At 68.2% G+C, this 56,908-nt stretch carries 48 protein-coding genes and 10 pseudogenes; 35 read left to right on the top strand and 23 right to left on the bottom strand.

The genetic code is table 11. The annotated features are described in order from the left end of the window. Positions 1–72: 72 nt before the first annotated feature. Positions 73–1,971 (top strand): ABC transporter ATP-binding protein, encoded by a 1,899-nt coding sequence (locus tag ACH4UM_RS37615; protein ID WP_398189825.1) that lies wholly within the window; start codon positions 73–75, stop codon positions 1,969–1,971. A 264-nt stretch (positions 1,972–2,235) separates the two neighbouring features. Here ACH4UM_RS37615 and ACH4UM_RS37610 read toward each other — a convergent pair whose 3' ends face one another. Together ACH4UM_RS37610 and ACH4UM_RS37605 are read right to left on the bottom strand one after the other, a co-directional pair. Next, positions 2,236–2,613 (bottom strand): helix-turn-helix transcriptional regulator, encoded by a 378-nt coding sequence (locus tag ACH4UM_RS37610; RefSeq protein ID WP_398189822.1) that lies wholly within the window; start codon positions 2,611–2,613, stop codon positions 2,236–2,238. Between the two features lie 792 nt (positions 2,614–3,405). Further along, the gene (locus tag ACH4UM_RS37605; RefSeq protein WP_398189819.1) at positions 3,406–4,128 is read right to left on the bottom strand and encodes a TetR/AcrR family transcriptional regulator C-terminal domain-containing protein; all 723 of its coding nucleotides are present in this window, start codon (positions 4,126–4,128) and stop codon (positions 3,406–3,408) included. 890 nt (positions 4,129–5,018) lie between these two features. Between ACH4UM_RS37605 and ACH4UM_RS37600 the strand changes: the two genes are divergently transcribed. Continuing rightward, positions 5,019–5,714, top strand: coding sequence for an ester cyclase (locus ACH4UM_RS37600; RefSeq protein ID WP_398189816.1), 696 nt, complete (start codon positions 5,019–5,021; stop codon positions 5,712–5,714). 26 nt (positions 5,715–5,740) lie between these two features. Then, complete coding sequence (locus tag ACH4UM_RS37595; protein ID WP_398189813.1) at positions 5,741–6,487, top strand: MBL fold metallo-hydrolase; 747 nt, start codon at positions 5,741–5,743, stop codon at positions 6,485–6,487. A gap of 429 nt (positions 6,488–6,916) precedes the next feature. Here ACH4UM_RS37595 and ACH4UM_RS37590 read toward each other — a convergent pair whose 3' ends face one another. Beyond that, positions 6,917–7,066 carry a hypothetical protein gene (locus ACH4UM_RS37590; RefSeq protein ID WP_398189810.1) on the bottom strand — a complete coding sequence of 50 codons (150 nt, stop codon included), beginning with the start codon at positions 7,064–7,066 and terminating at the stop codon, positions 6,917–6,919. 1,098 nt (positions 7,067–8,164) lie between these two features. Between ACH4UM_RS37590 and ACH4UM_RS37585 the strand changes: the two genes are divergently transcribed. From ACH4UM_RS37585 to ACH4UM_RS37570, 4 genes are all read left to right on the top strand, one after another. Then, complete coding sequence (locus tag ACH4UM_RS37585; protein ID WP_398189807.1) at positions 8,165–9,646, top strand: APC family permease; 1,482 nt, start codon at positions 8,165–8,167, stop codon at positions 9,644–9,646. 12 nt (positions 9,647–9,658) lie between these two features. Next, positions 9,659–10,639: a hypothetical protein gene (locus ACH4UM_RS37580; RefSeq protein WP_398189804.1), complete on the top strand. Its 981-nt coding sequence runs from the start codon at positions 9,659–9,661 to the stop codon at positions 10,637–10,639. 232 nt (positions 10,640–10,871) lie between these two features. Then, complete coding sequence (locus ACH4UM_RS37575) at positions 10,872–11,030, top strand: hypothetical protein (RefSeq protein ID WP_398189801.1); 159 nt, start codon at positions 10,872–10,874, stop codon at positions 11,028–11,030. Next, entirely contained in the window at positions 11,027–12,574 is a 1,548-nt protein-coding gene (locus ACH4UM_RS37570) for a phage/plasmid primase, P4 family (protein ID WP_398189798.1), read from the top strand. Before ACH4UM_RS37575 ends, ACH4UM_RS37570 begins: the two co-directional genes overlap by 4 nt. Positions 12,575–12,849: 275 nt before the next feature. Here ACH4UM_RS37570 and ACH4UM_RS37565 read toward each other — a convergent pair whose 3' ends face one another. From ACH4UM_RS37565 to ACH4UM_RS37545, 5 genes and pseudogenes are all read right to left on the bottom strand, one after another. After that, positions 12,850–13,224 carry a PIN domain-containing protein gene (locus tag ACH4UM_RS37565; protein ID WP_398189795.1) on the bottom strand — a complete coding sequence of 125 codons (375 nt, stop codon included), beginning with the start codon at positions 13,222–13,224 and terminating at the stop codon, positions 12,850–12,852. Next, positions 13,221–13,475 carry a hypothetical protein gene (locus tag ACH4UM_RS37560; RefSeq protein ID WP_398189793.1) on the bottom strand — a complete coding sequence of 85 codons (255 nt, stop codon included), beginning with the start codon at positions 13,473–13,475 and terminating at the stop codon, positions 13,221–13,223. The genes ACH4UM_RS37565 and ACH4UM_RS37560 overlap by 4 nt, the downstream gene beginning before the upstream one ends. Before the next feature lie 210 nt (positions 13,476–13,685). Continuing rightward, positions 13,686–14,474 (bottom strand): annotated as a pseudogene (locus ACH4UM_RS37555) (SpoIIE family protein phosphatase); the annotation flags it as partial. A 121-nt stretch (positions 14,475–14,595) separates the two neighbouring features. After that, the gene (locus ACH4UM_RS37550) at positions 14,596–15,333 is read right to left on the bottom strand and encodes a response regulator (protein ID WP_398189790.1); all 738 of its coding nucleotides are present in this window, start codon (positions 15,331–15,333) and stop codon (positions 14,596–14,598) included. Positions 15,334–15,346: 13 nt separating this feature from the next. Next, positions 15,347–16,573 (bottom strand): sensor histidine kinase, encoded by a 1,227-nt coding sequence (locus ACH4UM_RS37545; RefSeq protein WP_398189786.1) that lies wholly within the window; start codon positions 16,571–16,573, stop codon positions 15,347–15,349. Positions 16,574–16,824: 251 nt separating this feature from the next. Here ACH4UM_RS37545 and ACH4UM_RS37540 point away from each other — a divergent pair, with 251 nt between their 5' ends. From ACH4UM_RS37540 to ACH4UM_RS37515, 6 genes and pseudogenes are all read left to right on the top strand, one after another. Continuing rightward, the gene (locus ACH4UM_RS37540) at positions 16,825–19,062 is read left to right on the top strand and encodes an MMPL family transporter (protein WP_398189783.1); all 2,238 of its coding nucleotides are present in this window, start codon (positions 16,825–16,827) and stop codon (positions 19,060–19,062) included. 360 nt (positions 19,063–19,422) lie between these two features. Beyond that, a complete protein-coding gene (locus ACH4UM_RS37535) occupies positions 19,423–20,775 on the top strand; it encodes an erythromycin esterase family protein (RefSeq protein ID WP_398189780.1) in 1,353 nt (450 codons plus the stop codon). Positions 20,776–20,841: 66 nt separating this feature from the next. Continuing rightward, positions 20,842–21,201, top strand: a complete 360-nt coding sequence (locus tag ACH4UM_RS37530) for a VOC family protein (RefSeq protein WP_398189777.1) — start codon at positions 20,842–20,844, stop codon at positions 21,199–21,201. Between the two features lie 15 nt (positions 21,202–21,216). Next, a pseudogene (locus ACH4UM_RS37525) lies at positions 21,217–21,759 on the top strand (helix-turn-helix transcriptional regulator). Further along, positions 21,759–22,424: a glyoxalase gene (locus tag ACH4UM_RS37520; RefSeq protein ID WP_398189775.1), complete on the top strand. Its 666-nt coding sequence runs from the start codon at positions 21,759–21,761 to the stop codon at positions 22,422–22,424. Before ACH4UM_RS37525 ends, ACH4UM_RS37520 begins: the two are co-directional and overlap by 1 nt. A gap of 53 nt (positions 22,425–22,477) precedes the next feature. After that, positions 22,478–22,958: pseudogene (locus tag ACH4UM_RS37515) on the top strand (iron chaperone). Between the two features lie 161 nt (positions 22,959–23,119). Here the strand turns inward: ACH4UM_RS37515 and ACH4UM_RS37510 are convergent. Then, complete coding sequence (locus ACH4UM_RS37510; RefSeq protein WP_398189773.1) at positions 23,120–23,857, bottom strand: DUF6420 family protein; 738 nt, start codon at positions 23,855–23,857, stop codon at positions 23,120–23,122. Positions 23,858–24,203: 346 nt separating this feature from the next. Between ACH4UM_RS37510 and ACH4UM_RS37505 the strand changes: the two are divergent. The 6 genes and pseudogenes from ACH4UM_RS37505 to ACH4UM_RS37480 all read left to right on the top strand — a co-directional run. Continuing rightward, positions 24,204–24,821 (top strand): annotated as a pseudogene (locus ACH4UM_RS37505) (integrase); the annotation flags it as partial. Between the two features lie 157 nt (positions 24,822–24,978). Beyond that, positions 24,979–25,632 carry a response regulator transcription factor gene (locus tag ACH4UM_RS37500; RefSeq protein WP_398189771.1) on the top strand — a complete coding sequence of 218 codons (654 nt, stop codon included), beginning with the start codon at positions 24,979–24,981 and terminating at the stop codon, positions 25,630–25,632. Further along, a complete protein-coding gene (locus tag ACH4UM_RS37495) occupies positions 25,623–26,891 on the top strand; it encodes a sensor histidine kinase (protein WP_398189768.1) in 1,269 nt (422 codons plus the stop codon). The genes ACH4UM_RS37500 and ACH4UM_RS37495 overlap by 10 nt, the downstream gene beginning before the upstream one ends. 38 nt (positions 26,892–26,929) lie before the next feature. Beyond that, a complete protein-coding gene (locus ACH4UM_RS37490) occupies positions 26,930–28,204 on the top strand; it encodes a hypothetical protein (protein WP_398189765.1) in 1,275 nt (424 codons plus the stop codon). Between the two features lie 74 nt (positions 28,205–28,278). Continuing rightward, positions 28,279–28,920 (top strand): carbonic anhydrase, encoded by a 642-nt coding sequence (locus ACH4UM_RS37485; protein ID WP_398189762.1) that lies wholly within the window; start codon positions 28,279–28,281, stop codon positions 28,918–28,920. A 297-nt stretch (positions 28,921–29,217) separates the two neighbouring features. After that, positions 29,218–29,610 carry a hypothetical protein gene (locus ACH4UM_RS37480; protein WP_398189760.1) on the top strand — a complete coding sequence of 131 codons (393 nt, stop codon included), beginning with the start codon at positions 29,218–29,220 and terminating at the stop codon, positions 29,608–29,610. Between the two features lie 100 nt (positions 29,611–29,710). Here the strand turns inward: ACH4UM_RS37480 and ACH4UM_RS37475 are convergent. Continuing rightward, a pseudogene (locus tag ACH4UM_RS37475) lies at positions 29,711–29,956 on the bottom strand (Sua5 family C-terminal domain-containing protein); the annotation flags it as partial. Here ACH4UM_RS37475 and ACH4UM_RS37470 point away from each other — a divergent pair. The 7 genes and pseudogenes from ACH4UM_RS37470 to ACH4UM_RS37440 all read left to right on the top strand — a co-directional run bounded on the left by ACH4UM_RS37470 (position 29,919) and on the right by ACH4UM_RS37440 (position 33,148). Further along, positions 29,919–30,399, top strand: a pseudogene (locus tag ACH4UM_RS37470) (hypothetical protein). The pseudogenes ACH4UM_RS37475 and ACH4UM_RS37470 overlap by 38 nt on opposite strands. A gap of 129 nt (positions 30,400–30,528) precedes the next feature. After that, the gene (locus ACH4UM_RS37465; RefSeq protein ID WP_398189757.1) at positions 30,529–30,732 is read left to right on the top strand and encodes a hypothetical protein; all 204 of its coding nucleotides are present in this window, start codon (positions 30,529–30,531) and stop codon (positions 30,730–30,732) included. Continuing rightward, positions 30,732–31,214, top strand: a complete 483-nt coding sequence (locus tag ACH4UM_RS37460; RefSeq protein WP_398189755.1) for a hypothetical protein — start codon at positions 30,732–30,734, stop codon at positions 31,212–31,214. Before ACH4UM_RS37465 ends, ACH4UM_RS37460 begins: the two co-directional genes overlap by 1 nt. Then, complete coding sequence (locus ACH4UM_RS37455; protein ID WP_398189752.1) at positions 31,214–31,396, top strand: hypothetical protein; 183 nt, start codon at positions 31,214–31,216, stop codon at positions 31,394–31,396. Before ACH4UM_RS37460 ends, ACH4UM_RS37455 begins: the two co-directional genes overlap by 1 nt. 90 nt (positions 31,397–31,486) lie before the next feature. Beyond that, positions 31,487–31,924, top strand: coding sequence for a hypothetical protein (locus ACH4UM_RS37450; RefSeq protein ID WP_398189749.1), 438 nt, complete (start codon positions 31,487–31,489; stop codon positions 31,922–31,924). Continuing rightward, positions 31,921–32,268 carry a hypothetical protein gene (locus ACH4UM_RS37445; RefSeq protein ID WP_398189746.1) on the top strand — a complete coding sequence of 116 codons (348 nt, stop codon included), beginning with the start codon at positions 31,921–31,923 and terminating at the stop codon, positions 32,266–32,268. Before ACH4UM_RS37450 ends, ACH4UM_RS37445 begins: the two co-directional genes overlap by 4 nt. A 679-nt stretch (positions 32,269–32,947) precedes the next feature. Further along, positions 32,948–33,148, top strand: a complete 201-nt coding sequence (locus ACH4UM_RS37440) for a hypothetical protein (RefSeq protein ID WP_398189743.1) — start codon at positions 32,948–32,950, stop codon at positions 33,146–33,148. A 545-nt stretch (positions 33,149–33,693) separates the two neighbouring features. On the opposite strand, the gene ACH4UM_RS37435 is transcribed toward ACH4UM_RS37440, so the two are convergent. Then, positions 33,694–36,465: a glycoside hydrolase family 9 protein gene (locus ACH4UM_RS37435; protein ID WP_398189740.1), complete on the bottom strand. Its 2,772-nt coding sequence runs from the start codon at positions 36,463–36,465 to the stop codon at positions 33,694–33,696. An 89-nt stretch (positions 36,466–36,554) separates the two neighbouring features. Continuing rightward, a complete protein-coding gene (locus tag ACH4UM_RS37430; protein WP_398189738.1) occupies positions 36,555–38,057 on the bottom strand; it encodes a glycosyl hydrolase family 18 protein in 1,503 nt (500 codons plus the stop codon). Between the two features lie 151 nt (positions 38,058–38,208). On the opposite strand from ACH4UM_RS37430, the pseudogene ACH4UM_RS37425 reads away from it, so the two are divergent. Continuing rightward, positions 38,209–38,815: pseudogene (locus tag ACH4UM_RS37425) on the top strand (IS5 family transposase); the annotation flags it as partial. A 17-nt stretch (positions 38,816–38,832) separates the two neighbouring features. Here the strand turns inward: ACH4UM_RS37425 and ACH4UM_RS37420 are convergent. From ACH4UM_RS37420 to ACH4UM_RS37405, 4 genes are all read right to left on the bottom strand, one after another. Next, positions 38,833–39,816 (bottom strand): BtrH N-terminal domain-containing protein, encoded by a 984-nt coding sequence (locus ACH4UM_RS37420; RefSeq protein WP_398189735.1) that lies wholly within the window; start codon positions 39,814–39,816, stop codon positions 38,833–38,835. Positions 39,817–39,915: 99 nt separating this feature from the next. Next, complete coding sequence (locus ACH4UM_RS37415; RefSeq protein ID WP_398189732.1) at positions 39,916–40,491, bottom strand: transcriptional regulator; 576 nt, start codon at positions 40,489–40,491, stop codon at positions 39,916–39,918. A 126-nt stretch (positions 40,492–40,617) separates the two neighbouring features. Next, positions 40,618–41,541 carry a hypothetical protein gene (locus tag ACH4UM_RS37410; protein ID WP_398189729.1) on the bottom strand — a complete coding sequence of 308 codons (924 nt, stop codon included), beginning with the start codon at positions 41,539–41,541 and terminating at the stop codon, positions 40,618–40,620. 79 nt (positions 41,542–41,620) lie between these two features. Beyond that, complete coding sequence (locus tag ACH4UM_RS37405; protein WP_398189726.1) at positions 41,621–41,890, bottom strand: hypothetical protein; 270 nt, start codon at positions 41,888–41,890, stop codon at positions 41,621–41,623. A gap of 567 nt (positions 41,891–42,457) precedes the next feature. Here ACH4UM_RS37405 and ACH4UM_RS37400 point away from each other — a divergent pair. Beyond that, a complete protein-coding gene (locus ACH4UM_RS37400) occupies positions 42,458–43,063 on the top strand; it encodes an RNA polymerase sigma factor (protein ID WP_398189724.1) in 606 nt (201 codons plus the stop codon). Further along, complete coding sequence (locus ACH4UM_RS37395) at positions 43,060–43,353, top strand: hypothetical protein (RefSeq protein ID WP_398189722.1); 294 nt, start codon at positions 43,060–43,062, stop codon at positions 43,351–43,353. Before ACH4UM_RS37400 ends, ACH4UM_RS37395 begins: the two co-directional genes overlap by 4 nt. Before the next feature lie 31 nt (positions 43,354–43,384). On the opposite strand, the pseudogene ACH4UM_RS37390 reads toward ACH4UM_RS37395, so the two are convergent. From ACH4UM_RS37390 to ACH4UM_RS37380, 3 genes and pseudogenes are all read right to left on the bottom strand, one after another. Then, positions 43,385–43,647 (bottom strand): annotated as a pseudogene (locus tag ACH4UM_RS37390) (integrase core domain-containing protein); the annotation flags it as partial. Positions 43,648–43,994: 347 nt separating this feature from the next. Continuing rightward, a complete protein-coding gene (locus ACH4UM_RS37385) occupies positions 43,995–44,306 on the bottom strand; it encodes a replication initiation protein, RepL2 (RefSeq protein WP_189710963.1) in 312 nt (103 codons plus the stop codon). After that, on the bottom strand, positions 44,303–44,755 hold the full coding sequence (locus ACH4UM_RS37380) for a MarR family transcriptional regulator (RefSeq protein ID WP_398189719.1): 453 nt from the start codon (positions 44,753–44,755) through the stop codon (positions 44,303–44,305). The genes ACH4UM_RS37385 and ACH4UM_RS37380 overlap by 4 nt, the downstream gene beginning before the upstream one ends. Before the next feature lie 1,748 nt (positions 44,756–46,503). Here ACH4UM_RS37380 and ACH4UM_RS37375 point away from each other — a divergent pair. From ACH4UM_RS37375 to ACH4UM_RS37365, 3 genes and pseudogenes are all read left to right on the top strand, one after another. Further along, positions 46,504–47,496 carry a DUF6192 family protein gene (locus ACH4UM_RS37375; protein ID WP_398189716.1) on the top strand — a complete coding sequence of 331 codons (993 nt, stop codon included), beginning with the start codon at positions 46,504–46,506 and terminating at the stop codon, positions 47,494–47,496. 86 nt (positions 47,497–47,582) lie between these two features. After that, positions 47,583–47,939, top strand: coding sequence for a RacP protein (locus ACH4UM_RS37370; RefSeq protein ID WP_398189714.1), 357 nt, complete (start codon positions 47,583–47,585; stop codon positions 47,937–47,939). A 100-nt stretch (positions 47,940–48,039) separates the two neighbouring features. Further along, positions 48,040–48,840: pseudogene (locus ACH4UM_RS37365) on the top strand (IS5 family transposase); the annotation flags it as partial. Between the two features lie 167 nt (positions 48,841–49,007). Here the strand turns inward: ACH4UM_RS37365 and ACH4UM_RS37360 are convergent. The 3 genes and pseudogenes from ACH4UM_RS37360 to ACH4UM_RS37350 form a co-directional block, all read right to left on the bottom strand. Beyond that, the gene (locus ACH4UM_RS37360) at positions 49,008–49,445 is read right to left on the bottom strand and encodes a hypothetical protein (RefSeq protein ID WP_398189711.1); all 438 of its coding nucleotides are present in this window, start codon (positions 49,443–49,445) and stop codon (positions 49,008–49,010) included. Next, a complete protein-coding gene (locus ACH4UM_RS37355) occupies positions 49,435–49,992 on the bottom strand; it encodes a hypothetical protein (protein WP_398189709.1) in 558 nt (185 codons plus the stop codon). The genes ACH4UM_RS37360 and ACH4UM_RS37355 overlap by 11 nt, the downstream gene beginning before the upstream one ends. A 954-nt stretch (positions 49,993–50,946) precedes the next feature. Continuing rightward, positions 50,947–51,126 (bottom strand): annotated as a pseudogene (locus ACH4UM_RS37350) (transposase); the annotation flags it as partial. 296 nt (positions 51,127–51,422) lie between these two features. On the opposite strand from ACH4UM_RS37350, the gene ACH4UM_RS37345 reads away from it, so the two are divergent. Next, the gene (locus ACH4UM_RS37345; protein ID WP_398189706.1) at positions 51,423–52,226 is read left to right on the top strand and encodes a hypothetical protein; all 804 of its coding nucleotides are present in this window, start codon (positions 51,423–51,425) and stop codon (positions 52,224–52,226) included. A 202-nt stretch (positions 52,227–52,428) separates the two neighbouring features. Here ACH4UM_RS37345 and ACH4UM_RS37340 read toward each other — a convergent pair whose 3' ends face one another. Then, entirely contained in the window at positions 52,429–53,199 is a 771-nt protein-coding gene (locus ACH4UM_RS37340) for a hypothetical protein (RefSeq protein WP_398189704.1), read from the bottom strand. 886 nt (positions 53,200–54,085) lie between these two features. On the opposite strand from ACH4UM_RS37340, the gene ACH4UM_RS37335 reads away from it, so the two are divergent. Both ACH4UM_RS37335 and ACH4UM_RS37330 read left to right on the top strand, forming a co-directional pair. After that, positions 54,086–55,351, top strand: a complete 1,266-nt coding sequence (locus ACH4UM_RS37335) for a ParA family protein (RefSeq protein WP_398189701.1) — start codon at positions 54,086–54,088, stop codon at positions 55,349–55,351. Further along, positions 55,348–56,448, top strand: a complete 1,101-nt coding sequence (locus ACH4UM_RS37330) for a ParB/RepB/Spo0J family partition protein (protein ID WP_398189698.1) — start codon at positions 55,348–55,350, stop codon at positions 56,446–56,448. The genes ACH4UM_RS37335 and ACH4UM_RS37330 overlap by 4 nt, the downstream gene beginning before the upstream one ends. The last annotated feature ends 460 nt before the right edge of the window (positions 56,449–56,908 follow it).

Genomic DNA, 56,908 nt, shown 5'->3' with positions numbered 1-56,908 from the left:
TCGCCAGGCCGAACTCCGGCCGGACGGCGGCCCATCACCGCTCCGCCTCTCCGAACACCTCGAGAGTGCAGCATGAGCGAGTGGACAGCCGGACGGGGGAGGCACCACCGCCCGCAGAAGCCGGTCAGCCTGGCGGACGAACAGGGGCAGGGCCACGGACCGGCACAGGGGCGAGCCGTACACCGGGCGGTTCCCCAGCTTCACCTGCACCTGCTGACGGGCAAGGGCGCGCGGCCATGGCGAGCCCTGGGCAGACACCGTCGGCTGATCACGCTCGGCACACTGATCGGGCTGATGAGCGCCGCGACGTCCCTGGCCCAGCCCGCGATCATCGGTGAGCTGGTCACCGCCGTTCAGGAGCACCGCCCGATAACAGGGCCGATCCTGTTGGGCGCGGCGCTGTTCCTCGCCGACGCCGTCCTCAACGCGCTCCATTCGTACACGATCGGGCTGGCGGGGGAGAACATCGTCTTCGACATCCGGATCACCCTGGTGTCCCGGCTGCTGCGCTCCCGTTTCCGGGCCTACAGCGATTGGCAGCAGGGCGACGTGTTCGCCCGGATGGTCAGTGACACCGTCGTCGCCCGCTCCGCGATGACGCGTGCGATCGACGAGGTGATCAACAGCGGCTTTCTCGTCCTCGGCGGGATCGCTCTGATGGCATGGGTCGATCCGGTGCTGCTCGCCGCCACACTCGTCTGCCTCGGCGTCACCAGCGTCATCTCCCTTCTGCTGGCGCGCGGGGTGCGGCGGGTGTCAGTACTCAACCAGACGGACACCGGCAATTTCGGCTCCGCCTTGCTGCGGGTGCTGAGCGCGCTGCCGACCGTCAAGGCGTCCCGCGCCGAGGCCCGCGAGGCGGAGGGCATCGCAGCCATCGCCAAGGAAGCCCGTAAGTCCGGGATCCGGGTGACGTTCCTGTCGTCGCTGCTGGACCCGACGATGAGCATCGGCACCCAGCTCGCCCTGAGCGTGGTCATCGGCCTGGGCGCGGCCCGCACCGCCACCGGGGCCATGAACACGGCCGACCTGACGGCGTTCATCCTGTACCTCTTCTACCTGGTGGCGCCGCTGCTGACGTTGTTCATGGCGATCGCCCAGTTCCAGATCGGCAGAGCATCGATCGATCGCCTGGCCGAACTCGGCACGATAGAAGTCGAATCGGACCAGCAGGCCGACCGGACAGCAGGGCAGACGAGGATCGCCCCACCCTTCACGGACGGGCACGAATCAGGCCTCGTCTTCGACCAGGTCCGCTTCTGCTATCCCAGCAGTGAAAGAGTCGTCCTCGACCAGGTCTGCTTCACCGTTCCCGCCGATGGGCTCACCGCCATTGTGGGTCCGTCCGGCGGAGGCAAGAGCACCGTCTTTCAGCTCATCGAGCGTCTCTACGACCCTGTGTCCGGGGCGATCCGGATCGACGGCACTGACATCGCCGACATGCCGCTCAACCAGCTGAGATCCGTCGTAGGCTACGTCGATCAGGACCACACCCTGCTGCGCGGCACCATCCGGGACAACCTCACCTATTCGGCACCGCACGCCGCGGACAAGGACATCGCAGAGGCACTGCGGATGGCAAACCTCTCCGAGGTGATCGCGGCCCTGCCGAACGGACTGGAAACCGAGCTCGGCGATCGCGGCGCCGGCCTGTCCGGCGGTCAGCGGCAGCGCCTGGCCATCGCCCGCACCCTGTTGCAGACCCCGAGATTCCTGCTCCTGGACGAGGCCACCGCGAATCTCGACAGCGAATCGGAAAGGGCATTGCGAGACAGCATCGCCACAATCTCCGACTTCTGTGCGGTCATCGCCATCGCGCACCGCCTGTCCACCATAACCCAGGCCCAGCAGATCATTGTCATGGAAGAGGGCAAGGTCCAGGCTGTCGGCACCCATGCCGACCTGAACGCGAGTAGCGATCTCTACCGCAGGTTGGCCAAGCTGCAGGAACTCAGCGACATCGCATCCTGAGTTCGGCCTGATGTCGTTGACGACCATGCGCTCCCGACAACTCCGTTCCAGCAATGGATGGTTGGCACTACGCGCCGGTGACACCGCCCATCCCACCCGACGAAGAACCAGGACGTGAACGCGGCGACTGCTCCCGGCCCGTGAAACCGGACGCCGCCCGCGCCGTCGAGACCGACTACGTGCACGACGATTACGCGGCCGCGCTGGACGAGCAGTCGAGCACCCCCACGAGAGTCTCTCGACGGACTTCTGAGACGGCCAGGTTCAACCTTCCAGTTGCTCGGCCGCCGCGCCGGCAGCGCGCGTGGCGTCGGCCAGATCCGAACTCCATGAGCCCACGACGCCCGTTCTACCCGTCAGATCGAACGTCTTTTCGGTGTCGTCGCCCTGCGCCGGAGAGGCTTGCTCGGTGCGGATCGCGAGAAGTCTGGCTCGCAGGGCACGTGCTACGAGGTGTGTGCGATTTTTCGCGCACAGCTTTTCTCTGATCTTGGACAAGTGTGCCCCCACGGTACGTGGAGATATTGACAATGCGACGGAAATTTCAGAATCCGACATTCCGTGCGCCACCAGGAGGAGTATTTCGAGTTCTCGTGGACTGAGCCGGGCGGTGCGGTCCCGCCCCTCGCCGACTGGAGTCACCGGCTTCTCCGCACGCACTTCATGCCTCGATGCGGTGCGAGCAACTGGTAATCCCGTACCGTCCTGCCGGCCGCAGCCGTCCTGCCCACGCACCTGTGATCAAAATCGAGAGTGGGTCTCGTGGCCGGTAGTTGCCGGGATGCACACGGTGGGCGGCCCACCGTGATGGGCATGAATAAGGCCATCTGCATGTGGCTCAATTCCTGTCTATGGAGCCGTGTCTGGGAGCTTCGCGTTCACGACGGTGAGACCGGCGAGCTGCATCCACCGAAGCGGTGGGCTGGCGACGGGGCATGGGACACGCTGCCGCAGCGCCCGCCCGGGGCCCGATCTTCTCTGGCAAGTCCGCGGTGGAACCCGCCTTCACCTGCCGCGATGCCATGTCGGCAAGCCGATGCGCGATAGACCTGCGCCACCTCCGTCCCATTCATGAGACTCCCTCAGACTATGTACGTTATGATCACGCTCCCTCACTCAATGAGCACGAAAAGCGGGTTGGCCGGCTGCCCCAATGGCCCGGTGGCTGCGGCTTGACCTCGCCCGGGCAGGCATGGACGCCGCCGCGCTGGAGATCGCCGCCACCGGGCTGGTCACCCCGCGGACGTCAGACCACTATGACCGCGTCCCCGCGCAACATGGTCTCCCACCATCCGGTTCAGGAGAGTTGAGGCAGTCGATCCACGGGTGACATCTTCGTCGTCACCGATGCCGCCCACAACTGCCTGTCCATCCGCATCTGGCTGGAGAACCAGTCCGTCAGAGGGTGCTTGACGCGGCGGGAGTGGGTTCTGCTCAGGTTCCGCTGGAGCCGTGGTGCGCGTCGTCCGGCGACGGGCCACCGTCGTAGGGCACTCCGAGTCGCGCCGCCAGCCCGGCGATCAGCATTTCGAGGCCGTAGCTGAACTCGGCGTCGTGGTCGCTGACGGCCAGGTACGGGGCGACGGCACTCACAAGGGGGTCGCCGCCGGAGGCGATCTCCGCGGTCCGCTCCCGGCACCTGGCAGGATCCAACGTGCTTGCGCTCAGGGAGAGGGCGAAGCCGAGTTCCCGCATGATCGTACCGATCAGGTAGGCGTTGTAGCTGCGCAGGACGTGGGCCCGTTCCTTGGGAGAGAGGTCGAGTTCGGCGAAGCTGCTCAGGGCGGAGCGGATGGCTTCCAAGGCGGCCGGTGACTTTGTGGGCCTGGTCAGCATGAGGGGGAACGCTTTTCGGTGCCGCTGGGCGGCGGCGCGGAAGATGATGCAGTGCGCCCGGACGCGCTCCTGCCAGGTGCCGGTGTCCGTGCCGGAGAAGTCGACCTCTGACAGCAGCGCCTCGGCGACGCCGTCGAGCAGGGCGTCCTTGTTCGGGACGTGGTTGTAGAGCGACATGTTCTCGATGTCGAGTTCGGCGGCCAGTTTCCGCAGGGAGAAGGCGTCGGGGCCGTCGCGGTCGATCATCGTCACGGCTTTGGCGATCACCTTGTCCCGGGTCAGACCGAGCCGCCTGCCGCGGCCGGTTCCTCGCGCCGTCACCCCCACCTCCTTGGCCCTTGACCTGCCGATGCGACGGGCAGGTTCCCTCTTGACGCCACTTGCTCCCCAAGTTTAACGTGCCGACGCAAAGACTTGCACTGCAAGTGTCAGGGATCCGACCGGGCGGCGGAGCGCCATCGACCGACCCCGACGGCGCATGCCGCCCAGGCGCCGCAGTACCCGACGTACGGAGATTCACCGATGGTCAGCACTACGCGCTTACTGCTCGCAGGCGCCGGGCCCGAGTGGGAGCCCCACGAAGCCGAGGCGCCGGCACGGGGAGGACAGACCCGCGTCTCCGGTGCCCTCGACCCCGCAGACCCGTCCATACGGCCGGGCACCTGCAACCCCTCCTCGGCGACCAGCCATATCTGCACCGTCGGTTCGAATCCGCCGACGAGGACAACGCTGTCGACGACGTGAAGGACACATCCCCCGGCGACCGTCAGACCGTCGTGACGCCCGGTGCGTTCGCCCTCCGCGTCCCGGGACGCGGCCCAGCCGCTCGGGTGGGTGACCGAGTACGACGGCCCCACTTCCAAGGATTCTGAAGCCGTTACCGCAGCCTCCGACCGGCGCGGCGCCGACTTCGCTCTCGAGCACATCGGCGACCGGCTCTCCGCCGACACCAACCCTGCCACACCTCGGCGGCGACATCGTTGGCGTCGGACGCCTCGTGGGCCACGACCTCACCATCATCTCGACCAGATGCCGTTCCGCCGGACCAGCGTCGGCGGGGCAGATCCAGCGCGCGCGTCACCGACCGACTCTCCGATCCGCCGTGCCCCCACACCCCCGGGTATTGCCCGCAGTTACGAGCGGCGGGCTCCGTACCCGTCGGTCTTCGCCTCCATGACGCCAGACCGCAGCCGATCACGGAAGTCTCCTCGATGGAGTACCCCGACCCGGCACTCGCATCGGCCGACCTGCGCACGTGCGACAGCGGGCGCCTTCCTGCTGTTCCTCCCCTGCAGCGCACTGAGCCCATCCTTGAACAACCTCGGCGGCAAACCGAGCATCACCCACGAGGAGCTGGTCTGACTACCACCGACGACATCCGTGCGACCCGCCAGAAGTTGGTCCTCGACCACTTCCGCGACGAGGTCCGCCAGAACTGGGACGACGTCCTGGCCACCTTCCCGCACCCCCATTACGAGCTCATCCCCACCATGACGGTCCACGACGGCGACCGCGCTGTGCGCAGCTACTACCACGACAGCCGCGTCGCATTCCCCGATCAGGACCACGAGATCATTGACCTGCGCCACAGCGACGACGCCGCCATCGTCGAGTTCTGGCTGCTCGGCACCCACCTGGGCGCCCTCGGCGCGATCCCGGCCACAGGCAGCCGCTTCCGGGTGCGCATGACCGCGTACTTCATCTTCGACGAAGACGAGAATCTCGTCTGCGAGCGCGTCTACTTCGACAGCCTTACGTTGCTGAAACAGCTGATCGGCGGTTTGAACATGAGGAACCCGCAGAACTGGCTACTGGCCGCCCGCTGCGTAAGAGGGGCCCTCAAATGGGCGGCCGGAGCGACACCCCATCCGACACTTGTCAACTCCCCCAGGGCGGAAATGCCGTGAGGGTCCACCACCTCAACTGTGGCAGCATGCAACCGCCGGGCCTCCGTCTGGTCTGTCACGTCCTCCTCGTTGAGACCGCGAACGGCCTGGTCCTGGTGGACTCCGGCTACGGCCTGGACGACGTCGCGGACCCCCGGCGCCTGGGACCGGTCCGGTTTCTCACGCGGCCGAACCTCGACGCCGAGGAGACCGCCGCCCGGCAGGTCGAACAGCTCGGCTTCCGCCGAGAGGACGTCCGGCACATCGTCCTCACTCACTTCGACCCGGACCACATTGGTGGCCTGTCCGACTTCTCGCATGCCACCGTCCACGCCACCGCCGCCGAGGTGCACGGCTCGGTGATCTCCCCATCCCGGCAAGAGAGGCTGCGATACCGCTCGGCCCAGTGGGCGCACGGCCCGAAGATTGTCGAGCACCAGCCGGATGGTGAGAAGTGGCGTGGGTTTGCCAAGGCCAAGGAACTCGACTTCATCGCCCCCGGTATTGTCATGGTCTCGCTACCAGGCCACACCCGCGGCCATGCAGGTATCGCGGTGGACAACGGCGATCGGTGGATCCTGCATGCAGGCGACTCCTTCTACCACCACGGCACCCTCGACGGCCGCACCCCGGTGCCCGCCGCACTCACGGAGGCCGTCGTTGCCCACGACGCGGAAAAGGTCCGCGACAACCACGCCCGCCTCGCCGAGCTGCACCGGCGGGCGGAGCCCGACCTGGTGATCATCAACGCCCATGACCCCACTCTGTTCGAGAGGATGCTCTCCGGTGCATAGCAGCGGCCGCCCCAGACGAAACCACTCCGGCACCTTGAGCCGCGGGCATGAGGAGCGCGGCCAAGAACCGTTGCCGTCACATGAGCTGACCCACGTTTCGAAGCGGCCGACGCTTCGTCCGCCTGTCTGACCAACCACTCAGCGTGCAGGTCAGGTTGGAAGGCTCATCCCTTCGCGGGGCCGCGTTGTGTCGAGCTGGGTGAACACGCCCTCCACACCGGGCGATTCGCTCCGGCCGACGGGATCGGATCAGCGGAACGGCCACGCCGCGGGGGCGGGGGCCAGGTTTTCTCGATCGCGCGTCGGTCAGGTCCCCGCCTGCTCACCGGCCTGATGGCGTCGGGCAGCGGACTTCGTCGTCGCGCCGCGCATAGTGCCACAGGGGTGTCGGCACTGCTGCGCCGGACGGCCTCCAACCAGGCCGGCGCGTCAGTGGTGAGCCCTCTTGCTCCCCTTGCGCTCGTTGGCGAGGATCTCGCTGCCGGCCAGGCGGGAGTGGTCGTCGATGGTGGTCTGCAGATAGCTGACACCCTGTCGGACGCTTCGTCGGATCGCACGGAATCGGCATGGCAGATTCATCGGAACAAACGATGCGGCCTTGCGGAACCGCGCCTAACCTTGCTGGCGAGCAAGGCCACCTCGACGAGGATGAGGTGGAGGCGCGGATGTCGAAACCGGCCGAGGCCCCAACTATGAGGCTCCCCGCCATCGGCCTTCGACTCGGGGGGTTGAAGAACGCAGGTCAGGAATGTGTGCTGGCGCCGTGCATTGAGTGGACGGCGTCGGCCCTTGTGGGTTCGGCACGAGTGCTCCGCTGCCCAGCGGGACGTCCTTGCCGGGGACGCGGTTGTAGAGCGACACCTTCTCGATGTCGCATTCGGCGGCCTGTCGCCGCAGGAAGAAGGGTCGGAGCCATCGCGGTCGATCACCATCACCGTATTGGCGATCACCTTGTCCGAGGTCGGGCCGAACCGCCTGCCGCGGCCCGTCCCTGGCGCCCGGATTGCATGGCCTCCTGGGTCCTCGGCATGTCGAGGCGAAGGGTGGCCCGCCCCCCTTGACGCTACTTGCAGTGCAAGTGTAGTTAAAGACATACGCTGCAAGTGTTTCAGCGACAAGGCGCCGAGCGTCAGCGACCGCCCCGGCCGCGCTACGCCTTTCAGGTGCCGAGGTATCCGACCTACGGAGATTCACCGATGGCCAGCACTATGCGCTCACTCCTCAATGGCGCCGGACCCGAGGAGCCCCGCGCAGGCGAGGTGCCGACGCAGCGCACCTGCGATGCCAGCCCCAAGACCAGCGACGTCTGTACCGTTGGTTTGATTTCGCCGGCGGAGGCGACGCTGTCGGCGGCCCGAAGGACATGGCCTCCGGCGTCCGTGTGACGGTCGTGACCCGGCGTGTTCGTCCTCTGCGCACTGGGACGCGGCCCTGCCGGTCTGGTGTGGAACCGAGTGACGGCCGGCTCGGGCTCACCGACCGGGCACTTCCGTCTGTCGTCACAACAACCGCGCCAGGTGGTGACGATCATCTGGCCCAGTTTCGGAGTCCGGCCTCCAGTTCCGGGCAGGTCCGCCTCCACCGGTGAATGACGGCAACCCCCCACCTTCGAATGACGGCACGCTGTAGGCGCACATGCGCCCTGACAACGTGCATGACGGAGAGCAGCGCATTCATATGGGAAACAGCAGAGCCAGAGGGCTTCAGGCCAACGCCCTGGGTATTTCGGACACGGTTGTGATGGCGGTCGCGGGCAGCGCTCCCGCCTATACGCTGACGGCGACCACCACGGTCCTCGTAGGTGCCGTCGGCCTGGGAAGCCCCGCCGCGCTGCTGTACTGCGGAATACCGATGCTGGGCATCGCTCTGGCGTTCTGCTACCTCAACCGCATCGACGTGAATGCCGGTGCCAGCTACTCCTGGGTCGGCCGTACCCTCCACCCCTTCTTGGGCTTCATCAGCGGCTGGGCCCTGGCGATCTCCGCGACGATCTTCATGGTCGCCGGCTCGCTGCCCGCCGGTTCGATGACGCTGTCGCTCTTCGATGCAGGGCTCGCCGACAACACCGCCCTGGCCACCACGGTCGGCGCGGCCTGGTTCCTCGTCATGCTGTTCGTGGTGCTCGGCGGCGCCCGGCTTACTGTACGTGCGCAGCTCTTCCTGTCCGGGATCGAACTCGCCATCCTCACTGCCTGCGCTGTTGGTGCGCTGCTGCACAGCCCCAACGCGCGGCCTTTCGACTGGTCCTGGCTCGGCTTCAGCCACTTCTCCGGGGTGAGCGGCTTCTCTTCCGGCGCGCTCATCGCCGCCTTCTACTACTGGGGCTGGGACGTCACCAGCAACCTCAGCGAAGAGACCCGCAACAGTCGGCGGACCACCGGCCTGGCCGGTCTGATCGGCGTGGGCGTCGTCTTCCTGCTGTTCGAGGTCTTCACCATCGCGGTGAACGTCGTCCTCGGCCCCGAGCAGATCCAGCAGGGCGGTGCCAACGTGCTGGCCGTGCTCGGCGAGGAGATCTGGCCGGGTTGGGGTGGCAAGCTGCTGATCGTCTCCGTGATGCTCTCCACCATTGCGACCCTGGAGACCACGCTCGTCCAGGTCACGCGGTCGCTGTTCGCCATGGGACGCGACCGTACGATGCCGCGCGCCTTGGGCCGGGTGCACCGCAGATGGAACACCCCGTGGGTTGCCATCGTCGTGGTCGGCGCCACGGCACTGCTGATGTTCGTGGCCTCCGTCTTCCTCGGCTCGATCGGGGACATCCTCGCCCATGCCGTCTCCGCGATCGGCCTGCAGATCGCCGTCTACTACGGGCTGGCCGGCCTGGCGGTCGTCGTGGCATACCGCAGGATGCTGCTCAAGTCCCTGGCCAACTTCCTCCTCGGCGGAGTGTGGCCGCTCTTCGGCGCTGTGTTCATGTTCTGGGTCTTCGCCGAGTCACTCGATCAGCTCGACGGCGCCACTGTCGCCATCGGTATCGGCGGGCTCGCCGTCGGCCTCGTCCCGATGCTCTGGTACTGGAAGCAGGGCGCCGACTATTACCGGCCCGTGAAACTGGACGCCGCCCGCGCCGTCGAGGCCGACTACGTGCCCGATGCTTACGCGGCCGCGTTAGACGAGCAGTTAAGCACCCACGAGGGTCTCTCGACGGACTTCTGAGAAGGACCCCCGATGGCGCGAGAGCGCTTCAAACCCGCCTTCGACCCCGACTGCGGGGACGAGCCCCTCACCTCCATCCGCCCGGACATCGTCATCGGCCGCTGGCAGGGACTGCGAGACCTGCTGCGGGCCACGGGCACCGACTGGCTCTCCCGAGGCCACCGGATACGGCTGCTTGCGCAGGCATGCGCGAACACTTCCACAGTCGAGTCCTGGCTGGCCGCCGAGCCCCGCAACGCCGACGCCCTGGTGTTGCGCGCCGCGACTGAGACGGCCAGGGCTTTCAACGTGGCCATCACCACTGGCCGAGGCATCCCGATCGACCACAACCGCATCGACGCCGCGTTCGCCGCTTGCCGACACGCCGCGACGGCATATCCCGAAGACCCCACACCGTGGATCTCTCTCATCTGCGTCGCACGGCTGTATACCGGCGGAGTGCGCAGCCAAGAACTCGAACGTTGGTGGCACATGCTGCGCGAGCGTGATCCGTACAACGTTGAAGGCCACCTCCAAATGCTCCACTACTTCTCCCTGCGCTGGCACGGCACGCACGGCCAGATGTACGACTTCGCCAGCGAGGCCGCGAGTATCGCCCCGCCCGGTTCCGCACTGCCGGTCCTGTTGCAGTACGCCCGCGTTGAGCAGTACCGCTTCATCACGGAGAGGGAGGCGCGGGGGGAACGGTGCGCCCCCATGGGGATCAGCCTGTACTGGAACAACGAGGGTGCAGCTTACGACGTGGAGCGCACCTGGTGGCGCTGGATGGGCGCACGGCAGGTCGGCCGTGTTCCACCCGGCGAGCTGAGGGATCTGAACTACCTTGCCCATGCCGCGTGCTGCGCGGGACAGAGGCACATCGCCGGCCTCATCTTCCGGCTGCTCGGCCGCCGCGTCACCAGGGCGCCGTGGTGCTACACCGGAGATCCCGAGAAGCAGTTCGTGCAGTGGCGCCGAAGACTGTCGCAGCGGGGGTGGGGCATGGGGGGCTAGCCGCACACGGGAACGTGCGGTGCTGTGAGGGACCCGCACGGACCACATCTCTCAAGGGGCGCCGCCGCTGCGGTGCCCGGTGAAAAGTGTTCTCCCTGTCTGCCGTCACCGTCGGCCCACGACCGCCGCACAGTCCACGACCCGCATCTGCGGCAGGCCGAGCAGTGTGCGGTGGCGCCGGGGGCCGGCGTCACCGAGGAACTCAATCGCGCCCCCCACACCGTCGGCAATCGTGTCGCGGTCGGCCGCCTTGGTGACAGATGTCCGCGAGCAACTGCTTGCGGTGGCGGGCAAGGCCCGCCCCTGGCAGACAGCCCGCGACGAGAAGATCACCGACGAAGCGCTTGCCGTGGTGTCGGTCCGACCGTTCCACCTTGAAGGACGTTTATGAGCAGCGCCGAGAACACGCCGCAGCCCGATCCGCAAACCACCGCTCAAAAAAACGTGCTCGGCCTTCAGGCTGCCGAGCAACCCTCCCTGCTGCTCTCCGCCCAGGCCACCGCAACGCCGAGCACACCGACAACCCCCGCGGACGGTGCGGCGCAGCCCGCACAGTTGCCACCTTCTCTCACCGACCGCGGCAATGCCCGCCTGTTCGTCCAGCTCTACCGCGACCAAGTCCGCCATGTCGAAGGGCTGGGCTGGTTCGCCTGGGACGGCTATCGCTGGAAGCGCACCGGCGGCGACAAGGCCGCCCTGTGGGCCGCCGGCGAGATGGCCGAGAACATCCCCGACACCGACCCACGCGGCGTCTACTCCGACCGCGAACTCGCGCACCACAAGAAGAAGACACTCTCCACCACCGGCATGAAGGCCCTGCTCACCCAGGCCAAGGCATCACCCGAACTGTCCATCGACCCCGACACCCTCGACGGCGACCCCTACGCCTTGTGCACTCCCGCCGGCGTCGTCGACCTGCACACGGGCCGGCTCCGCAAACCTGATCCCCTGCGGGACTCCCATTCCCGTGCCACCGCCGTCGCTCCCCAGCAGATGGACACCCCTCGCTGGAACCGCTTCCTGGCCGACACCTTCGGCGAAGATGCCGAAGGCCGGGAGATGATCGACTTCTTGCACCTGTTGCTTGGCTACTCCATCACGGGCGATGTCGGAGCCCAGGTGCTGCCCTTCCTCCACGGCGAGGGCAAGAACGGCAAGTCCGTCCTCCTCGACACCATGATCCAGGTCCTGGGAGAATACGCGGACGCGGCCCCGCCCGGCCTCCTCATGGACCGTGGCGCCTTTTCGGAACACTCGACCGAGCTCACCGAACTCCGTGGCCGCCGCCTGGTCGTGTGCAGCGAGCTGAAGCCCAACGACAGGTTCGACGAGACCCGCGTCCGCCTTCTGACCGGAGGCGACAAGATCAAAGCACGCCGGATGGGGAAGGACTACTTCTCCTTCACGCCGACCCACCACTTGTGGCTGCTGGGCAACCACCGTCCGGAGGCCTCAACCGGCGGATTCGCCTTCTGGGGCCGCATCCGCCTGCTGTCCTTCACCCGCATCGTCCCCGCCGAACGCCGCATCGACAACCTTGCCTCTGAGCTCGTCCTCGACGAAGGGCCCGGAATCCTGCAATGGCTCATCGACGGCGCCCGCCGCTACCTCGCCACCCGCGACCCCCTGGAGGGCCCCGACCGGGTCCGCATGGCCACCACCGCCTACGCCGACACCGAAGACGACATCGGCCGCTTCCTCGCCGAACGCTGCACCCGCGAAACCGGCAGATCCACCGACCTGCGCGTCGAACAGGCCCTGCTCTACGCCCAGTACACCACTTGGTGCAACGCCGGCGAAGGTGTCCACGCTGCCACCCCGCGCGCCTTCGCCACCCGTGTCCGTCAGGAACTCAATCTCGGCTCGGCGGCCGACATGATCAAATCCAACGGCCGCAAGTACTACCCCGGCCTCGCCCTGCTGGAAGCCGAATGAGCACGCCGTATCCATGCGGCGCCACACAGCCCGGGCTGGCCGACCGTCCGGCGTACAGGCGGCCGAGAGACCCAGTGGCCCCCGGCACGTGGCCTCGACGGGACGGCGCTGCCGGTCTTCGGCCGGGACGAGGACGCCACGCCGCCGTGCTGTGAGACCCCTCTCGTCGAGGGCGTCCCCACCCACCGGTTCCTGCCGGGGCCCGCGGGGCCGGACCGCCGGCGAACAGCCGCTCGACGACCTGATCGTGCAGGCCGCGGGCGGCCGGTCGAGGGTCAGGTCGGGTTCAGCGGAGTGATGCCGGTGCCCGCGTACAGCTCGGGTTCCAACGACAGGACGGTGAGCGGCTCACCCTCCCTCACCGCCTGCCAGGCGATCGCTGCGGCGTGCGCCACCGGCCAGTCGACGTTCGTCCAGTCCATGGCATCCACGGCGTGCGCCGCGGTGAACGGCACGTTCTCCGCGAACCGCAGGGACGCGGCGTGCTTGCCCGCACCGGCGACCTGCCGCTCGGCGGCCACCATGGACAGCGAGGGGATGACGACCCGGCCGGTGCCACGGGAGGCCTCGATGTAGAGGCCGGTGAAGAAGTGATCCGCACGGAACAGGGCGGCCAGAGCGGTGTGGTCCAGGACGGCCGTCAGGTTCATGCGGCGGCGCCGCCCTGATGGGCGCGGATCTTCGCCCAGGCGTCCTGGCCGGCCCGCTGGACCTGCTCGGTGTACTCCACGCCGAGCTCCCGGGCAGCCTCCCGGGCGCGCTGCTCCCGCTCGGCAACCGTGAGCTCGCGAGTGGCGAGGTCCTCCAGCAGCTCCGTGATGGTGGTGCCGCGCTCCTCCGCGAGGGTGCGCAGCCGGTTACGCACTTCCTCGCTGGTCTTGATGCTCGTCGGCTTGCTCATGGTGACGATTCTACCGCCGGTAGACATGGTGAGGGGATCACGTCTTCGAACACGCGCCCGGCCCGGCCGCCGGCCCACCGCGGGCAGCTCACTGGATGGCGGGACTGCCGTGGCCGGGCGGACCTCGCAGGTGCTCTCCCCTGCAGGCCGGCGATGATGTGCCGGCGGCCCGCCACCGGCAGCTCGAGGCCGAGGACGCCGACGACGAGGTCATGCCGGTGCGGGGGCCGGGAGGTCCTGTTCCGTCCAGATGATTTTTCCCTCTGCCGTGTAGCGGGTGCCCCAGCGGCGGGTGAGCTGGGCGACGAGCAAGAGACCGCGACCTCCTTCCTCGGTGGCGCGGGCGTGGTGCAGATGCGGTGAGGTGTTGCTGGTGTCGAAGACCTCGCAGGTCAGGTTGGCTTGCCGGATGAGACGCAGACGGATCGGGCCGGCACCGTAGCGGATGGCATTGGTGACCAACTCGCTGACGGTCAGTTCCGTTGTCATCGCCAGATCGTCCAGGCGCCACTGGGCGAGTTGGTGGACCGAAAGAGACCGGGCGTGGGTGACGACCGCCGGGTCGGAAGGCAAGTCCCACGAGACGACCTGATGGGCACTGAGCACATGGGTACGGGCGAGAAGCAGTGCGGCGTCGTCGGAGGGCTGGCTGACGAAGAGGTGATCGACCGCTGCCCCGCACAGCTCGTCGAGCGGGAGGCTGGGCTGCGCGAGGACAGCACTCAAACGGGACAGAGCGGCGTCGTCCTTGTCATAGTTCTCGATCAGGCCGTCGGTGTAGAGCACGATCAGGCTTTCCTCGGGCATCTCCACTTCGGTGGAGTCCAAGGGCAGCCCTCCCAGTCCCAGCGGCGGGCCCGCGGGCAGATCGAGGAAGGTCACGGTGCCGTCCGGGGTGACCATGGCGGGCGGGGGGTGCCCGGCCCGGGCCATGGTGCACCGCCGCGTGACCGCGTCGTAGACGGCGTACAGGCAGGTGGCTCCTTGAACGGCCGCAGAACGCCGCGTTGCCGGCGGCGCCGGTGGCCTTGTGGGGAGCCGGTCGGGTCCTCCGGCGCAGCCGGTACAGGCGCACAGTGGATGGCACGGCACCACGTCTTTTCGCCCGACGGCTCGCGGTTCAGTCGGGGGCGGTCGTCTGCCTGGCCGCCACCAGTCCCGACTCGTAGGCCGCGATGACGGCCTGCGCCCGGTCCCGGACGCCGAGCTTGTCGAAGATGTTGGTGATGTAGTTCTTGACGGTGGAGACACTGATCTCCATAACGCTCCCGATCTCGTTGTTGTCCAGGCCCGTGGCCAGCAGGTGCCAGACCTCCACCTCGCGCGGGGTGAGACTCATGGTGCTTCCGGTGGCGGGCCACCGACGACTCGGGGGCGCGACCTGCTCGGTCCTGACATAGGCGGAGATCAGCCGGGTCAGCAGTCTGGGCGCGACGGCGGCCTCGCCCGCATGAACGGTGCGGATCGCGGCCACCAGGTCCTCGGGCGAGCTGTCCTTGGGCAGGAAGCCGTACGCGCCGGCGCGTAGGACGGCGACCACATACTCGTCCATGTCGAAGGTGCTGAGGGCGAGCACCCGGCACTCGGGCAGATCACGGGCCAGTCGCTCGGTGGCGGTCACGCCGTCGAGGACGGGCATCCGGATGTCCATCACCACGACGTCGGGGCGGTGCTCACGGGCGAGTGTGAGAGCCTGCTCGCCGTTCTCGGCCTCGGCAACAACGGTGATGGCCGGGGCGGGCCCGAGGATGAGGGCCAGCCCGCGCCGCACGAGCGGCTGGTCGTCCGCGATCAGGACGCGGATCGTCCGGCCGCCCACGTCCCGCACGGGCTCGTCGACGGCATCCGTTCCGGTCACTGGTCAGCTCTCCTCAATCCTGGCCCGTCGGAGCTTCCAGCGGCAGGCTCGCCGCGACCCGGAAGCCGGCTTCGGGCAGCGGGCCGACCCTCAGCGTGCCACCGTGCAGGGCGACCCGTTCACGCATGCCAGTCAGACCGTATCCGACGCGGAAACCGATGCCGGAGGCCGGAGGCAGTTCCGCGCCGTACGCCGCGCCCTGGTCGGTGACCGACACGCGGACGCGGTCCGGCAGGCAAGTGAGGCACACCTGCACGGGGACATCTGGGCCGGCGTGCTTGCGGGCATTGGTCAGCGCCTCCTGGACGATCCGATAGACGGTGAGACCGACCACCGGGGGGAGCCGCGCAGGATCGCCGTCCACGGTCAGCTCGGCCGGCTGTCCGGCCTGCCGGGACTCCTTGATCAGGCGCTCGAGGTCGGCAGGGCCGGGCTGCGGCGCCTCCGGGGCGCCGTACCGGTCGACCGCCGTGTCCTCGTGGGTACGCAGCACGTCGAGAAGCTGTCGCATCTCGCGCAGGGCCAGCCGTCCCGACTCCTCCAGGGTGACCAGGGCGTCATGGACGACACCGGGGTCGTGGTGGAGGTTGGCGCGGGCGCCGCCCGCCATTAGCTGCATGGTGGTGATGCGATGGGTGACGACGTCGTGCAGCTCCCGGGCGATGCGGCGGCGTTCCTCGGCCACCGCCCGGTCGGCAAGGAGCCGGCGGTTGGCCTCCGTCTGCTGCTGCCACCGGTTGACCGCCAGTCCGGTGGCGGCGATGAGGCAGGCGGCGAGGCAGGCGCTGGTGACATCCAGGAACCTGGGCGGGGCGGCGAGGTCCGGAGCGAGCAGGGCGACGCCGATCGCCCCCGTGGTCAGGGCAGCCGTCGCCCACGGCCGGCCGGTTCGGGCAGCCGAGTAGAGCGCGACCGCCAGGGTGGCGCCGAAGTGCTGGTCCATGGGCACCGTCAGGTTCGCCAGCGCGACAAGCACCAGGCTGACGGCCATGACGGTGAGCGGGAAACGGCGCCGCACGAGCAGCGGCAGTGCGGACACGGTCAGCAGCAGCACGCCGACACTTGACACGGGTACGGCTCCGACTTGTGCAAACGTGGTGTATCCGACGAGGTCCACGGCCGCCGCGCCCACGGTCAGCAGGGCATCGTTGCGGGTCCACGGCAGGGCATCGCCGTCCGGCGGGAAGAAGCGCCCGCGCAGTCCCTTGCCCTGCGGCAGGGCCTCGCGAGGCGTCGCCATGGTGGACCTCTCTTCGTTGGGTGCCGGACATCTGCCCGGTGTCCGCGTCTGCTTGCGCCATTGTCCCTGTGTGCTGGAGCCCCCGACTCAACCCCAGGGCCGAGTTCGGACCAGGACCAGGGTCCCGGTCCAGCGGACGGCCGGCCCCTGGGGCCCATACGGCTTCTCGTCCCGTGCTCGGACGATCGCCGCGAAATCCGGTGATGTGCTGGAAGGACATTGTCCGAGATCGCTTTGGAACGGGAGCGCCCGTGATTCGCGCCCTGACCGGATTCTCCACGAGGAATCCATGGAAAGTCATCACCTTCTGGGTGCTGCTGGGAATAGGACTGACCATTTTGGGTCAGGCACTGATGTACCGGGTCACCGAGAGCCAACTCGGCGACTTCCTGCCCGAGAAGTACGACTCGGCGGCAGCACTGAAGGTCGCCGAGGACAAGTTCGGGATCAAGAAGGACGCAAACGTGGTGATCATGCTGGTGAAGCGGGCCGACGGAAAACCGCTCGGCGTGGCCGACCAGCGGCGGGCGGAGGCGGACGCAGCGGCGCTCGGCAGACAGCGGGTGACGATGCCGAAGGCCGAGGACACCCCCGGATTCCTGGCGAACGACTATTCCCAGACGCCGAAGGTGACCCCCGGCACGGTAGCCCCACACCGCGATTTCTTCCTCTTTTCCGTCTCCCTTACCGGTAATTCGGCCGACCCCGGCCTGCAGAACGTCTTCAAGGAATTCCGGAACACTGCTGCCAGCAGGTATGGGCAGGACGGACTCCGCACCGGATTCGCCGGCGGCCTGGCCGACCTCGTGGACAGCCAGGAGACGGAGAAGACCACGAGCACGGTGGCCGGGGCACTCACCATCGGTCTGATCGTGCTCCTGAACGTGCTGGTCTTCCGCAGCGTCATGGCGGCGCTGCTGCCGCTGCTGGCCGTCAGCCTCGTCGGCGGGGCCGCTGCGGGTGCGGTGGTCGGCGCCGCACTGCTTACCGGAATCAGACTGGACCCGAGCACACCGCAACTGATCAGCGTAGTGCTGCTCGGCATCGGGATCGACTACTTTCTGTTCCTGCTGTTCCGCTTCCGTGAACGGCTGCGCGAACAGCCCGAGCGCGACGCCCGCGAGATCGCGGGCGAGGTGACGGACCGGGTGGGCTCCGCGATCTCCTCGGCGGCGCTCACCATCGTCGCTGCCTTCGCCACCCTCGGTGTCGCCAGCTTCGGGCAGTTCCGGGTGCTCGGCCCGGCCGTCGCGATCTCGGTCATGGTGATGCTGGTGGCCAGTCTCACCTTCATGCCCGCCCTGCTGGCGGTCACCGGTCGCTCGATGTTCTGGCCCTCCAGCACACTGCAGCGCGCGCCGCGCGAGGGTTCGGCCGGACGCTTCGGCAACACCGTCGCCCGGCGACCGCTCGCCGTCACGATCGGCGCCGTCGTCCTGCTGGGAGCGCTGGCCGCAGGAATGGCCGACATGAAAATGGACTACAGCACCGGCAGCGGCAGCAGCCGCACACCGGCAGCAGCCACCGCCGCGGAGATCTCCCACGCCTTGCCCATGGGGGTGTCCGACCCGACCGACGTCTACGTCACCAGCGGTGACCGCGGCACCCTCGACCGGCACGGGGTCGACGCCCTGGTCAAGGCGCTCAGCCGCACGCAGGGCGTGGGCCAGGTGAGCCCGGTCGTCTATGACACGGCAGGCGACGCCGCCCGGATCGGCCTCTACCTGACCGCCGACCCACAGAGCCAGAAAGCACGCGATCTGGTGTCCGGGCCGGTGCGGGCGACCGTCGCACGGCACACACCCGCGGGCGCCGAGGCCCACGTCGGCGGCACGGCGGCGATCTTCGCGGACATCTCCACCGCCGTCTCCCAGGACTTGGAGCTGGTCTTTCCCGTGGCCGCCGCGTTGATCGCGCTGATCCTGCTCCTCCTGCTGCGTAGCGTGCTGGCACCGTTGGTGCTCATGATCTCCGTCGGGCTCGGCTTCGCCGCCACGCTCGGCGCCTCCGCCCTGCTGTTCCAGCATCTGCGCGGCGAAGCGGGCGTCAGCTTCACCCTGCCGCTGGTGCTGTTTCTGTTCGTGGTCGCTCTGGGCACGGACTACAACATCCTGATGAGCGACCGTGTCAGGGAGGAGATGCAGCGACCGGGCCCGGCCCGCTCGGCCGTGGCCCGTGCCGTACGGCACACTGCACCGGCTGTCGCCACCGCCGGACTGGTGCTGGCCGGTTCCTTCGGCAGCCTGGCGGTGAACCCGGACCCGTCCACCCAGCAGATCGGCTCAGCGACGGCCCTCGGCATCCTGCTGTCGGCGTTCGTTCTGTCCTCCGCGCTGGTGCCGGCACTCGCCGCGCTGCTCGGCCGCGCCCTGTGGTGGCCCGTCCGGCCGCGCCGCAGGACGACGCAGCCCGTGCCGTACGGGCCTCGGCGGCAGCCCGGCGATCCGGGCCCCGTCCCGCTCCCCTACGACCGCATCGACATGAACTGACCGACACGGGCCGCTGCCTTCGCGCTCCCGCACGGCCATCACCGCAAGGAAGGCGCGCGCGACAGCGGGAAGCATGATGTGCCGGTACCAGTCCCGTCACCATATCCGGCGCGGCCGCCAGGTCATCGGCGGTGGCACCAGCGGATCACACAGGTCGACGGGGGTCGTGACGTCGGCGATGACCGTCCGGCCGGACAGTCACGCACGCAGCGGGCATCACGTGCCTTCTGACAAGGCGGGTGGCCACCCGAAGAGCTCAGCGGCTACTCGCAGCGCGCGACAAATCGGCCGCGAGCATCCCGTTTCTCCTCAAGCAACCATGCGTAAGTTGATTGAAGGCAAGAACACATGGCTACTCACATGAAGCGCATCAGCCGTCGGCGACTGTCGGCGATCGCGGCGATCGCGGCAGGGACGCTCCTCGCCCCCGTCGCTGTCCAGGCGGCCACCGTCGGCAAGGCCCACACGGCGGCCGGAGGAAAGCAGAATCCAGTCCGTGGTCTGGAGCAGGCGGCCCACCCGCTGCGCGCGACCGAGCCCGGTGGAAACACGGCCGACTTGCAAGCCCTGTCCGCAATGGTCGGCGACGCCAAGGTCGTCGGCCTCGGCGAGGCCACCCACGGTTCCCACGAGTTCTTCACTATGAAGGAGCGGGTCTTCCGGCACTTCGTCGAAAAGAAGGGCTTCACCACCTTCGCCCTGGAAGTGAGCTGGTCCGCCGGACTCCAGATCGACGACTACCTCCAAACCGGCAAGGGCGATGCCCGCGAGATCGCTGCGCAGGCGCTGGCCAACTCACCCTGGGAGCGCGATGAATTCGTCAGCCTCATCAAGTGGATGCGCAACTACAACCGCAACCACCCGGACCGTCCGGTGCACTTCATGGGTGATGACATAGGCGCCCCCTCGTTGAATGAAGCGTTCTTCGGACGCGTGACAGGCTATGCGGAGAAGAACCACCCGAAGCTGCTGCCGCGGCTCAACGAGCTCTACACCGGTCTGAGGCCCATCGACGACGCCTTCGCCTACCTGGCCAAGCCGCTCGCGGAGCGCCAGCAGCTCGCCACTAAGGCGCAGCAGGCCCTGGAGCTGGTCAGCAGCCAGAAGGGCTCCGGAGGAGACGTCTTCGACTGGGCCGAGCAGAACGCCCGCTCAATCGCCGAGACCGCCAAGTTCCTCACCTTGAACCCCGCCGACCGGAATTCCCTGAACAGTCTTCAGCGCTTCCGCGACGAGGTGATGGCCCGGAACGTCACATGGTGGCAGAAGCACACGGGTGACAAGATCCTGGTGTCCGCGCAGAACAACCATGTCGGCTACGTATCTGACAACCCCGAAATTTACTCCAAGACGCAGGGATCGTTCCTGCGCGACGCCATGGGAAAGAACTACTTGCCCATCGGCTTCACCTTCAATCAGGGCTCTTTCCTGTCCAAGGACACCGCCCTCGGCGGCGACTGGCGTAAGTTCACCGTAAGTGCTGCCGAACCCGGAAGGAATGAGTACACCCTCGACCGCGTCCGCTACCGGGACTTCTACCTCGACGTCCGCAAGGCGTCAGCTGCCGCGCGCGCCTGGCTGAGCGTCGCCAGGCCCACCCTCAACATCGGCACGCAATTCCCCGAGAAGACCCGCGACATCGCGATCGCCAAATCCTTCGATGTGCTCATCCATCTTCACAAGATCCGTGAGGCCGACAAGCTGAAGCCGTGACGACCTCGCCGCGTCAGCCCCAGGTCGCCGCTGCCTGTCGAACACCGGAAAGAAGCTTGGGGCCGCTTGAGGTCCTTCTACCGCGACGTCCTCGGCTTCGAGGTCTGCAGCGACGTCGGGCAGGGCAGGATGCGCTGGATCACGGTCGGCCCGGCCGGTCAGCCGGGCACGTCGATCCTTCTGGCGCCGCCTGCCGCCGATCCCGGCATCACCGAGGACGAGCGCCGCACGATCACCGAGATGATGGCCAAGGGCACCTACGGCTGGATCCTGCTGGCCACCCCGGACCTCAATGCCACGTTCGAGAAGGTGCCGGCCGGTGATACTGAGGTCGTCCAGGAGCCGACCGAGCAGCCGTACGGCGTCCGCGACTGCGCGTTCCGCGACCCCGCGGGCAACCTGGTCCGCATCCAGGAGCTGCGCTGAGTTGTGCGGGTATCGATGCGGCCGTGCGGGCTGACATCGCGACTACCCATAAGGAACGCGGCGGCGCGCGCGGAAGTGCCTGCCCTGCCGGTCGCCCGCCAGGGCCGCGTCCGGGACCGGATCGACAGGGAATACGCGCAGCCGCTGAATGTGGAGGCGCTCGCCCGTATTGTGAGCATGTCCGCCGGGCACCTGAGTCGGCAGTTCCGGGCCGCCTACGGTGAGTAGCCGTACGCGTACCTGATGACGCGTCGCATCGAGCGGGCGACGGCGCTGCTGCGGCGGGGCGACCTCAGCGTCACCGAGGTCTGCTTCGCGGTCGGCTGCGCGTCGCTGGGCACGTTCACCACCCGCTTCACCGAGTTGGTCGGCATGCCGCCCGGGGCCTTCCGGCGCCAGGCGGCGGATGCGGCGGCCGACCATGCCGATGCCTCGGGTACGGCCCGCGATGCGGGGTCGGTGATCAAGGTGGAGGGGATGCCGGCGTGCGTGGCGAAGCAAGTCTCAAGACCGGTCAGGAATCGAGAAGCCCCGGCCGCCGCGCAGCCCCTAGCGTGATGGTCATGGCAACCACCACTTCCACCGCAGCCAACACGTCCCTCGCGTCCGTCACCCTTGAGGTGGCCGACCCCGAGGCCGCCCGTCGCTTCTACAGCGCCTTCGGCGCGGACACGTACATACACCTGCGGGCGTCCGAGGCGCACTCCACCGGATTCCGCGGCTTCACCCTGGCGCTCACGGTGTCCGGGCCGGCCACCGTCGACAGCTTCGTCGGCGCCGCCGTGGACGCCGGCGCCACGGTGCTGAAGCCCGCCGCGAAGTCGCTGTGGGGCTACGGCGGCGTCGTCCAGGCCCCGGACGGGACGATCTGGAAGATCGCGACCTCGGCGAAGAAGGACACCGGCCCCGCCACCCGCGAGATCGACGAGGTTGTCCTGCTGCTCGGCGTCGAGGACGTGAAGGCCACCAAGCAGTTCTACGTCGGCCGGGGCCTGACCGTGGCCAAGAGCTTCGGTGGCAAGTACGCCGAGTTCGCCCCCGGTCAGACCAGCCCCGTCAAGCTGGCGCTGTACAAGCGCCGTGCCCTTGCCAAGGACCTCGGCGTCCCCGCCGACGGCACCGGATCGCACCGCATCGTCCTCGGCAGCACCGCCGACACCTTCACCGACCCGGACGGGTTCGCCTGGGAGGCTGCCGCGTCGCTCGCCCCTACGCCGTCCTGACTCCCGGCCCCCGCACTCCCGCCCGCCTGCCCCTGTACGACAGGAAACTTGCCATGCCGTCCACGAAGTCGCCCGCCGAGGACTCCGGCACGACCATCGAGAAGTACAACGGATTCACCGCCGAGGAGCGGGCCGCGATGAAGGAGCACGCACGCGAGGAGAAGAAGGCGGCGGCGCGGCGCGGTTCGTCCCGGGCTGAGAAGGAGGCGGCGGCGGAGCGGGACGTGCTCACGAAGATCGCCGAGATGCCGGAGGCGGACCGCGTCCTCGCCGAGCGGATCCACGAGATCATCAAGACCACCGCTCCTCGCGCCCAAGCTCTGGTATGGGATGCCCGCGTACGCCAGAGACGGCAAGGTCGTCTGCCACTTCCAGAGCGCGGAGAAGTTCAAGTCGAGGTATGCCACGCTCGGTTTCAGCGACCAGGCGGCACTCGACGACGGCGCCGTGTGGTCGACCGCCTACGCCGTGAGGGAGCTGACCGCTGCCGACGAAGAGCGCATCAGCGCGCTTGTCAAGAAGGCGGTGGGCTGAAGCCGACCGGGGCAGAACCGGCGGCGAAAGTGACCGAGCCGTGGAAGATGTTCGGCCTTGGGGGCCCGGAGTCATCGCAGCTGACTCCGGGCCGCCCTTTCGACTCTACGGCTCGCGCCCTGTGTCCATCGCCTCTCCGCTCACTCCGGCGGCCGTCGGCATCACGCGGCCATCCGTAGCCGCCCGACGGCCTCACTCTCGGATGACCCCATGTCCAGGTGCCAGGTCCCGAAGCGGCGGATCTTGCTGGTGATGTACGGCGTGACGGTAGCGAGGTCCACCGGGTCGACCTCCCAGCCCTCGTCGATGAGCTCGTTGACCTGGCGGACAGGACCGGCCAGTGCTTCGGCCTTCTGCAGGAGCCGGTCCGTGGGGGTGAAGTCCCCCAGCTCGACCGCGAGCGCGGCGCGCACGAACGCGGCGAGCGCGATGCTCCCGTTGTGCACCTCGAAGATGCGCAGCACCCCGTCCGCGTACGCGGCGCGGTGTCGGCACCCGGCCTGCACGCAGTACCCCTCGGCGGCCAGGGCGAGGCGCTTGAAGGCGGCGTTCTTCTCGTCGGTCACCTGGGCAGGACAGCCCAAGTGGTCCAGCGTGATCCGGATGTGGGCGCGCGTCTCGGCCGGGCGGATGGTGAGCCGTCCGCCGCCGGGCGTGACGTAGCGGCCGGGCGTCACCGGGGCGTACGGATGGATCAGCGGCAGATCCGTATCCACCGCGTGCAGGGCGGGCAGTCCGTCGTACTCGAAGTAGGGGCCTGCAATGCCGTTGTGCTCGATTGCCGCTGCGTCTCCCGCAGCGTCCGGCCGACCTCGTCCCGCTCCGGATCGCCGAGCGGGTACGGCACGGCCATCTCGAACGCGGCGGACGGCCCCAGCTGCGCGAGCTGCTGTTCCCACCGGCTCTTGGCGATGGTGATGTGCGCCGTGTCCTGGGCGCTCCCCGGGTACCCGGGCGCCTGTGGCAGGGTCGCGTTGAGGTCGATCTCGAACCGGACGTCGCCGGTGCGGCCCTCCTCGATCGCGTGAACCTGCAACGACGTCAGCGGGAACGACAGGTTCATGCGGTGGACGGTCACCTTCGGGGTGTACGCCAGGTTCGCCGTGGCCCGGGCGAGCCGGGAACGCTGACCCGTCGCCTCGAAGCCGAACAGGTCCGCCTCCAGGGCGAGGATCTTCCCGGCCTCGGTGAAGGGCGACACCCCGACGGCGAGCTGAACGCTCAGCTCGTAGGCACTTTCAGTGACGGTCAACACCATGGGTCGCGATCACACCGGTGGTCCACGCGATCCGCGTGCCGGAGCGGATGGTGCCGCCTGGGGAACTCCTGCTCAGCGCCGCCCACCACGGCACCTGCGGCAAACAGGGCGCACTGAAGAAGGAGACGCCGACCAAGCGGATCGAGTCCTTCGTGGACTGGGCCAACCGCGAAGCCCAGACCTGCGGGCTGCCCGACCAGACCATCCCCGAGGACCCTCACGGTCCGATCAGAATGGGCCGGTTCAGACGGACCTTGGCCTGGCACATCGCACGGCGCCCCGGAGGCCTGATCGCCCTCGCCATCCAGTACGGCCACATGCGCACCGTCTTGGACGCACGCACCTCCAGCGGCTACGGCTCCCGCGGCCGCCGCGGCATTCACGCCATCCTCGACGTCGAAACGGCACTGGCCGCCGCCCACACCGCCGCGCGGTTGCGCGACCGTGCCGCGGCCGGTGAGAAGATCTCCGGTCCCGCCGCCCGCAGGGCCCGTACTGCCGCCGCTCACGCGCCGCGCTTCGAGGGCCCCCTCGTTCCCCGCACCTTCGCGAAGAAGGCCAGCGCCTTCCTCGCCCGGGACGGCATCGTGCCGCTGCGCCGACCACCAATCTGAATGGCTGTCTCCAATGCTGGTGGGCGCCTGGGCACGGCTTGTGATGCCTCAGTGCCCGATCCGCCGGGCGTGGCTCAGGCTCGCAGCATGGACAGGCGGCTGACCAGGGCAGATGGAGAACGAGGGCGGGAGTATCTAGGGTCAGCACGTGGCTTTCATCATGGTGTGCGAAGACGACGCGGCGGTCCGCGGCGTCCTCATGCGCGCCCTGGAACACGACGGACACACCGTCTGCGTCGCCGCCACGGCCGACAGCCTGCTGCGGCAGCTCGCACCGGCGCCTCATCTGTTCGTCCTTGATCTCGGGCTCCCGGACGCCGACGGCCGCGACGTCTGCCTGGCCCTGCGGGCTCACGGCGTCGACGCGCCGGTGTTGATGCTCACCGCCTTGGACGGCCTGCATCACAAGGTGGGCGGCTTCGAGGCCGGCGCCGACGACTACATGACCAAACCCTTCGACATCCCCGAACTGCTGGTCCGCGTCCGAGCCCTGCTGCGTCGGGCCACCGTGGCGCCCGCACCTCGCGAGGTCGTCCTCGATCCGGCGAAGCACATGGTGACCTGCGATTCGGTGAGCCAGAGCCTGACCCCGACCGAGTTCCGGCTCCTGGGCCGTCTCATCGCCTCGCAGGGCGACGCTGTGCGTCGCCACGCCCTCATCGCCGCCGGCTGGCCGCACGGAGCGCAGGTCAGCGACAACACCCTCGACTCCTACGTGCGCCGGCTGCGGACCAAGCTCACTGCGTTGGGCGTGGCCGAACGTCTGGCGACCGTCCGCGGCGTGGGCTACCGATGGCAGTAACCGGATTCCGCAGCAGGGTCGTCGCGCTGACCGTACTGATCGCCACTGCCGTGGTCGCCATCTTGGTCGTGGTCTCGCACGTGCTGCTGAGCCGGGTGACGGACGCCGACGCGCAGGATCTGGCCCATGCCCGCGCCGAGGCCCTCGCGGCCAACGTCACCGCCAAGGGCGGCCGTGTCGTGCTCACGGAGAACAGCAGCGAGGCGCTGGACGAGGTCGCCTGGGTGTATGCCGGCGGCCGCCTGATCGACGGGAACGTGCCGCCGAACGTGGTCGATCACGTCAAGGAGATGGCGGACTCGGGGCGATCGCAGACCGCCACCGTCGGCAAGTACCTCCTGTACGCACGGCATGTCCCGATCGACGGCCACCACGTCATGGTGATCGTCCGGGTGGACCTCACCCCTTACGAGACATCCGAGCAGCGCAGCCTGACCTTGTCGCTGATCCTGGGCGGCCTCACGATCCTCCTCGCCGCCGGTGTCGCGCACCTCGTGGTGCACCGCGCGCTGCGGGTCGTGCACGAGATGGCCGCCCTCGCCGACGAATGGGGCCATCACGAACCCGGGCGGCGCTTCAACCTCGGAGCCCCCCGCGACGAGTTCGGAGAACTGGGACAGACCCTGGACCACCTCCTGGAGCGCGTCGACAACGCGCTGGCGGACGAGCGCCGGCTCACCGACGAGATCGCCCACGAACTGCGCACACCGCTCACGGTCCTGCGGGGCGAGGCGCAGCTGGCGCAGCTGTCCGGCGAGCCGGTGGCGCCGGAGGCGGTACTGAGCGAGGTCGACCGCCTCGATACGGCGATCACGACGATTCTGCGCGCCGCGCGCGCACGGACGGACGAGGGGACCCGCTGCGATCTGCGCTCCGCCGCGCGGCAGGCGATCGGCAACCGGGCGGTCGAGGTCGCCTTCCCGGCGAAGGTCGAGGTGGCCGTGGCGGCCGACGTCGCCGTGTCGCTGCTGTCCCCCCTGCTCGAGAACGGCCTGCGGCATGCGAAGTCCCGTGTGTGGATCACCGCGCACAACGAGGGTGAGGCAATCCTGGTCGATGTCCTGGACGACGGCCCCGGGTTCGATCCCGCCGAGATCGACCGGGTCTTCGAGGCGGGTGTGACCGGCGGTGGCGGGTACGGGCTGGGACTGCCGGTGGTCCGGCGCATCGCCGCCTCGGCCGGTGTGGAGGTCCGCGCGATCGCGGAAGGCCGCGGCCACGTCGAGGTGACATTCCCGGCCGCGCGTGCGATCACGTAATCAGGTTGCTTGCAGGTTCCCCGCGTAAGCCTCACTGCATGACAACGACAACGGAAGCACGCACAGGCAGCGGGCGCCTCATGCTCAACAAGGTCCCCGAGGTCACCATCTGGTTCTGGGTGATCAAGATCCTGTGCACCACCGTGGGCGAGAGCTTCGCCGACTGGATCAACATGAAGCTGGGTGTCGGCCTGGTGAACACGGCCTTGATCTTCACCGCGGTCTTCGTGGTGGTCCTGGCCGTCCAGCTGCGACTGAAGCGGTACGTCCCGTTCCCCTACTGGCTGACCGTGGTCGTGGTCAGCGTCACGGGCACCTTGTACACGGACATCCTCACCGACCAGCTGAACGTGCCGCTGTGGATCAGTTCCGCGGTGTTCTCGGTGCTCCTCGCGGTGGTCTTCGGCGTGTGGTGGGCGCGTGAGCGCACCCTGTCGATCCACTCGGTTACGACGCTGCCGCGGGAGTCGTTCTACTGGCTCGCTGTTCTCGTCACCTTCGCGCTCGGCACCGCGACCGGCGACTGGACCCTGGAGCTGACCGGCTGGAGCCCGGGTGTCTCGGTGCTGCTGCCGCTCGGCCTGATCGCGGCGATCACGGCGCTGTGGAGGTTCGGCGCGAACCCGGTGCTGTCCTTCTGGCTCGCCTACATCCTGACCCGCCCGCTGGGCGCGAACATCGGCGACTGGCTCGCCTCCCCCAAGGTCGCCCAGAACCCGGGCGACCCGACCGGTCTCGCGCTGGGCACGTTCACCACCAGCCTGATCTTCCTCGGCCTGATCCTGGCAACGGTCATCTACCTGACGGTGACGCGCTCGGATGTGACCGAGACCCACCAGGCGACCCACGCCGCACCGGTCAGCGGCGACCCGCGCAAGGAGCGCACCGCGCTGGCCGGCTTCGGACTGCTCGCCGTCGCCACCACGGGCCTGCTGGTCTGGGCCCACGGCCAGCCGCACGTCGGCCCGGCGCCGGAGACCGACAACACCTCCGCCGTCCAGCTGCCTCCCGGCCAGGCGGTGAAGAAGTTCCCGCCCGCGAAGGTCGCCGCGCTGAAGACCCTCGCCTCCACCTCGCTCAAGGACGCACGCTCGGGGAACACGACCGGGGCCCACGCGGCCGCCCAGTCGCTGCGTGACCTGTGGGATGCCGACCAGGCCTCGCTGCAACCGCTGGACCAGACCGGCTGGACCTCCATCGACGCCCAGATGGACAAAATGCTCAAGACCTTTGGCATCGACCACCCGAACCCGCCGATGTCGCCTGCGCAACAGGAGAAGGAACTGAACGCCCTCTTGGCGGACTTGGGCTGAAGCGTCGGCCGACCCGGCGATGGCCGAGGAGACCAGGCGGTGCGATGGCGGGTGCCTGCTCGTAGGCTGCGGCCATGACCGAGATCAAGACCCCGACGCCCCGCGACGCCTTCGAGCTGCTGCTGGCCGGTAACCAGCGCTTCATCTCCGGCACCCCCGAGCACCCGAACCAGGACGCCACCCGCCGCGCCGAGATCGCACCCTCCCAGCAGCCCTTCGCCGTGCTGTTCGGCTGTTCCGACTCCCGGCTGGCCGCCGAGATCATCTTCGACCGTGGCCTGGGTGACCTGTTCGTGGTGCGCACCGCGGGCCACGTCATGGGCCCGGAGGTGCTGGGCAGCATCGAGTTCGGCGTGGAGGTGCTGGGCTGCCCGCTGGTCGTGATCCTCGGGCACGACTCGTGCGGTGCGGTCGGCGCGGCGTGCGCTGCACTGGAGGATGGGCAGACGCCGGCCGGGTACGTTCGGGACGTCGTTGAGCGGGTGACCCCCAGCGTGCTGGCCGCGCGGGCCGCCGGACAGGTTGAGCCCGAGGAGATCCTCGCCGAGCACATAAGGCACACCGCCGACCTGCTGCTGGACCGCTCCCGGATGCTTGCCGAGAAGGTCGCTGCCGGGCAGGCCGCCGTGGTGGGCTTGCGCTACCGCCTGGCCGACGGCAGCGCGCAGCTCGTCGCCTCCCGCGGCCTCGATGCGGCGGGGATCGCCGCATCCTGACCGCTGTCGGCCGTGACTGATCAGCGTGATGTGCCGCGGTCGGAGGAACAACGGTGGGGTGCCTGCCGGAGATTCCGGCGGTGGAGGCTGCCTCCCACGGCAGCGGGACGCGCTCGCGGTTGACAGCGGCGTGTCCCGCCTGTCGCGGAACGTGTCAGGAGCCTGGCTGTCACCGGCGTCGCGGCAGAGGCTGCGAGCAGGCGAAGGCCGCTGGTTCGAAGCAGAGACGATCACGCAACGTGATCCGCCATCGCGTCGCGGGCGCGCAATGACGACACCTCTTGGCAGAATGCACAGGTGCAGCCACTGCCGGTTCCCTGCCCCGCTCACCTCATCCCGGTTGCCACCGGCACCAACGCCTTCCACGACGCCTACCGCAATGCCATGGCGCGCAATGCTGTATTCGTCGCCATCGAATCCGAGGGCCAACAGTGGACCGTGAAGGCGGACACCCTCACCGCCGGCTCCGGCCACATGGTCGCCGATGCCGTCAACGATGCCATCCGGGCCGCGATCCTCCGCCTGGTCGACAACCACGAGGTCGATTTCGGCGCCTACACAGGACCGGTGTACTTCATGATGCACGGCGTGCGGAACGAAGAACGAGCGCGCGAACTCGCCGCCGCACTCCGCGCTGCCCTCTACGAAGACCTTGCACCCCTGGCCCGCGCCGTGCCTCCCGCATCCTGACACTCCCGTAACCACCCAGGCCGCCGGCATCTCCTGCGTCTTCCGGCCGTACGCAGCCGCGGTAGAGGACAGCTTCTTCAAGGAACGGCGTCGGTGCTGGTCACACCGTGGGCCGGGGCCCCGCAGCGCGGCGGAGCCGGTTGGCGATCGCCAGTCCCAGCCCCTCCTCCACCGGCAAAGAAGCAACGATGAGGTCGCACCCCTGCTGGTCGAGTTCGCGCAGGAACCCGTACAGCCCGCGAGCGTAGGCCGCCATCGAGGCAGGGACCGTCACCGCGGCGTGCGCCTTCACCGGGACATCCGAGAAGGTGGGCGGAAGGAAGACGCCGACCTGGCACCCAAGCTCCGGAACCCTTCCGCCGACGGGCGACTGGATCCGCGGCATCAGCGTCAAGCAGCCGTAGACCACGTGCATCGCCGCCAGGGCCAAGACGATCGAGAACCGCCCGCAGCCCTGGTCCTGGCGCGGCTGGCTCCTGCTGCACGCGGGCCTGCAGACCGACCGACCGACCTGCCCTGCGCCTGCTGCTGGTCGCCCGCACGATCCGCGGCCGCGACCTGCCGACCGGCGCCGTGATCGGCGTCGCCGGGCTGACCGGCTGCCACCAGGACCCGGACGGCTCCCCGCCCTGCACCGAGTGGGCGGAGCCCGGCCTGTGGCACCTCGAGCTCACCGACGTCCAGGAGCTCGCCCTGCCGATCCCCCCACGCGGACAGCTCGGGCCCTGGAAGCCCACCGAGGACCTGGTCGCGCAGGTGCGTCAGCAGCTGCCCGACGTGCGTCCGTGAGCACCCGCCGTCGACCCGCACCCGCACCGCCCGAGCCGACCGCCGTACCAGTCCAGCTCCTGAACTGGCGCGACAGCAGGCACTTCGCCTGGCCACCACGCCTGAACTTCCCCTCCAGACGGAGGCCCCGTGAGCAGCACCGAACGCGACGTCGACCACGCCCTCGCCTCCCCCGAGCCGCCGGCCTCGCCGCTCTGGCACCGCCACGGCGCGAAGGCCCGCCCGCTCACCGACGCCCAGAGGCGACGCAACCGCGAGCTGCTGGACATCGCCCAGCGCACCACCCGACCCCGCTCCCCTCGCCCCACCGAGACCCTGGCGGAGGCCAGCTGATGGACGCCAAGCACTGCGCCGTCGACAGCTGGGTCGACGCGATCCCCGCCCCCGGCCCGAACGGCACCGCCACCTTCGGCCTGATCGTCCGGCCCGCAGTCATCGACACCGTCGCCGAGGACGCCCCCGACACGGTCGTCACCTGCACCAGCGGCAACCCCCGGATCACCCACGAGCTGCTGAACGGCATACAGCCCGGCGACCTTCTGCGCGCGACCGGCGCCCTGGTCCAGCCGTCGGTGCCCGGCGAGCCCGCCCGGCTCACCGTCGACGTCCTGGAGGTCCTGGACACCGCGCTCATCCCGGTCCTGCGGGAGATGCTGCTCGACAGGTACGGCGACTACGTCGTCATCTTCGACGCCGACACCGACGCCGTGCCCGTCTTCACCACGCACGGGACGTGGGTCGGCCTGGCGGACAACCCTGACGCCATCGCCCACCTCATCGACATCCACGAGCGCGTGAACGGTGGTGACGCCTGATGGCCGCCACCACCGCGCAGCCCCGCACCGTCCTGGAGCGCTTCCCCGCCGGAGCCCCCCGCGGCTCCTGGCCGGCCGAAGAGTACTCCGCCCCCCAGCGCGCCCAGGGCACCAACGCTCAGGTCGTGATGGACCTGGCGAGCGACCAGTTCCTCGTGGTCAACGACACCACCCCTCAGTAGCACCACCTCGGAGCGCCGCGCCCGCCCTTCCCGGCCTGGCGCGGCGCTCCACACGTCCCGTCCTTCCACCACCGAGCAGGAGGCTCTTCCTTGCGCCCGATCCGTCTGACCTCGTTCGGCTACCTCCACCTGCCCACCGGCCCGGACGGCTCCCCCGTCCCGCCCGCCGCCGACCGGATCGAGGACGTCCGCGACCGGCTCCGCGACCCGGCCGCCGCCCGCGACATCCTCGACCTGGACGGCCTCAACCCCCGCGTCCAGGACGTCGTCCTGAACACTCCCGGCGCCCGCGAGCTGTTCGCCAACCTCGCGGACTACGCCGACCTGCCCGCCGACCCCAGCCGCATCGCCATCGGCTGTGCGCGAGGCCGGCACCGTGCCAGCGGTCTTACCGAACTCCTGGCCCGAGCACTCCGGAACCGTGGCCGCGAGGTCGTAGTCGAGCACCTGCACGTCTATCTGCCGCGCGTCCTGAAGACGCCCGCCAGCCCCCGCACCGCCAACCCCGAGCAGGAGACCGCCCGATGATCCGTCGCTTCCGCCTCTGTGGCCACGGCCCCGGCGCCCTCACCCCCGAGGACCAGGCCATCGTCGACCAGTTCCGCGCGATGCTCGCCGCCATGCGCGACCCGGAGCCCTGGACGCCCGGCCGCTCCCAGGACATCGCCGTGCGCATCGGCCCGTTCATCGAGCGCGCACACCCGCGACCCGGCGACGACCACGGCACCGAGATGATCGCCGTGGCCCTGGTCCACCCCGACACCCCACACGCCGCGGCTTACCGCCACGCCCGCCGGCCTTGCTGGTCCAGTTCCGCACGACGTACCTCCGCGTGGGCCTTGCTCAGTCGGATGCAGAGCCGCAGTAGATAGCCCGCCGTTGCTGTCCCCACCGTGACCCCGATCGTCACCGGATCCATACCCACTCCACTTGTTCCGGCAGCGCGACCGCCGCGCTGCATCTGCTCCTTAAAGCAAGAAATCCGGCGAACGTGACATCGTTGAACCGCAAGGATCTTTGGCAGTGCGGCACCACACGGTGCCTGAGGCGCGCTCACCAGGTGAAAAACGGTGGGGGACAGCAAGGTCATTGGACGAGCCGCGGGCCGCGGGTTGCGGACTCCGGTCTCGGCTGTATGGCGATCTGCGTCGGCCAGCGGACGCCGAGGACCTGGTAGCTACTGCGGCCGCGAGTGGCACGACACCTGGCGCACGATCGGGGCACACTGCCCACCAAGCCGGTTGCCATCACGATCACTGCCTGCGGCGTCCCGCCGGCCCAAACCACACCGACTCCGATGTGGCATCCGCGGCGCCGGGGGCCGGGCGGGCGGGCCGCGTCAGGCGACGACCAGGTGACCGTGACCCGTCTCTTCCGCGGTGCGGCGGCAGAGCTGACAGCGGTAGTCGGCTTGGCGCATGAGCTCGTCGAAGTCGTCACAGCTGAGGCGGTACCGCGTCTGACTGCAAGGGCGGTCACGGGGGCGCTCGTGCTGGGGCATCCGTCAAACCCCCTTGGGAAAGGTTCTCGAGGACGTCACGCCGCCGTGCTGTGAAACCGCTTTCGTCGAAGGCGTTCCCACCCACCGGTTCCTGCCGGGGCCCGTCGGGACTGCCGCTGGTCAGCGAGGCACTCCAGGCTCGCGGCTGGTCCGAGGAAGACATCCAACTGGTGCTGGGCGCGAACGTGCTGACCCTGTTCCACGCTAAGCTCGGCAGGCCCGCCGCGCCCGCGACGGGGACTCCGATCTGATCTCGGCACATGGCTGCGACGAGCTTCTCGGCGCTGGCGGTGAGCTGCTGCTGGTCCACCAGGCTGGTCTAGGTCCGCCGCCGGCGCACCCCCACGGCCGCCCCAACTGCTCATGGTCACTGCCTGTTTGCCGGACGGCCCACGCAACTGTCTGCGTTGGAAACGTGATCGACCTGAGGGCTCCCGGGATGTCGTACCTCTGCAGCGCCATCGTGTCCCGGCCTGCGGGTGACGAGAACCCGATACGGCGAGGCGCTCGGATTCCGCACGCCTTCCGCTTCCGGGTCGACGGGGGCGTCGGGGTCGTCGGGGAACGCGGTGAAGATGTCTTGACCCACCAGATCGTCCCGAGTACGGACTGGCCGTGGCAGCAACAGAACCACGTGATCAACCTGTACTGGCATCTCACCGGTGGCCGTCCCCGCCGCCGGACGGGCGAGAGCCTGCACGCCTTGACTGTCACGGTGTGACCTTGGTGAACCAGCGCGGGAAAGGGCCCGGTGCCCTTGGGCACCGGGCTTGTGGTTCTTCCCGTCGGTGTTGGTTCAGCTGACGTTGAGGGCGGTGTCGTCGACGACGAAGCTGGTGGTGCCGCCGTTGGTGTCGGTTTCGGTGCCGGTGAACTTGAGGGTGATGGTCTGTCCGGCGTAGGCGGAGACGTCGACGGTGTGCTGGGCGTAGCCGGTGTTGTGGTTCAGGTTGGAGTAGGAGGCGACGGTTCCCAGGACGCTGCCGCTGGAGCTGAGAACCTTGACGCTGAGCGTGTCCGGAGTCGCCGTGGTCGTGTTCTCGCTGGTGTCGATGTGCAGCCAGTAGCTCAGGGTCGCCGTGGCGCAGCCGGACGGCACGGTGACGGTCTGGGCGATCGTGTCCGTGTCGGCCGTGCCGTTGCCGTTGAACCAGGCCTCCCAGCTGCCCGAGTGGGCGGGTTCCGCGCTGGTCGACTGGGTGATCGGACTGAAGCTGAGCGTGGAGGTGGCGGTCCAGGGTGCGTTGTTGCTGCCGTTCTCGAAGCCCGGGTTGCCCAGCAGTTGCGCGGCGGTGCAACCGCCGGTCGGCGCGTTGACGGTCAGGGTGTAGGTGGTGGTGTGGCTGCCCGAGGCGGCCGTGCCCTTGATGGTGACGGGATAGCTGCCGGCCGGGGTGGTCGAGTCGGTGGTGATGGTCAGCGTGCTGCTCGCGCCGGTGGTCACCGAGGAGGGGCTGAAGGACGCCGTGGCCCCGCCGGGCAGGCCGGAGGCCGACAGGGACACCGACTGGGCGCTGCCGGAAGTCACGGACGTGTTCACGGTGGTGGTGGCGGATGAGCCGGCCGTGACCGTGCCGGAGGCCGGGGAGGTGCTGACAGAGAAGTCCTGCGTGGTGCCGCTTCCGGCGGCCGCCTGCTGCAGTGCCGCGCCGACGATGGCGGTGCCGGTCATGTCGATGGCGGGTTCGCTGCTCTGCCAGGAGCGGACGTCGTCGACGTAGCGGCTGCTGTGGCCGGTGTAGGCGGAGAAGGGGTCGCTGCCGCCGGGCGGGCAGGCGGCCATGCCGGTCTCGTAGGAGCCGAGGCCGCCGGAGAACTGGCTGGAGCTGTTGGGGCCGTTGACGAGGGCGCCGGTGGCGATGGCGCCGGTGCCGTCGGTGCTGCCGGATATGTTGGCGACCTGGTGCTGCGGGCAATGCGGGAAGGTGCTGCCCTCGCCCACCATGAAGCTGGTGCCCCACGCGTTGGCGCCCAGGAGCCAGTCGCGCTGTTCGGTGGCGAAGTCGGCGTAGGACTTGTCGTTGCTGGCCTGCCGGTACAGGGCCTCGGTGGCGATGAGGCCGAAGGTGTGGGCGTTGACGTCGAAGTCGGTGTAGTTGCCGCCGGCGTGGAAGATGTCCGAGGCCGCCTTGGTGGCGCCGGTGCGGACCTGCTTCTTGAGGTCGGCGATCAGCTGGGTGGTGGTGACGGCGAGGCCGGAGGGGTTGCCCGCGGCGGTGATCGCCTTGATGAGGTCGGCGTGCGCGAGCGCGCTTGTGTCGTACAGGTTGAAGGTGTCGCCGCCGCTGTCGGAGGCGAGGTAGTCGCTCGCCCAGGTCGCCCCCTGGGAGACGTAGGTGGAGGGGTCGTGGCCGAGCGCCTTCGCGGCGAGGGCGATCTCCGCGGCGCCGAACTCCATGTCGTCGTGCCAGGTCGACTCGGGGTAGTAGTCGTTGGGCTGGGTGGTGGTGAGCGGGTTGGGCGGGCTGCTGGTGTTGGCGTTCGCGTAGAGGGAGGTCGCCGCCTGGTACTCGGCGGCGGCCTGCGTCGGGTTGGAGGTGGCGTCGACCTGCGCGGCCAGCGCGAACGCGGCGGAGATGCGCCCGGCCAGGTTGGGGCTGACCTTGGCGCCCGCGTTGGCTGCCTGGAAGACGGGGCGGTGCGCCGCGGCGTAGCGGTCCTTGCTCGCGGTGTCGGAGTCGTCCTTCTGCGGCAGCCGCCACAGGTCGTGGTCGCCGGTGAAGGTCCCCGCGGAGTTGCCGGAGCCGATGCCGACCTGGAGGTAGAGCGTCTTGGTGCTCTGGTTCCACGCCTTGTTCAGCCAGGTCTCGCCGAAGTGCGCCTCGGCGCCGAGGGAGGCCGGCGCGCCGCTGCCCAGGGCGCGCTGGGCAGCGAACAGCAGGGCGTCGCCGTAGGCGGTGGTGTGGGTGAACTTGAGGTAGTCGCCCGCGTCGAACCAGCCGCCGGAGACGTCGACCGAGCCGCCGATCTTGCTGAGGTCGCTGTTGGTGATGGTGTCGCTGCCGCCGGACTCGAAGGACGGCCAGGCGTAGATGTTGGCGGATGCGTCGTTCAGGTGGGAGGCCTGGCGGTTCAGTGCGCCGGCGATGACGTTGGAACCGTCGCGCTGGGTCTGGAAGAAGGTGACGCCGTCGGCGACGAGTTTGCCGTAGAGCGAGTCGGCGCTCTTGATGGTGAAGGACGGCGAGGAGGCCGTGGTGCCGCCGGACACCTGGATGTGGTACGTGCCCGGGGTGGTGAGGCTGTTGAAGGAGATCGGATACACGTCCGGGTAGGACGTGTTCCACGAGCCGACGCTGGTGCTGCCGACGTTGCCGGACAGGACGGTGGCGCCGGAGGAGTCGACGACGCTGAAGGTCGCGCCGCTGACCGCCGATCCGGTCATCAGGTAGGCCTGCTTGGCCTCGCCGGGCAGGTATCCCGCCTGGTCGACGCGGATGCGGGAAGGGGAGACGGCTTCGGCCGGGGAGGCGGCGGTGAGCGCGAGGGCGGCGAGGACGCCGGTGATGGCGACGGCCGCGACCGCGGCCCTGAGCCGTCGCTCCTGGCGCGGGGGCTGTGCGGACAAGGGATCTCCCAACGAACGTCGTGCGGGCGGAAGGACGAACGGAAGTGGTGGCCCCCCGTTTTGGTGCGCCGCGGCTGGTCAGACCCGGGTCAGCTGGTCGTGATGTCGTCGTAGAGGGTGTAGGTGGCGTCGCCGGGGTTGTTCTCGTCGTGGGAGACGAGGGTGAGGGTGTAGGAGTGGCCGGCGGTGATGGCGGCGGAGACCTTCTTCCAGCCGGCGCCCAGGGTGCAGGTCTTGCCGAGCACGGTCGTGGTGGTGCCGGCGGTGTTGTCCTTCAGCGTGGCGGTGGCCCAGTCCCAGCTGACGTCGTCGGGGCAGGCGAGGTTGTAGTCGAAGGAGACGGTGCCGTTGCCGCTGGGGGCGGTGAAGGTCTGGGAGACCTTGGAGTCGCCGTTGGTCGGTGAGGTGCTGCCCAGCCGGGCGGCGTAGCTGCCGGTGTGCACCGGCGAGGTCACGAGCGAGGTCGTGCCCGAACGGCTCCAGCCGGTGAAGTCCCCCGACTCGAAACCGCCGTTGACGATCCCGTTGCCGCCCCCGGTGCTGCCGGAGGACGTGAAGGGCGCCCACGCATTGCTGAAGTACCAGGTGGGCTGGGAGATCCCGGAACAGGAGTCGGCGCCGGCGGTGCCGGGGCAGCCGCCGTTGTCCCGCTCGGAGGCCCACATCGAGATCTCGTTGATCCCCTTGCTCTTGGCCCAGTCGAGCACGGTGGTGGCGTCGGTCTGGGTGAAGGTCTCGGCCGCACCGTAGTCGTCGATGCCGGGCATCTCGGTGACGCCGACCATGGCCCACAGCTGGGCGGAGGTCTTCGACGGGTACAGCGAGGCCAGGTAGGTCTCCAGCCCCTGGGCCGCGGTCTCGGTGGCGTTGGCCATCTGGATCGTGGCGCCGGTGTAGTAGTCGAAGGTCATGATGTTGACGACGTCGATGCGGGCGCCGTTGGCCACGGCGTTGGACAGCACCCCCTTGCCGCCGGAGTCGAGGCCGTCGGTGTTGGTCGGCAGCGTGTAGGAGAACTGCACGTGACGGCCGTTGGCGGCGGCCCAGCTCTCCACCTGGGCGATGGCCTTGTTGCGGCGGTCGATGCCGGCCGAGTTGGTGAGGGAGTCCTGTTCCACGTCGAAGTCGACGCGGGAGAGGTCGTACTTGGTGATGACGTTCTCGATCGCGGCGGCGATGGAGCTGACGCTGGTGCAGCTGTCCGCGATCTCGGTGTTGGTGGTGTCGGCGGTGTAGCCGCCGAAGGAGGGGATGACGTCGCCGCCGCGCGAGCGGATGGTGGAGATGGACGTGGCGAACGTCGTGCCGATGGGCTGGCTGGTGTCGCCGTCCCAGTAGACGGTGCACGAGCCCGCGGACGCCGTCTGGACGAAGGCCATCGACAGGTACTTGGCGCCGGAGTTCTGCGCGACGACGGCCGGGTCGTCACCGGAATAGGCCTCGAAGTAGGGCGCGAAGACATGCGCCGGGAAGGGGGTCGCCGCGTGCGCCGCCGGGGCGGTCGCGCCCACGGCGAGACCGAAGGCGGCCAGTGCGGTGATCAGGGCCGAAGCCGTGGCACGCCGTCGGGTGCGTCTGGGAACAGAGTTCATGAAGTGGCTCCTTGGCTGCACGGGGCAGGGGTGGGCGGAGCGGGGACACTCGCCGAGGAGAAGCTACTGTTGGGAAAGTTTACTAACGATGCGCGGACGCTAGTGGCGGGCACGGCACCGCGTCAACGCCCTTGGCCGAATTGCCGTGCCTGATTCGACCTCCTGCCGGGCGCACCAGCACGCCGCCGGGGCCCGCAGGAGACCGCCGCGGGTGCCGGGAAAAGACGCGCGCGCCCCGGCAGCACCGCCCCGACGAGGGACCCGGACGCTCCCGGGGCGGCCTGACCTGCAAAATCCATCTCGCCGGTGAGGACGGACGCCGCCCACTGGCCCTGCTGATCACCCCGGGCCAGTGGGGCGACGCCCCGCGACTCATCCCGGCCATGGAACGCATCCGCGTCGGCCGACTGGGCGGCGGGCGCCCCCGCACCCGCACCCGCACCGCACCCGGCCCGGCCATCTCGGCGGCGACAGGGCGTACTCCCTCCCGCCGCAGCCGACGCTACCTGCGCCGACGCCAGATCAAGCACACCATCCCCGAGCCGGAGAACCAGCGGGCCAACCGCCAAGCCCGCGGGAGCAAGGGCGGCCGACCCGCTGGCTTCGACAGGACGATCTGCGAGAGGAGGAACGAAGTCGAGCGGACGATCAACGCTCTCAAGACCATCCGGGCGGTCGCCACGAGGTTCGACAAGCGCGCCTACGTCTTCCATGGCACCGTCACCGTTGCCTCGATCCGACTCTGGCTTTGCACCTGACCCGCCGGACAGGCCTCCTAGAGCATGCTGAGTGCCTGCATCGCATCGCGTTCGATGCGCGAGAGCTCGTGGAGGATGGAGCCGGCCTGCATGAGGTTCTTCGCGTCGCCGGATTCGCCTGCTGTCCCGATGAGTGCGGCCACCTGCGTCCAGAGGGTGGCGGCCTCGGTATACAGGCTGTGGCCAGTGCGCAGGTGGCTGCTGTCGATCAACTGGGCACACTCGGCGAGGAAGTCCCGGTAGAGATTGCGGAACAGGGCGCCGCCGGTGCCGGCCCTCTCCATGAGGACGGCGGCCCGTGGCAGGTCCTCCCGCGGATTGTCGCTGCGCTGCAGCCACTTCGGCACTTGCCTGGCGGTCTTCTCGATGCCCCGGTGGCCCAGGTTCGCGATGGGCGGGTCCAGGAAGGCGTTGGCGCAGGTCTTGATCGCGGGGATGATCCCGTCCTGCGGTGACGTCAGGTTGCTGGGCACTGTGATGGTGAAGGAGCGGTGCTTGGCGGTCATGGGGCCGCGCTCGGCTCTGGCCCTGGCCAGGCCGGCGAGGCTGGTCGAGACGGCTCCGCCCTGCGGGCCGGTGTCCACCAGGTAGGCGTCCTGTTCGTCGTAGCCGTACATGGCCACGACGTGCCCGCCGAAGTGCACCTTGGTGCTGAAGTAGTCCAGGTGGTAACTGTCGAGCTGAAGGCCGACCGGCCGGCCGGCGTCGATGGGTGCCGCCACGTTCTGCCATGCCTTGCGCGGGGAGGTAGTCTCCCCGACCAGCAGCTGGAGCCCGAGTACGGCGGCCAGGTTCCTGGTGAGCTCGAACGGCTTGACCCGGCCTCCCAGGAAGGGAAAGCCCATGCCTTTGCTGTCCCAGTAGATGAAGGCCAGCCCGGAGCCAAGCCCGAACAGCATGGGCTCGGACAAGTCGAGTCCCTCATGGCGCAGCAGCACGCCCAGCGCCGTCGTCTCGCAGTGCTGCATACCGCGGACATCGATGTCCTTCACCATGGTCATGCCACTGATTCCCCTCCCCCATCAGACGACAACGGCGCAGATGGGCGTGCCAGACCATCACGGCCCAGGCATGATCCGCCGGACAAGGTCCAGGCGGGTCTAGGCGGCGAAGCCGATGTTGGTGACGTACTCGTACTGTCCCCACTCGGAGCCGAGGTCCACCACCGCGTCGCTGATCCAAGCGTCGTCGAGGGCTGCTTCGTCGTCGTTGGCCCACGCTTGGATGATGCGGTCCCAGTGACGGACGTTGAGTGTGCGGTACGAGACCAGGCGCTGACGGGGCCGGTCGACCTGGGACTGGTTGAGCGGGTGGAACTCGACGCGGGTTCCGTGGCCCTCATGGTTGAGGCGCGCGAGCAGGTAGCGGGCGATGTTGTGTCGGCGCACGGTGCGGTAGGCCGTCTCGATGCGCTCGAGGTTCTTCTTGGAGGGGTTGCGCCTGCCGTCCAGCCATGCCCTGAGGGTGCGGTCGGTGATGACGAGGCCAGCCTCGCGGGCCGCCTGTCGGGCGTGGTCGGTGCGGGTGAGGTAGTGCAGTCGTGCGAGCAGGCCACGGCGTGCCGTGATCGGAGTGGCGACGAAACCGGCGAGGGCATCGAGCTGGCGGGCGACGGCCTCGTGTCCCTTGATGCCACGAGCCCCGTACTTGCCGAACTCGATATTCCTGTCCGGCACTTCGCCTCCTCGCTCTGCGCCTAATTGACGGAACCTCAACCGGTTCTGGGTGAGTCAAGAATACCGGATTCCGCGTTCGAACGTGCGGCGTCAGAGACTCTGATGACCGGTGCATTCAGCAGAATTTCACAATGCAGGCCCATTCTGAAAGCGCTCGGCACGGGCCTGTGCCGTCTCAGCTGCACGGCGTGCCTCCCGTGCAGCGTGATCCGTCTGCGCGGCTCGTTGGCGCGCGTGGTCGAGGTTGTTCCTCGTTCGGCGTCGCAGTTCCACCGTGGCGTTCAGTTGCTGAGCCAGCTTGGTTCCCAGCTCTTCGAGTTCATGCAATGCGGCTTCAGCCTGCTCGACCTCGGCCTGCGCCTGTTCGTGTTCCTCCTCTTGTTGCCTGGCCCGCCGCTCGGCTGTTTCCGCCTCGTGCTGGGCTCGGGCCAGCTTTCTGCCCGCGTCGTCCGTGCGGCGTTGCCGGCGGGTGGTCTTGGCGGACGCGGCGTGGGAGTGCTCTGGTTTCGGAGGTGGCGTACCTCCGCGGACCCGGTGAGGCGCGGCAGCTGAGCGGGGTTGCCCGGCGGCCGCGGCCGCAGTGAAGCCGACGGGAGGGATGAGGGCCTTGACGAGCCGGCCGGAGGCCCATTTCTGCGCTGCCGTCGGATCCGCCAGTGCCGCTTGCAGGGTCTGTTCGACCTTTCGCTGCGCGGCCTGCCCGATGGGATGTCCGGCCTCGGCCGCCAGGCTGCGGGCCTTCTGGGAGAGGGCCCGGACGAGGGTGCGCTGTTGCTGGCTCAGACGTCTCAGCCGGGTTCGGGCAAGTCTCTGGTGAGCTTGGCGGAGGCCTTCGCCAAGGCGAAGCAGCCGGGCGACCTGTTCGGGCGCGGAGCGGACCAGCAGGTTACTGGCCCAAGCCGACAGCGTCGGGCGCTTCAGTGCGGCGATCTGAGCGGCCAGGGCGGCTTTTCCGGCTGCGAGGGCCTCGTCCACGCGTGCAGTACGCGCCCCGACGAACTGGGTCGGATGCAGCGTGTACAGCTCCTGAGCGATGCTCTCCAGGTCCACGGCCCACCGCCGCCCTTCCCTCCCTCCTCCACTAGGTACAGCTTTGCATCATTTGCCAAGAAACTGTGCACCCATTCGATCAACTTGTGCGATCCTCCTTCACCGCCTGCGCCGCCGGCGAGCGGTGGTAGGAGGCGCGGGAGACTCCGGCCCCGGTGCACACATTGACGACCGTGATCCTGCCGTCGGTGGTCTGGGACAGGCCATGCATCAGCCACTCGAAAGCGTCCATCAGCGCCTGGTCGATTTCCGTCAGCGGGCGGCTGTCGTGGCGCAGCCGGCCGAAGGTCGGCCGGATCCTCCGCCGCCACCGCGGCGAGGGACTCCTCGTCGGCCATGCGCTCGCCAAGATTGCGGGCCTTTCAGAACTGGCCGCGCGTCGCACGCAACCGGGCCGCGGTCTCATCGTCGGCAAGGAGGATCCTCGTGCCGCTCGTGCGCCTCGCGCTCCAGCTGCGCGTACTGCTCGTCATCGATCTCGATGCGGATTTCCCTGGCCATGGCCCCCACGGTTGCGGCGCCGGGCGCCGCGTGGGAGTGAATGCCAGAGCGAAATCCGCGGGGCCGCCGTGATCAATGATCGAACTAGATGCAATCAGATCACTACTGACTGTAATATTTTCTGTCGTTCGGCTGCACGTTTCGACCGCCAGGAGCGCTTCATAGGTGGAGGCGGCTGTCGTCTCCGGTGCCCAATGGGAGGGGTGGCGCCCCGATGGAACGGCTACAGGGGAGGGCCCGTGCAGCAACGACGTTGCAGCGTGGTTGATCGAAATCGCGCGGGCACTCATGGTGTTCGGCCCGGACGTGAACCGCGGGTGCCGCCGGCTTCTCACAGCTGGCGTCCGCATCGGCATCATGCAGCTCACCACCAACCGCACCCCGCCCGCACTCCGAAGTCGCAGCGGGAGGCAGCGTGAGCAGCGAGATGGGTCACGAGGAGACCGGCGGCGCCGTGGAGGTGCCGCGCTTCTCCCTCGACCAGTGGGACACCTACGCACAGCTCGCGTACTGGGCATTCCACCAGCGACGTCGCATCCAGTACATGCGCTACGCCTACCTGCAGCTCGGCTCGGACGCCGATGCTGAAGAAGCCGTGGACCTGACCTTCGACGCGGTCATGGACCGCTGGTTGCTCATGCTCGAAATGGAGAACCTGGAGGGCTACGCCTGGACCATCCTCAAGCGCCGCATCATCGACATGCACCGCAAGCGCCGGCGCCGCCCGGAACTGATGGAGACGTCCGCGTTCGAGTCCGCCGCCGCTGACCACGTCGAGGACCCCTACGACACACTGACCGACCCCATCGCCCTGTATGCCGCCGTGGCGTCTCTCAGCGAGCGGCAGCGCGACGCGATCCTGCTGCACTACGGCATGGGCTTCACCGCCGCAGAAGCCGCCGCAGTGATGGGCAACGAGGAAGCCACTGTCCGCTCCCAGCTCCGCACCGGCCGCGAACGCCTCGCTCACCTGCTCAAACTGAACTGCCCGGAGCACCCCGACGGGAAGAACCACACATGACCCCGCTGCTGCTGCCCTCAGAGCACCGCACCGTCGACGACCTGCTGGCCCGTCAGGCCGCCTGCCACCGGCCACCCCGCCAGCGCGTCAACGGTGCCGCCCCCACCCACACCACGTGGACCACACCCGAGGAGAACACACCCCCAGACGCCGACTACTGGCGCACCCAACTGCTGCCCCACCACTTCGAACCCGCCTCCATGCGCGGCGCGACCGCTCCACAGCCCCTTACTCAACCCACCGCACATGGGCCAGGTGCATCCCAACATCACCCGCCACCAGCGCCCTGAACCGTTCCGGGTTCGGTAGAGAGCCGGGACGTCACACGCTGACGGGTTCGCTGGCGCGGGTGTGTCGGTGGTGGCAGGCGGTTTCGTGCTCGCCTGGTGATGTGTGGCCGAGAGCTCCGCGGAGTCGGCGGTGGTTGCACCAGTCGATCCACCCGGCGGTGGCGGACTCGACGTCCGTGAAGGTCTTCCACGGCCCGCGGAGGTTGTTCGGCTCGGTCTTGCACAGACCGATGGTGGACTCGGCGAGGGCGTTGTCGTACGCATCGGCGACAGTGCGCCAATTGAGGGGGCGATGCCGGCCTGTGAGGCAGCGCCGAAAGCACGCCGCAGTCCGATCCGCAGGCCGCGGTTCAACACATGCTCGCACTCCAGGCGGCGGGGCAGCCTTCCCTGCTGCTCCCCACCCGAGCCACTTTCCCGTCCGCGACGCTACGACCTCACGCGCAGGTGTCCAGTCAGGTGGCGCCGCTGGACCAGATGGCTCCTTGAGGCTTGCCACTGGGTCCGGCTCGTTGCCCGCAGCCCCCGATCCTGCCGCGGAGTGCTCCGCCTCCTGGTGCATTGACCGGATGACCATCGGCACGTCCTGGGGACCGCACCTCATTGACGTGATGTACATGAGGTGCGGTCCGCCAGACGTGTCAGGTTGCGCGTCGGAGGGGAACGACGACGTTCTCGCCCAGATGCTTGGGGTCGAGGCGGTAGTACTTGATGTGCCCGATCTTCTCCGTCTGCTCGAGCCAGCCGGCCTCGATGACCTGCTTGCGGGTGCGCGAGAAGACCGGAGGGGCCATGCCGACGAGCTTCGCGAGGTTGGCGGCCGTCTCCAAGACCGCGCCTGACCGGTCGGTCGGGTGCAGGGCGTACAGCATGACGACGAGACGCTGATTGGCGGTCATGCCGGCCGTAGCCTCGAGCAGTTCGAGGTTTTTCTGCTTGTCGTCACTGGTCACTGAGCCTCCCACCGCGCAGGGGTCCTCTCGTCGAAACCGGGAATGTCCGGCGGGTTGCACGTCTTCACTGCTTCACGCTGCTCCAGCCCCGTGCCGTGGAACGCGATGTAGGGGCTGATTCGGTAGAAGTTGTAGTTGCCGATGCGCCCTCGCACGATCAGGATCCGGTGCTTGGCCAGCTTTCTGTTGATTTTCCCGACGGCGTCGGTCGACATCCCCACGCGCTTGGCGATGTCGGCTCCAGTGGCCCTCAGCGGCTCCATACCCTCCGGAGAGACACCGATCCACCACAGCACGAGGAACTTCTGGCTGGGCGTGAACGCCTTCGATTCGGTGATCGCCTCGACACGGGACTTGTCGACCTGTGTGTGCCTGCCGGAGAAGGCGTACGGCGCGTAAGGGACCGGCTCGCCAGTTTCGGCGTCGACCAGTCTGCGTACTGCTCCCAAGGGGCCTCTCCCTGCAGGGGGGTGCGGACGTTCACATGGGACGGCCGGGAGGCCGACCATATGAACATAACGTACATGAGCAGGAAGTCAATCAACTCCGCCCGTCGGCCGTGTCGCTTGCCGCCATGGCCATGGGAACGTCCTCTGGCCGGGCCGCTGTTCTGCCCCCCACTCATGTACGTCACGTCAATCTGGTACGGCTGGAGAATCGTGGTACTCAGATCGTGGAACCTTGGTGGCAGATCCTTCAACCGCTGTCCCAGTCTGACAAGTCGTGGTGTGCGACTCCTGGGACTGTGTGGCACGACTGTGGGATCTGTGCACTCGGGTCTGCGGATCGTCCTCCACGGTCGGCGGAACTGTGTGGCAGTCCCGCCGATCCTGGTTGTTCGAGGTATCCCTGCAGGTCAGAGGCCAAATAGGGGGTGCGCTCTCTTCCCACAGCAGGAGCCGCGCCGTGGACCTCACCGCCCAGGAACCGCCACGCTTCCTCGGGCAGCAGTGACAACCGCGGCAGTATTGGATCGACCTGATTGCGGTAGGCCTGGACTACCTGCTCGCCGTCGCACAGGGGCTACGCCACAACGGAGCGAAGTGCACTGGAAAGTGGCGGGCCCAGCGAGGTCCTGGAGCCGTGGAAGGCTCCTGCAGTTGCTTGACGCGGTCGCCAGCTCCACGCCCCCTTCCCCACCTGCACCACGGAAAGTCAGCCACGACGATGCCCGCGGTCGAACGAGCAGGCGCGCGTATGTCACGGCCACCCCTTGCCGGGCTCAGCCACGCTTCGGCTTTGAAGGACCCCGATGCACCCGGCCGCCGCCGACGGCGGCCGGCCACCCCGTCGGGGCACCGCAAGCCCGCCAGGGCTGAGGAGCTGCCGACCTTCAGCGCGCACTGCCCGAGAGCGCCACACAGCTGGCCGTTCGGCTCGATGAGAGCTCCTGTGTGGTGCTGCCCGGCCGGCTCACGGGAGCCGAGCCACCGACGGCTCGCCGCCCAATCGGCGCCTTGTGCGAACGTTGAGACCGCGCTGAATCGCCGCTCTGCGCTACGTACTCCCCCGGGCGCGCGAAGCCATGGAACCCGGACGCTGCGCCCATACCGCTGTACACCCAGGACTGCTGTGCCGACTGCTGTCGCGGAACTCTGGCGGAGTTCGATCGTGTACTTCCGAGTGGCGTAGTCACTGGCCGAGCTGAGAGCCTGTGTCTGATCCCCTGACCTGGATCTTTGGGCGGGTCTAGGCTGGCGGTGTGTTCGGGTACGTCGGGCAGCCGTTGCAGCGGTGCTGTCCGGTGTGTGACGCCCTGTTGGAGCGGGGGGCCGCGCCGAGGGCGGTGTACTGCTCTGCGGCGTGTCGGGCCAGGCAGTGGCGGCATGCTTGGCGGATTCGGCGTCGGGCCGCGGCCGAGCGGGACGGCGAGGGGCGGCGGGTCTGTCCGGTTTGCCGTGCGGTGTGGGTGGCCGGGGTCGATCACCGCAGCAACGCCGTGTACTGCTCGGCGAAGTGCCGTGGGAGGGCTGCGTACTTGCGGAAGAAAGCGTTCGCCGAAGCGTCGAATCCGGGCTTGGACGAACGGCCCGACTGACCGTTTGGTGCCCTGCTCAGTCAGTTCCGGTCAGTGTTGGTCAGCTCTGGTGTTCGATCTTCGGCCGGATGGACGCTGATGGGCAGCGCGGACCTGGTCATGTCGCCAGCGCTGTTGCCGCCCCCGGGCCCGCGGCAGGTGGTGATGAGGATGCCCACCATGATCGGCAAAGTCACCGAGGACCGCTACGACGAGCTTGTGGCGGAGTCGAAACTGCTGGTCGAGTCCGAGCGGGACACACATTTCAAACTAGGTGACAACGCTTTGGAGATAGAGCCCCTGCAGGCGAAAGGGGGTGCGCGGGCAGCGATGGGCGAGGACGTCCAGTCGGTGGAAGAGACCATGCACCGGTTCGCGGACGACGTCGGGGTGAACGTCAGCAGCATCATGAACTACCGCTACACCGCAGGTCACTGGCCGCCCGAGCAGCGGGTCAAGGGCGTCTCCCTGGACATCCACCGGATCCTGATCGGGCACCCGGACCGGTTCGAGATCATCCGCAATCCTCCGTTCAACCAGCACTACGGCACGAAGCGGTGGACCCAGGACGCGGCCAAGCGGGCCCGGGGATGGACCGTCCAGAATCCAGTGTCGGTACAGGAGAAGGTGACCGCGATCCACGGCCTGGCGGCCGATGACCAGGTGGCCGCCCAGGTCGCGGCGGACCTGCTACGCAGGCCGGCGGTCGCCGACGAGGTGCCGGTCAAGGCACGCATCGAGGCGATCCGGGACCTGGCGCACGACGAGCAGGTGGCCGCCGAGGCCGCCACCGACCTGCTGCACCGGCCCGACGTCGCCTTCAAGGCAATGTCGGACGACCGCGCCCGGCAGTCCGTCAACCACGCCCAGGTCGAGCGCGGCCGCCAGGCCCGCGAGGAATACGAGCGGACCAGCGAACTCGCCCCGGCCATCGAGCGGTTCAAGCGGTCCAGCGAGTTCCTGGACCTGGTCACCGCCTGCCACACCTTCGTGGCCGCCGCCGGCCGGGTCGTCCCCGGTCTGCGCGGCCGCACCGTCTCGCCCGAGGAACGCTCGCTCCTGCACGAGAACATCGCCCGGTGCCGCGCCACCCTGGACTGGATGGAGCACGCCGTCGACACCGGCAACGTCGACGTCGACGACGCACTGGCCCGGCTGCTGCGGGGCGAGTAGTAATGCCGCGCTCCAGGACACGGGAGCGCGACCGACGCCGCTCACCGAGTGCCGCGCGTCACGCCGACACCATCCGGCTCGCGCTGATGGAGACCGCCCCGGCCGGGCTGAAGAAGGCCCGGCTGATGGTGGTCACCGAGCTGTCCCGCTCGCAGATCGTGCGCGGCCTTGCCGCCTACCGCGAGCTGGCGGGCGAGAAGCGGTGGCCGCCGCTGATGTGGTCATTCGACCGGGGCTATCACTTCTGTGAGGACGCCGACGAGCTGGAAGCGTGGGAACGGCAGTGGGCCGAGGTGAAGTACACGCAGATCAGCAGCGTGATCACCGGAGTCCTCGACCCGCACGCCAGGCTCTTTCCCAAGAGCCGCTGGGTGGCGTACGTCGTCGCGCAGATGAACGCCATCCAGAGCTCGCTCGACATGATCGCCCACCCGCAACTCTAGTAATCCAGGGAGGTGGTCCGCCTCAGACGGAGGAGGCCAAGGGGCCGGCCCGGTCCACCCATCCGCACTCCTCACGCCGGGCCGGCCCTGGCCTTCTCGCATGCGTACTTCCCGCTATCCCTCGGACATGACGGACGCAGAATGGGCCCTCATCGAGCCGCTGCTGCCCACTCCGGCCTGCCAGACGCCCAAGGGCGGGGCGCCTGAGAAGTGGCCCCGCCGAGAGGTGGTCGACGGCATCCGCTATCTGGTCGATAACGGCATAAAATGGCGTGCAATGCCCTCCGACTACCCTCCTTGGCGCACGATCTACGGGTTTGCCAGGAGGTGGGCCGCAGCGGGTGTCCTCGGTGTCATCCGTGACCAGCTCCGCCGCCGCATCCGCCTCGCCGCAGGCAAGACAGCCCAGACCGCATCAGTCATCGTCGACTCCCAGTCCGTCAAGGCGTCCGAGACCGTCAGCAAGGCGACGCGAGGATGGGACGGCGGGAAAATGATCAACGGGAGGAAGCGGCACCTGATCTGCGACCATCGCAGTCTCGTCCTGCTGGTCATGGTCACCCCCGCCAACGCCCAGGACTCGCTCGTGGCCCGGGAGTTGCTGTTCCGCCTCGCCCTGATGCACCCGGAGATCGCCATCGTCTGGGCCGACTCCGCCTACGCCAAGAACGACCTGATCCCCTGGGCGAAGAAGTACCTCGACATCACCATCAAGACCGTGCGCAGGCCACCGGAGGCCAAGGGCTTCATCGTCCTTCCACGCCGCTGGGCAGTTGAACGATCTTGGTCGTGGATCATGAGGGCTCGCCGGCACTGCCGCGACCACGAACGACTCCCCGAGATGAGCGAATCACTCATCACCTGGGCGGCAATCACGTTGATGACGCGACGCCTCACCCGCCGCAAGGCCCGCCCCGCCGAACGCCGCGACCTCGCCCACGGCTACGTGATGCCCAAAGCAGCTTGATCTGCCCATCGGCCCAAGGAGGAGACAAAGGCTTTTCCGAACAGGCACTCGAAGTCGATCCGGGTGCCTGCGCGTCGAGGGCCGCGAGGACAAAGACACTCTCACGAATCGTGAGGTACGGGTTCAAGGAACTCTTCAGGGTCGAGGAACTCGCTGGCTGTGTCGGAAAGCCTCAGCCACCGGTGGGCGGACTGCGGCGTTAGTCCGGTGGACATCAGCCGCAGTTGTTCAACACGCAGCCGAATCGATTCCGGCAAGAGCGCCGGCAGGTCGGCGAACAGCTCCACCTCTTGCTGCTGCCGCAGGGCGGCCGCTCCGGCCGCACACCAATCATCAGGGGCACTGCCCTGCGCATCGTCACCCGTGGCCAGCAGGGCAACGAGTACTACGCTCTCCACCTGGGCGAGGAACGTATCACGATCAACATCCCATTTCCGGCAGCGCTTGCGGACGTGGGTGTCAAAAGTGTTGTCAGCCAGGCGCCTGTGCATCACCTCGCTTGCGAGACGTTCTCCCGCAGCAATCGGTTCAGCCGTCATCCGAGGGTCCTCTTCCGTGGAGATGGTGCGGGCAGACGCTGGTCGTCTGCCCGCACCAGACAGCCTGCCCCTGCAGGCACTTCACACTGAGTACCGAACTGGTCGCAGTGCCGCTGTCTGTGGTGCCGTAGAAGATCGATCCCACCGTCAGAGTGCGGTAGGAGTAGGCGGTCGACGTCGAATCACAGCTCAGCGATGTGGTCGTCGAACGCGACGGCGGCGGACAGTTGTACTGCCGGGGGCTTGAGGCCGCAGTCGTCCAACCAGCGGTGAGGTAGATCTGGACATCGTCCTCGCTGTTGCAGAAATACGGGGCGTGCGGAGTGCACGAGCTGATTCCCCCCGTTCCTGTGATCTTGCCGCCGCTGTAGTTGGGCTTGTTGGCGAACAGCGTGCACTTGACGGTGTCCTGCGCCGACCGCTGGCCGCTGCCATCGGCCTGCAACGTGACCTCGGGGTTGGCCCGCGATGCCCAAGGCGGCGCGGGATCTGCCGACGCGAGGTTCCCTACCAGTACGGCTGAGGTGACGAGCGAAAGTGTGATCACCGATCTGGCTGCGGCTCTTCGCCCTGACGTGGTTCTCCGGATGCTGCCTAACGGCACAGTGCCTCCTTCGATATACCGGTCAACATCGCTATCCAGGCAGTGCGATGCAGTTTGCACGGTACATGCCATCCGTGCCGGAAGCTTACGTTCAGCCCGCTTTACCCAAGAGACACACGTGACAAGGAGTCTGATCTGCGGGGAGCTTCGCAAACAGGCTCTGATTCGATTCGGGCTCTGGTTCGGTGTGCCCTGCACGGTGGTTCAGCCATACCCCGCTGAACGCCACTGCGGTCCACCTGGTCAACGTGACAGCTGCGACCACCGTCTCGGGCAAGGCTGCCCCCTGTCAGACGCTGGGCTCGATCGGCCTGCGCGGCTGACGTGGGACGGGGGCGCACAACGGCACGGCCGGCAACAACCACCGTCGATGTGTGCGTCAGGGACAGACCGTTGTGGACGGCGTCGAAGTCACCGGAGGTTGTGATGTGACCTCGCGGACTGTCGGCGGTTCGGGGCCGACGGCTGGCGCGTGTCCGCGTCCGATCCTGCAGCTCCGTAGGTGACGCTGGACAGCCAGCTCACCGCCGGGATATCCGAGTTCCTGGATTTCTCGGTATGGCTGGGTGGCGCTTCCGATGCCTTCGTTCCAGCGGCGGTGCAGGTAGTCGGTGTACGGGTCGACGATGTGCGCTTGCTGCAGGGCCTTGGCGGCGACGTCCGCGACGGAACGGGTGGGTGGCCGTGTCGATCAGCACCGTGCCGTAATGGCGGCCCCTGCGGAAGGCCAAGTCGTCGACACCGAGCACCTCCACCTCGCCACTGTCCGGCTCCGGCAGAGGCGCGGACAGGTACGGAAACAGCTCCAAGAGCAGATCACGGGAGCACGCGATACATGATCGCGAACAGTCGGTGCGAGCCGCTCAACCGTCCGGATCACAAGGTCGTCGACAGAACCCGCACCTTCACGTCCACACAGTCGATGAAGATCACCAGGCAGACGGGGTCCAGGGGCCGGTTCTGCCACTCTGACATCCCGTCCATGACCTTGTCGGTGATGGTCGAGACGGCCTGCGTGGACACGCTCGCACCGTAGACCTCGGCCAGGTGCACGGAGATGTCTTCGTGCGTCAGACCCAGGTCCGCCGACAGCTCGACCGGCCGGACCTCTCCACCACCTCGGCAGAGGCAGTCACGTGACTCAGCAGATGCTACTTCCTTGATCGGGAGCTAGACCGAAGACCGTACAGACCCTGCTCACGGTGACCTGCCTCCTCGCCCGTTCGGGCTGAGGGACGGGGTTTCTTCGCGCTCCAGCGCCCAGAAAGGGGGCCTGTGAGGTCGGTTCCTGTTGTGGGAAGCGGATCTTGATTTTCCCTGCAACAAGCCGATTCACAGAATGTGAAGCCGTTCCACGGGGCAGACTGACCCTCATGCCACGCCCTGTGCGCAAGTCGGCTCCTCCCACGAAGCCGCTGCTCAAGCCACCTGTGAGAGTAGGGACGCTCGACAGCGTCGCTCTGATCGGTCAGTTGCGCCACCTGCACGAACAGGCCGAGGACCAGAACGTCGCCAAGATGCCGGCCGACGAGGAACTGTTCGGCGCCCTGCTGTACCTCGAGGCCAACGCGGGCGCGTTGAAGAACCAGGAGGCGCGGCGCACATCCGCGATCACTCGGGTGAAGCTGTGGGAGTACCTCCGAGAACAGGCTGACGTGCATCAGGCGGCGGCCGTCGAGGATTCCAGGGCCGCAAACGTGGAATGGGCCGCCCTCGCGGAGCCGCTCGCCGTGAACACGCCGAGTGCGGCCTACAACAAGGCGAAGCGCCTGCGCGCGCCAACGCTTACGGACCCCGAACGGGGCGATCGGCCGGTACGCCGCACCCCCGAAGCCGTCCTCGAAGCAGAGCGGCAGGCCGCCGTCCGGGCCGCCGCTGAGCGCCGTGCTCAGAACGAGGCCGCGCGCCGTCATGCATTGCTGGCGCCGGTCGCGCAGCGTCTGCTCGAGCACCGGGTGGGCCTGGATGACGACGATGAAGTTACCTTCTGGCTCGACCAGATCGCTGCCGTGCTGCCGAACTGCCAGACCCCGACCCAGTTCGTCAGCTTGGAGACCTATGTGCTCGCCGTGGTCCGTGAACTGAGGAAGGTCGAGCGCACAACGGCACGGCCGGCAGCAACCACCGTCGATGCCCAGCTCGCCTATGCCGCCGCGGACCGGCTGGTCACGAGATGACGAAGGATGGAGAGGTCGCCCGCACTTCGCGCCGCTGCAGCCAGGGCGCGTCGGGTCCGTCTGAGCGAGACAAGAACCGCGGCGTTGCGGCGCTTGGCGCTTGGCGTCGTCGGGGAACGCGCCCGTTCCGCTCTCCACTGCGGTATGCCGCCATTCCATTGGGCTGCCTCGCCGTGCGCCTTCTTCCGGTCGGCCCTACTTCCTATCTGCTCCGGCCTGATGGCACAGCGGGTACTCCCGCGGCCTCACTCAGGGCGGCAGGCGTGACGAGTCCTGCCACCACCGCCTGGACGATGACGTCATTGGCGGCCCGCTCACTACCGACGCCAGCCTGGTAGAGCCGGCCCACGAAAATGAGCAGCGAGGCCCACCAGGGAGAGTGCAACCAACCGAGTGCGGCGGTCAGTCCGACACTGGCGAAGGCGACGTTCTTCCGGAACTCCGCCTCTGCCACCGCTCGGTCGTACTCGTTGAACAGTTCGGAGTTGGCCAGCAGCAGCTTGGTCCGCAACTGCCGGGTCTCGCCGAGGATCGCCCGCACAGCAAGGTCCACCACTTGACGCTGGCCGCGCCTGCGCTCCGCATTCATGCTGGCTTGTGGATCAGAGGGCAGCAGGGTGCCATGCTCCTGGAGAAAGGCGACCAAGTCGTTGAGCGCAAGCCGCGACACAGGCGGTGGGAGGGTTCCGGATTCCCAGAACCGCCAGGTCCTCGGGGCCTTGTGAGCGTTGACGGTGACCACACGGACGGAGAGCACGGCACCGACCAGGTAGGCGAGGAACGCGCCTGCCGCGAAGACTCCCCCGGCGCCGACCAAACCGCCCAGGCGATACAGGGAGGCCCATATGCCTCGGGCCTGCTGCCGCGTCGGCAAGCGATCCTCCAAGATCAGCCAGAGTGTCAGAAGCCATATGCATCCCGCCGCGAGCGGGGCTCGGACGTCACGAAGGCCTGGCAACAGGTTCGTCAGCATCTCCCCTCCTGGTCCTGCGTGCTCCTGAGCTACTCACTACCGTGCTGCAGGGCATGCCTTGGAAGGGCCCTGCATTCGCAGGGATACCCAGAGGGCACCTGGACCCGGCATCCCGCGGCGAGGCCGGGGTACCACGCTCCAGTGCGGCTCCCCCAGCCCTTCGCAGCTGTGCGCAGTCAGTCCGCCCGGCGTCGTCTTCTCCGCTGGTCTTGCGCCCCATCCCAGATTGGGCGCGACGCGCTGGCCGGAGCGCTGTCGAAGATCACGTGGGTCGGTGACGCAGGGCTGCGGGGTGGACCCTGCAGGCACGCTCCGGTGAGGCTCAGAGCGACCTCATCGGCAGGTGACCCCAGGCCAGCCTCGGATTCTCCTGGCGGAGCCACCCAGTCAGGCCACTGGACGCTGCCGGCGCGCTGTATGCGGTGGCTGATTACGGCGTAATCATCTTCCGGTGCATTGCTGTGAAGCAGTCACGAGAACAGGCCGCTTGGTGCGGTGGGCCCATCGGCAAGCCCGTTCGTCCTCGGGCCGGCAGAGCCTGTGGAATGACCGTACGGCCTCGACAGCGTCGGCGCCCCACAGCTGATCGCATGGGTAACTGGTCGCACGGCTGCGCGCCTCACGACGAGGGTTTTCTGTGCCGGACGTTGGGAGGCCTGCCCTGCCTTGCTCGCCGCAGCAGGCGTGCTGAGCCCAGGTGGTGGTCACGTCGCCATCGCCTCAGTGTCGGCCATGTCAGCGCGTGGACTTGGCGGCACGTCGCCCAGGGCCTGATTACGCCGTAATCAGGCCCTGGTGGTCCAGGGCGCGAGCGACACCCCAGGAACTATGCCTAACTAACGTGTCGATGCCACAAAGGATCATGGACGTTAGTATGGTGTCTCCCATGAGTTCTCCAGCCACTTCGAGCGACCGCGAGAAGGTCGTTTCCAAACTGCCGGGATGGCTCCGGCAGAGCCTCAAGGTCAGAGCCGCTCAGCACGGCATCGAGATCCAAAGCGCGGTTGAACAGGGCATCAGGGACTGGTGCAACCTTGCCTCCGCCACGGCCACCGTCGACACCTCCGGCGCCGACTCGTTCTCGACCTTCCTGCCGCCCGGCCAGTGGGAGGAATTCAGGGGCATCGCCGCCGATCGAGGAGTCTCCCTGATCCAAGGCCTTGCCCAGTCCATCCAACTGTGGCTTGACGCCAACCCTGCCCCGGACGTGGCCCGCCCCGAGATCACGCGCCGCATCATCGTCTGCAACCAAAAGGGCGGCGTCGGCAAGACCGCTATCACTGCGGGCCTTGGAGAGGCGCTCGCCGAAGACCCCAACGCCCTGCACCCCGTACGCGTCGCCAAAGCCCTCACCAAAGCCCTGCGAGCGAGTGAGACGCAGCCCGACGATGCGGAGCGAGGCGACAGCTTCCTCGACATCGAGAACCTGCCCGGCCCGGGCCAGAACGTTCTGCTCGTGGACTTCGATCCCCAGTGCCATCTCACCAACCAGCTGGGCGCGGCTCCCCTGCCGCTGAACGGCGACAGCCTCACCAACCACATGGCAGGCGACCCCAAGGGAGACCTTCGCGACCTCATCGTCTCCGTCGACGACGACTCCTTCAGTGGCAGACTCCATCTCCTCCCCGCCTGCAACGACGCCTTTCTGCTCGACGTGCGCCTGTCCGCCGTGCGAGCCCGGGAAGCCGCGCTTGAGCGCGCTCTCACACCGCTCGAAACCGATTACGACGTAATCATCGTCGACTGCCCACCCAGCCTCGGCCTCAGCATGGACGCCGCCGCCTACTACGGACGGCGTCGCGACGGTGAGAAGCCCGGACAGTCGGGCGCCCTGATCGTGGTTCAGGCCGAAGACAGCTCTGCAGACGCCTACGAACTGCTCACCACGCAGATCGACGACCTGCGCGGCGACCTCCTGATCGACATCGACTACCTCGGCATCGTCGTGAACCTCTATGACTCCCGCCGCGGCTACATCGCGACCTCCTCCCTCCAGGGATGGGTCGACATAAAGGATCCGAGGGTCGTCGGACTCATCGGAGACCTCAAGGAACAGAAGGAAGCAGTCCGAGTGAAGCAGCCCCTGCTCTCATACGCCCCCAAATCGCAGCAGGCGATCGGCATGCGCGCACTCGCCAGGGAGGTGCTGTGAGCAAGGCCGATCAGTTGGGGGCCGGCCGTTTCGGTGGGGGAGTGCGACCCATCAGCGCACGCCGCCAAGCCGTCGCCGCTGCCACCGGGGTCCCGACCGAGGGCGTTGCTCCCCCAACGCATCTACCGCCCGATCGCATCAGCCTCAACCCAGACAACCCCCGGTCGAGTCTCGGGGACCTCACCGACCTCGCAGGAAGCCTGAAAACCCACGGCCAGAAGCAAGCGATCACGGTCATGAACCGTGACGCGTACATCAAGGCCAATCCGGAGCGCGAAGCCGACCTCGAAGCGGATGCCACCCACGTCGTCATCGACGGCAGCAGCCGCCTGGCTGCTGCCCGCGAAGCCGGCCTGAGCGCTGTCGCCGTTATGGTCAGCGACGACCAGGGCTCCACCTCCGAGGAACTACTCGAGTCTGCTCTCGTCGCCAACATCCACCGTCAGGACCTCAACGAACTCGACGAGGCCCGCGCCCTGGAGCGGCTCCTGGCTATTCACGGCAGCCAGCGAGCCCTGGCCAAGCGACTTCACCGCTCTCAAGGCTGGGTGTCGCAGCGACTGGCCCTGCTCAACCTCACACCCGAGCTGCAGGCCCGCATCGGTGAGGAACCCATCGACCTGCTCCGCGCGGTGGGCAACAGGCCGCACGACGAGCAGGTGGCCGCCCTGGAAGAGCTGAAGGCCCAGCGAGCTCGCAAAGAGGCGGAGAAGCATGCGCCCGGCCCTCAACAACCGCTGCGGACGGCTCCTTCCCCGGCAGAGCCGGCGGCAAGCGCTGAAAGCAGTGATTACGCCGTAATCGGTGAGGACACACCACACCAGGACCCTCGCCGGGGGACATCCGAAGGAAGGGAGTCAGTTCCACGGGCCGAGAGCGTGCCAGAACCGCGCACCGACGGGGAGGCCAACGGCTCGGGAGCCACCCCTGTTGCCAGGGAGCGACGCACCTCACCGAAGCTCCCCTACGACAACGGCGCCGTCCTCGCCATGCACCTTGTCCGGAACATGAACGCCTCCGAGTTCGACGAGATGCTGCGCATCCTCAACGAGCACCAGCGGATGCGGAATTCGGCCGGTAACCACGCCGGCCAGTAACGGAATCGGGACTGCCCCTGCTCCCACGGACAGGGGCGCTCCCCGTTTCGGCGGCCCAGCCCCCAGCTGCGCTCAGCCGATCGCCGTCGCCCTGCAACACAACCGCGCTTGCGCTCCATTGTGAAGCCGGCCGCTGCCGTTGCAATCAAAGCCCTCCGCGATGGCTGAGCAGATCCGGTCGGCGAGCCGGCCATCACGGACTACGAGGCCGCCCGAAGGATCATCGCTGATCGACCGCCTGCCGCGCGGTATCGGCGCCTCTGCGGAGCCGCTCGTGAGAGCGTGACCGCAGTTCACCAATGAGTCAGGGAAGGAAACACGTGTCCGGGGGACCCGGGAAAGCCCCAGCAGAGCTCAGCCGCGCTCACCGCGTTCTCATCGGCGTGGTCGTGACGGGCGCTGTGATCATCGCCAGTATCGGCTTCGCGGGTTCGTACGCGGCCGTCCGTGAGCTCGCCAT

Source organism: Streptomyces sp. NPDC020801, assembly GCF_044334385.1.
Taxonomy (GTDB): domain Bacteria; phylum Actinomycetota; class Actinomycetes; order Streptomycetales; family Streptomycetaceae; genus Streptomyces.
The sequence above is the reverse complement of the archived record's forward strand: the minus strand, read 5'-3'. Positions and strand labels throughout refer to the sequence as shown.

Coding starts and splice junctions, on each gene's coding strand:
- ACH4UM_RS37420 (WP_398189735.1), bottom strand. CDS start 39,816: ATGACCATGGTGAAGGACATCGATGTCCGCGGTATGCAGCACTGCGAG.
- ACH4UM_RS37545 (WP_398189786.1), bottom strand. CDS start 16,573: ATGGCGACGCCTCGCGAGGCCCTGCCGCAGGGCAAGGGACTGCGCGGG.
- ACH4UM_RS37375 (WP_398189716.1), top strand. CDS start 46,504: ATGATCGGCAAAGTCACCGAGGACCGCTACGACGAGCTTGTGGCGGAG.
- ACH4UM_RS37340 (WP_398189704.1), bottom strand. CDS start 53,199: ATGCTGACGAACCTGTTGCCAGGCCTTCGTGACGTCCGAGCCCCGCTC.
- ACH4UM_RS37570 (WP_398189798.1), top strand. CDS start 11,027: ATGAGCAGCGCCGAGAACACGCCGCAGCCCGATCCGCAAACCACCGCT.
- ACH4UM_RS37445 (WP_398189746.1), top strand. CDS start 31,921: ATGATCCGTCGCTTCCGCCTCTGTGGCCACGGCCCCGGCGCCCTCACC.
- ACH4UM_RS37455 (WP_398189752.1), top strand. CDS start 31,214: ATGGCCGCCACCACCGCGCAGCCCCGCACCGTCCTGGAGCGCTTCCCC.
- ACH4UM_RS37590 (WP_398189810.1), bottom strand. CDS start 7,066: ATGAATCTGCCATGCCGATTCCGTGCGATCCGACGAAGCGTCCGACAG.
- ACH4UM_RS37430 (WP_398189738.1), bottom strand. CDS start 38,057: ATGAACTCTGTTCCCAGACGCACCCGACGGCGTGCCACGGCTTCGGCC.
- ACH4UM_RS37495 (WP_398189768.1), top strand. CDS start 25,623: ATGGCAGTAACCGGATTCCGCAGCAGGGTCGTCGCGCTGACCGTACTG.
- ACH4UM_RS37560 (WP_398189793.1), bottom strand. CDS start 13,475: ATGAGCAAGCCGACGAGCATCAAGACCAGCGAGGAAGTGCGTAACCGG.
- ACH4UM_RS37520 (WP_398189775.1), top strand. CDS start 21,759: ATGGTCATGGCAACCACCACTTCCACCGCAGCCAACACGTCCCTCGCG.
- ACH4UM_RS37370 (WP_398189714.1), top strand. CDS start 47,583: ATGGAGACCGCCCCGGCCGGGCTGAAGAAGGCCCGGCTGATGGTGGTC.
- ACH4UM_RS37485 (WP_398189762.1), top strand. CDS start 28,279: ATGACCGAGATCAAGACCCCGACGCCCCGCGACGCCTTCGAGCTGCTG.
- ACH4UM_RS37595 (WP_398189813.1), top strand. CDS start 5,741: ATGCAACCGCCGGGCCTCCGTCTGGTCTGTCACGTCCTCCTCGTTGAG.
- ACH4UM_RS37565 (WP_398189795.1), bottom strand. CDS start 13,224: ATGAACCTGACGGCCGTCCTGGACCACACCGCTCTGGCCGCCCTGTTC.
- ACH4UM_RS37345 (WP_398189706.1), top strand. CDS start 51,423: ATGCCACGCCCTGTGCGCAAGTCGGCTCCTCCCACGAAGCCGCTGCTC.
- ACH4UM_RS37580 (WP_398189804.1), top strand. CDS start 9,659: ATGGCGCGAGAGCGCTTCAAACCCGCCTTCGACCCCGACTGCGGGGAC.
- ACH4UM_RS37395 (WP_398189722.1), top strand. CDS start 43,060: ATGACCCCGCTGCTGCTGCCCTCAGAGCACCGCACCGTCGACGACCTG.
- ACH4UM_RS37490 (WP_398189765.1), top strand. CDS start 26,930: ATGACAACGACAACGGAAGCACGCACAGGCAGCGGGCGCCTCATGCTC.
- ACH4UM_RS37600 (WP_398189816.1), top strand. CDS start 5,019: ATGGAGTACCCCGACCCGGCACTCGCATCGGCCGACCTGCGCACGTGC.
- ACH4UM_RS37360 (WP_398189711.1), bottom strand. CDS start 49,445: ATGACGGCTGAACCGATTGCTGCGGGAGAACGTCTCGCAAGCGAGGTG.
- ACH4UM_RS37615 (WP_398189825.1), top strand. CDS start 73: ATGAGCGAGTGGACAGCCGGACGGGGGAGGCACCACCGCCCGCAGAAG.
- ACH4UM_RS37460 (WP_398189755.1), top strand. CDS start 30,732: ATGGACGCCAAGCACTGCGCCGTCGACAGCTGGGTCGACGCGATCCCC.
- ACH4UM_RS37535 (WP_398189780.1), top strand. CDS start 19,423: ATGAAGCGCATCAGCCGTCGGCGACTGTCGGCGATCGCGGCGATCGCG.
- ACH4UM_RS37335 (WP_398189701.1), top strand. CDS start 54,086: ATGAGTTCTCCAGCCACTTCGAGCGACCGCGAGAAGGTCGTTTCCAAA.
- ACH4UM_RS37585 (WP_398189807.1), top strand. CDS start 8,165: ATGGGAAACAGCAGAGCCAGAGGGCTTCAGGCCAACGCCCTGGGTATT.